The organism is candidate division KSB1 bacterium, from assembly GCA_034506395.1.
Lineage (GTDB): Bacteria > Zhuqueibacterota > Zhuqueibacteria > Thermofontimicrobiales > Thermofontimicrobiaceae > Thermofontimicrobium.
Genome location: JAPDPQ010000008.1, coordinates 1 through 57,671 on the forward strand (window position 1 = coordinate 1; position 57,671 = coordinate 57,671).

Below are 57,671 nucleotides of genomic sequence, written 5' to 3' on the forward strand. Positions count from 1 at the left end.
AAAATTTTTCAGCAGAGATGGCTGAATACGCCAGAAAGTATGGCATGAAGATCGAAATCTGGCTCGATGGGCCTCGAGGCGGGACAGGCGCTTCGCCCAATATCATCAAAGGCCAGATGGGCATGCACATCGAATACGCCATTCCCCTGATCCACAATCGCCTGGTGAAAGATGGGCTGCGCAACTATGTCAAATTCATGGTTTCGGGCGGCATTCGGACGTACGAAGATGTGATCAAAGCTGTGGCGCTGGGCGCTGACGGCGTGATCTGGGGCACCGCTCCGCTGGTTGCCATTGGCTGCGACCGCAATCGCAATTGCCACGATGGCTGCTCACGGGGCATTGCCACCAGCAATTTGATCCTGCAGAAGCTGCGGGATGTGGAGTTGAATACGGCGCAGATGATCAATGCCTTTACCATGATCCAGATGCAGGTGACCAGGGCCCTGGCGGCGCTGGGATTCAAAGATATTCGGGAGCTGCGGGGCAGGTTCGATGTCATCCACTGGATGGGATTAAAGGAGCGGGTCGATCATCGCTACCGCATTCGCAAAGAGGTGATCAAAGAGATCGAAAAGGATGAACAACTTTTTGAGGAGAGGATGGCGGCACGAGCGACTGCCCAATCCAATTGCGGTGTGGCAGCCATCAATGGCACTGTTCCCATTCCTGGCTATATTCTCGACCAGGCGCTGACTGCCATGCGCAATCGGGGCATGGACGGAGTGGGCATGGCAAAGACGCTCTGTTTTCCCGATCACCCTGATGACTATGCCTATCGCATCATGGTGAAAGGAACGCTGCAAATCGATGTCGAGAAAAAATTGGCGGAACAATGGCAATCCGAGGGGAAAAATTTTACCCAGGATGAATTGCAGCGTAAAGCCCGAAGCCTGGTTCTTGCCCAGCGAATTGATTTGATCACCAAAATCAAAACCGTTTTTCTCGATCCTTATTTTGACTATGCTGGCGAAATCGATCCCAATAAATGTCGTGAGCGATATAAATCTAATGCATCAAGACTGACAGTTGGCTCACCAGTCATTTCGAGCGAAGCGAGAAATCTTTTTATTCCATCCTCCTCCACGGAATCACAATTTGAAAAAGACAGATTCCTCCCTGCGGTCGGAATGACAGCATCTTCGACAGCAACCGAAAATGTACAAGAATCAGAAGAACTCGACTATCGCAATTTCGGCGATGCGAACAGTGATCCTGGGGATATTTTCAGATTTTTTGTGAGAGTGAAAAAAGATGTGTTATTCAACTATATTGAAAATGATCTACTGAGACTTGGTAGACCTCGATTTTTAGAACATCTTTTTCCAGAAGTCACGCTGGATAATTACAGGGTTAATCAAGCCTTCCTGCAAAAGGCAGAGGATATGTTCGTGTTTCATCATTCACTCAATTTCACACGAATTTTATATGTTTGCTCGATCCTGCCGAATGAATGGGACGAGTTTCTATCGGGGCGAAATGGAAAATTCAGCAAAGAATTTCTTTTGAATGGTGAAGATGAAATCTCGGTTGAATATTTGACCCTGTTGTGGGAGTTCATCCAGGCCCATCCCTATGAACATCACAAGCATCGATACGATAATCGTTTGCATAAAATCGCTGCCGTCATGTCGTGTGGCAAAAACTTCGCCGTCTGGAAAACAGCGGGCAGAGAAATTCCCTGGCAGACGCCAGATGCACCCAACAATATCATTCACGTTCGATTAGCCACTGGCTCCGTCGTCGAGCAGATGAACGCCCATCCCTTTGCCAAATTGCACACGGCATTGACGCACAACGGCGAGACCACCAATTACGAAGCATTGAAACAGCGGGTGGAGCAGTTCAATCTTTCGCCGCTGGCGACAACCGATACCGAGGTCGCTTCGCTCAAATTTCACCTCACCGCCGATGCCTGGGAATATCCCGACTGGGCATTGTTCGAAAGCTTTTCGCCCACCACTGGCGATGATCTGCAATTGGTTGAGCCAGCCATTCGAGCCCAATTGGAGCAGGTGCAGCGGGTAGAATTTGCCAGCTCCCCTGATGGACCTTATCAATATCTGTGCCTACGCCATAATCCGTACACCCGCACCACCGAGCGAGTCGACCTCAAAGACCCAGCCGACCTGCGACCCAATGTCAGTGCTTTTTGGATGGATAAAAATGGCAACGGAAACAGAGTTTTCAGCATCATCGCCTCGGAAGAACATGCGGTGCATCGGATTTTAGAGCTGCTGGACAAAGAAGGCATCATCGATGGCTCGGTGGCGGATAAAACCTTCGTCAGCAGTGGCATGATCAGCCGCTATCGTTTTGAGCACGGGCAGCAGATTCAGGATTATGAATTCATCGACCGCTACGGCAGAAAGATCGAGGTGGATGATCCTGGCGAGCATTACAGCTTGCGCCGTCAGCAGTTGGTCGAGCCTTCCGATGCCTCTCAATATCAAGATTGGCAATCGAGCTACCCTGAATTTTTCAGAGATCATTTGAAGGACATCAGTTTCAATGACTTTCGCTGGCTGCTGCAGAACATGGTTAAGAGTACAACCAACGATGCTGAATTCGCCGAACATTTGAAAATTTTAACCTGGCTGAAAGATTATCTCCGCACCCTGAATCCAGGGGACAAAGCCCAGGGCTCGTTGATCGACATCGCCCAATTTTATGTGAACCAATTGTTGGATAGCGCCAGAACCGAACGATTCGAAAATTACACATGGATCGATCAGCAGGGAGCGGCCCAATTTGATCGCCAGCCACAACATGAACAAAAGCTGGTTATCGAAGCTTCTGGATTTTTACCCGAAGGCACGGATCCAGCATTTTCTTTGACTGCATTCTTTGCCAAAGCGCACCGCCTGGGCTGGCGAAAATTCATCCTCTATCGCACCAGGGGACAGCGCCTGATCTCCACCGCTGCCATGGGTAACGGCGACACAGATGATGTGGAGCTGGATGTTTACGGCTCCGTCGGGGAGTATTTTGGCGCCTTCATGCAGGGCGGAACCATCCGCCTGCACGGCAACGCCCAGAACTTCTGCGCCATGGCAATGCACCATGGTAAACTTTATGTGTTCGGCAATGCGGGCAAAGTGTGCGGTTACGCCTCAAAAGGCGGCAAAGTGTTCATTATGGGCGACATCGTTGATCGCTGCTGGACCAACTCCGTCAACGACTCCCGCACCCAGGATTTGGAAGTCATGATCCTCGGCTCCGCCACCAAATACGCAGGCGAATCGCTCATGGGCGGCAACTTTTTCTTCGGCGGACTCCATTTCGACCACAAAGGCAACCTGCGCCTGAACGAACGACCCTATCTCGGCACCAAAATGCTCGGCGGCGCCTCCCGTGGCAATTTCGTCTTCTTCGATCCCGAAAATCGCCTGGTGGAAGCGCAGTATGTGCATGGCGTTTTGAAAGAATTCTCTGATGAGGAGTGGCGATATTTTTATGGGAGAATAAAGGAGACTTTTGAATTGGCTGGGATTTCCGTTAATTCAGAAGGTGGGAATGAATATATTTTTGTTGAAGGAAAAAAAGTTACTATTGTTCCAGAGAATTTTAAATTGATTGTTCCGAAAGGGGGATTGAAGGGGTATGAGGGGCATTGAAAAATATTGGAATTTTATACCAAATGTAATCTCCTCCAAAAAAAGGTTAATCATTGCTTTATTTTTTTGGTGCATTCAAGTTCCAAGTGCAACCGATGAATTAAAATAATTTCATTTGATGTTATGAAATTTAATGATTTTCTCGGTCGATTATTTAGGCGATTTTTAACGGACAGGATATCTTGTTCGGTAATCAACCGAAGATCATAGTTCTTTGGAAAATATTGTCGAATGAGGCCATTGATATTTTCGTTCAGTCCCCGTTCCCAGGAACGTTAAGGGTGAGCGAAGTACACCGACGCGTCCAATTCGGCGGCTAACTGTTGGGACAAAGCAAATTCCTTCCCATATTATCGACGGTTAAAGTATGCACCTAATGCTTGAAACTGGCCAGCTTATCGATAATGGCGGCAGTCACTAACTCGGCGGTTTTATGTGTCACCAGTTTGAGGCAAATGAATTGTGATTTGCGCTCGACAGCGAATACCAGGGCACCATGATGATTGACACCGATGATGGTACCCAGTTCCCAATCGCCCAGTCGAAGCTTTTGATCCAGCACAGGGGGACGTTGCTCATTGCTGATCCGATTGGGGATTTGTCCGCGTCGGTCTCGGTTCCCGCAGCATTTGCGTTTCTTTTTGAGCGACCAGCGCAAATGACGGTACACCGTGCCTCTTGTTCGTTGATCAGCCCAAATATGCCGATAGATGGTCTCGTGACTGATATGAATGTTTTCTCGCAATTTCAAATACCCCGAGATTTGCTCGGGACTCCAATCTTGGCAGAGATAAAACTCCACACGTTTTTTGACGGCGTCAGTAAAGTGAATGGCTTTGGCTGCCATGAAACGACGTGCGGCCGCTAGATGCTGGGCCTGCTTAGGGCGAAAGCCTCTTAGCCCAGTTTTGCGTCTGAGTTCCCGAGAAATAGTACTCTTATGAACTCCGATGTGTTGAGCAATTTAATAAAGTGCTAGACCAATTTGAAGATAGGCTTTAATGTCAACTCGTTGTTCAAAGGTCAACTGTTTATAGCTCATCCCCTGCTCCAGTTAGTTCGGTTTTGTTTCGGCTCGCAACTCAATTAATGCGTAGCATTAATTGAGTTGGATGTTCATTCCCCCTAACAGTTACACTTATTACTTGAACTCACGAGAAAATTTTGCTCGCAACTAAAAAAACGAAATAAACTCCAACGACAGAAAAATAGGATTCGCCGCTCATTTACCGATGATGTCCCGTTTTATAAGAGTAAAGATTTATTATTTGAGGCCTTCCATTGCAACTTGTAACACGATCGAAAACAATTTTTAGCTTTGGATATGTGCTATCCAGCAATAGAAATAAAATCGAATGTCATTTTTTGATCTTTAGGTTTAGCATAAAATAGAATATTACAAGGTGCATTAAATGGCAGTATACTAGATAACTGCAATGAATATTTTTTAGAGTATCATTTCTGTTAAATAATTTTTGTTATCCTTCATTGAGGATCAAGAAGCATAGAAACAAAACTAACCGACATTAGGTATAATTGAAAAAAAGATTGAATCAAACGCATGACCTTTTTAAATCCGACATTATTGATTGGTTTGATCGCTGGCGCGATCCCCATCATTATCCATTTGATTACCCGGCAGCGAGCCCGAGTGGTCGCTTTTAGCACCCTTAGGTTTCTCAAGGAACTTAAAACGCAGCAAATTCGCCGGTTAAAAATTAAGCAAATCTTGTTGTTGCTTCTGAGGACCTTGGCGCTATTGTTTTTGGCATTCGCGTTCGCTCGTCCGACGCTGAAGGGGCGCTTGGGATCGGATGTGCATTCCTCGGCGCAGACCAGTGCGGTGTTGATCATCGATAATAGTCTTAGCATGAGTGCCGAAAGCAATGGGCAGCAATTGTTCGATCTTGCCCAGCAGCGTGTTGCCGAATTGGCACAGCTTTTTAAACCTGGCGATGAGATTTATGGTATATTTGCGACCCCAGGCAGCCCAGAAATCTATGAGGGAGCCAAATACGATTTCAAAACGGTAGCCAAAATTATTCAACGGGCAAAAGTAAGCCATAGCAGCACCGATCTCGTTGCGGCGTTGCAAAAGGCTAAAACCATTTTGCAACAAAGTCGCAATATCAACAAAGAGATTTATATTATTTCTGACTTTCAAAAAACGGCATTCCGGGAGAGCGATCCACCGAAACTGAGCATGTTTCAAGATCAGGGTATCAAGCTGTTTCTTATTCCCATCAGGTCAACATCATTTAGTAATCTTGTAATCACTGATGTGAAGGTCATAAACCAAATTATCGAGGTTGGAAACTCTGTTGAACTTGAGGTGAGGGTGAAAAATACTGGGAATCGAACAGAACGAGATCGGTTGATCCAGGTATTTTTGGACGAAAAACGGTCTGGCCAAGCCAGCATTAGCCTTGAGCCTGGTCAATCCCAGGCTGCGAGATTGCGGGTCGTACCACAGCGATCTGGGTTGATTGGTGGTTCTGTTTTGTTGGAGGATGATAATTTGTTTGGCGATAACCGGCGCTATTTCACGCTTCCCGTACCCGATCAGATTTCGGTTTTGGTGATTTGTCAACAGAGCAGGGACGCCAGGTTTTTGCAATTGGCGTTGAATCCAGAGTTGAATCGGGCTACACCGCTAAAAGTCGATTTTCTTACTCCAGACAAAATTGAATTCGGCACGCTGAAAAACTATCAAGTGATCGCGCTGGTGAATCTCTCTCGTGTCGATGGTAGATTTCTGAACGCACTGGCTGAGCATGTCCAAGCTGGCGCTGGTTTAATGGTGTTTTTAGGCAATGAGGTCGATTTGCGAAACTACAATGGCAATTTGAATCAGAAACTCATGTTGCCTGCATTTTCTGAGACCTTTGGAACAATGGGAGACCAGACATCATTCTTGACGATTGGGAGAATTGATTTCGATCATCCAATTTTTTCTGGAGTGTTCGAGCAAACGCCTCAGCAGGTGGAGTCGCCGAAGTTTTATTTTGCTACAATATTGAAGCTTGCTAACGGTCACGAGCCTATCATCGAATTTAGCAACGGTGCTCCGTTCGTAGTGGAATCAAATTTCGGAGCTGGGAGGGTGATGGTGTTCGCCTCGGCTTTGGATCCTAATTGGTCTGATCTTTATCTAAAGGGCCTATTTGTGCCGCTAATGAACCGGGCTGTGATGTATTTATCGGGCAATGCCCGCGCGGCTAATCCTTCCTCCCTCGTCGATCAGCCTTTGAGCGCAGAGGTCAGCGGAGTAACGAATGTCAACAACTTGCGGATTGAGCTGCCTGATGGCAAAGCTGTGCAAGTAATTCCTCAAATCGGAGGGGGAACTTTTAAAATCAATTTCAATGAAACCGATCAACCTGGAATTTATTCTCTTTATGGCGAAGATCGGCTGTTGGCAAGATGGCCAGTGAATCCCGAACCTATGGAATCTGACCTTTCAATGGTGGATCAAGAAGAATTAAATCGAATTCTTGGTGAATCCGCATTTTTTCTGGTCCCAAACAATAAAGGAATTGTTACTGCAGTTCAAACCAGTCGGTATGGACAGGAGTTGTGGCGCTATTTTGTAGCAGCCTCGCTGTTGATGCTGATGATCGAGATGTTGCTATCGCGGTCTGGGAAAAGTGCCAGCGAACCATTTATCGTAATTGAGGCAAAAAGATGAGCATTCCCAGCGATAATGCTTGGGGAGGGTAATCAACAGAATTTTTCCCGATAGGCTTATCGTATCGTTTTAAGTAGTTCGCGAATTGATGAATATGCATCCGTTGAACTGTTCCTATACAAAAAAATGATTGCTATATTCACAAAAGATCCATATTCGTAATTGTTCCACATGTAGCATTCTAATAATTTTTTATCTCGGAGGCAACGTCAAACACAATTGGAGCGACAGAATAAAGAGCAAGCCATTTTGATCGGGGTAGTTCGGCAGGGGCAGGACAGGGAGGTGGTGGAAGAGTATCTGGACGAGTTAGCGCTGTTGGCCGATACTGCTGGGGCAGAGGTGATGGAGCGGATCATCCAAGAGAAAAGTGTTATCGAGCCAGCCTTTTATATTGGTCGCGGCAAGGTTGAATATCTGGCGCGACGAGTGACTGAGTTGAATGTGGATGTGGTAATTTTCGATGATGATCTCTCTCCTGCTCAGACGCGGAATTTAGAGCGGGAATGCAATACCAAAGTGATCGATCGCAGTGCGCTGATTCTGGATATTTTTGCCCGTCGGGCAAGGACGCGTGAGGCTAAAACTCAGGTCGAATTAGCCCAATTGCAATATTTGCTGCCGCGGTTAACGCGGCGCTGGACGCATTTATCGCGACAAGCTGGTGGAGTTGGAATTGGATTACGAGGGCCTGGCGAAACCCAACTTGAGGTTGATCGTCGGGCGATTCGCAAGCGTATTGCGCACCTGACAAAAGAGCTGGAGCAAATTGAAAGACAGCGCGATCAGCGTCGCCAGAGGCGCAGCGACCTATTCAATGTGGCTCTCATGGGGTACACGAACGTGGGCAAGAGTACTTTGATGAACGCGCTGACGGGGGCGAACGTGTTTGTCGAAAACCGATTGTTCGCTACGCTCGATGCTACGGTTCGGCTCATGGAACATACCGGAGATCAAAAGATTCTCCTAATTGATACAGTAGGTTTTGTGCGCAAATTGCCGCATCAATTGGTCGCTTCGTTCAAAAGCACGCTGGAGGAAAGCCGCGAGGCTGACCTGCTGATCCATTTGGTCGATTGCAGCCACCCCCATTTTCGCGACCAGATGCATGTGATCCAATCGGTTTTGCAAGAATTGGAACTCGACGATCGGCCTGTGCTGACTGTGTTCAATAAAATTGATCTCGTTCAGGATAAATCGCTGCTGCGCGAACTGAAGCAGGAATTTGAGGGCTGTTTTTTGATTTCAGCTCAGCGCGGTTTATTTGTGGACGAATTGAGGGATGCGATCATCCGTCATGCCACTGCAAGCAGCGTTACAGCGCGTATTCGTATAGATTCATTTCAACAAAAATTGCTTGCCTCGATCTATCAATGGGCTCATGTGCTGAGCACCGAATATCTTGATGGGTATGTCGAATTAAGTATCCGTTTTTCTCCGGCAATGAGAAATAAACTGGAACGATTGGTTGCCCAGGGTATGGTAGTTCCAGTGGGTTTGGAGTCGGTTTCACCATCGCAAAATTGAGTCGTAGCATGTCACTAAGAATCCTTATCATTGATGATGATCCCAAGATCGCTGAATCATTATCCGATTTTTTGGGTGAGATGGGTCATCAAACGCAAGCTTGCGGGGATGGTGAGTCTGGTCTGCAAATCGCCACGGAGGAACATTTTGATTTGATTTTTCTGGACGTTCGATTGCCGCGGATGGATGGGCTTCAAGTATTAGAGCAGCTCAAAAGGTTGCGGCCAGATCAGAGAGTAATCATGATCAGCGGGCATGGCGAATTGGAGATCGCTGTTAAGGCCACCAAATTAGGCGCGGATAATTTTTTAGAGAAACCGCTTCATCCAGACAAGCTGTTGCTGGAAGTAAAAAATGTCGAGCGCCAGCAAAGCCTGTTAAACGAGATGGCGACGCTGAGAAAGTTGGTGGATTTCGATTATGAGATGGTGGGAAATTCGCCAGCGATGCAGCGCCTGCGTCAGGAGATCGATCGGGCGGCGCCGACCGAGAGCCGAATTTTGATCTATGGAGAAAATGGCAGCGGCAAAGAATTGGTGGCGCGGGCAATTCATCAGAAGAGCCATCGCCATCACAAGCCATTCATCAAAGTAAATTGTGCAGCGATCCCCAAAGAATTGATTGAGAGCGAGTTGTTTGGCTATGAGAAGGGCGCATTTACTGGCGCCAGCAAGAGGAAGAATGGGCTGATCGAAGAAGCGGATGGGGGGACTCTCCTGCTGGACGAAGTAGGGGACCTTTCACCAGAATCTCAGGCGAAATTGCTTCGGGTATTGCAGGAGAACGAGTTCGTTCGTGTGGGCGGAACTCAACCCGTCCGATTCGATGTGCGCATCATCTCTGCGACCAATAAAGATTTGCAGCAGCAGATGCAGCAAGGGAGTTTCCGAGAAGATCTGTTCTTTCGGCTCAATGTGATTCCGATCCGTGTTCCAGCGCTGCGCGAACGACGCGAGGATATTCCAATCCTGGTACGGCATTTTATTAACCTGTATTGCATGAAAAACGGAAAACGGCCGATCCAAGTGAGCGAAGCAGCACTCCAGCCTTTGATGCATTATCAATGGCGCGGCAATGTTCGAGAACTTAAAAATTTCATTGAGCGCTTGTTGATCATGAGTGATCGCGAAGAAATTGGGCTGGAGGACGTTCTTCGGTTTCTCCCCGAAGATTTTGCGCGCCAATTCGCCGCTCTGCCAAGTTTCGATGGGACTGGAAAGGATCAAAGGTCGCTTCGCGATCAATTGGCTTGGTACGAACGTCAATTGTTGCAGCGAGAGTTCATTGCTGCGCAGGGAAATGTGTCGCTGATGGCACGACGGCTCCATACAGATCGGCCCAATCTGATCCGCAAATTGAAAAAGCTGGGCATCAAATGAGCTCGGTGGGTTTTCAAAAAACAAGGCAATTTCGAATGAGGTTCGAAGAGGGCAAATTATTCCCATTGTTCCGTTCTAGGACTATGATTGGATAATAGAGCGCTCTGCAAAATAGAATGACTTTACTGATGTCATGACTGCTGGTGTAGGCATCTCTTAACTGGTATCCATTCAACTCCAACAGATTGCTCCGTTTTGAGGTGTATCACCTCCGCGTTCGTAGAGTCATCATTTTGCAGGAGACTCTATGGCAATAAAAAATAGGTAGCACGATCGAGATGACCATGAAATGAGAAACTTCTCACTTTAAGCAGAGGCGGATTCCTGAATCCGCCAGCATCATCATTGCGAAGGTTTTGAGTGTTCGCAGAGGTTCTTGTCCGAGACCCATTTTGTCGATCATGCGTTCATAAAAAGCAGTGAGGAACAATTGCAGCTTCGCCCTGAGTTTGGTCTAAAATGAAACAACCAAGGGCTCATTTGTTGAATTTCTTTCCAGAGAATCAGTCGGGATAATTCTATGTCGAAAAAGCAAATATTCATTGGGCAACTCATGCTATTCGTTTTGATCATTTCAGCCACAGCCCAACAGCAGCGATCAGATGGGCGAATCCGAGGGACCAACACCAAATATGAGCCAGGAGATTGGACCAGTTATTCATGGAATCGCTATGTGAACTCGCTGGCAGAAGGCCGCGAATACGTCTACTTTGGCACCACTGGTGGTGTATTGCGCTATGATTTTTATGCCAATCGGTGGGAGTCACCATGGACGACCAGTGACGGTCTGGCTGATAATTTCGTACGCGTTGTGGCGTATGATTTCAATACCGATTATTTATGGTGTGCTACACCCCAGGGGGTGAGTGTCTATCGGAGCAATTTTCGGCGCTGGGAAAATTTCTTCAATGATGAATTAGGCCTGGCTGCTGATGATGAAATCATTTCCATTGGGTTCGATGATCGGTTCATTTGGTTGGAGTCGAAACGTGGCCTGTTTCTGGAAAGTCAGAACCAACAGGGTTATTTCATCCGAGTGACGCCGATCGATGTGCCAATGCAACAGATCGTATGGTATGGCGTCCGAGGGAATAATCTCAAAAACCTGCCCAACTTCATGATGCAAGATGGCTATTTTTTCGATCCATCTGGCTACATTCGTGATTATCGGTTGAACAATTATCCAGTGACCAGTTTTCTGAACGGCCGATGGGGCGTGATGTGGATTGGTTCTTGGGGGGCAGGCGCCGGCAAAGCTGACTATCGGATTCAGATCTTAGAGTTGCTCCCCTATGGGTTATTCATAAAAAATGTCAATGCCCTGGAGATGGATAGCGAGGGAAATATCTGGGCTGGTGGTATCGGGATTTACAATGAAGAGAGCGGTATTACGTTTTGGAATCGGCGTTTGAATCGATGGAGCAATTATCAAGCCCGATATAACAATCGGCTCTACAGCGATCAGGTGACCTCGATCGCAATTGATGATTCGTGCATTTGGTTTGGTACTCAACATGGCGTGGCTTGTTTTACTCCCAAGTCCAATGAGTGGCGTAGCTTTGATGTGAGCGCTGGCCTCGGTGATAATTATGTGTTTGATGTGGAAGTGGATGAAAAGAACGTATGGATTGGAACGGCCAATGGTCTTTCGCGAATCATCAAAGATTCTTTGAAAACGAAAAAGTTCCGCATCCAGCAACTTGCTCGCCGGGATCTGCTTTGGAAAAAAATTTATGCGATCGAGCTGATGCAAAACCTCGTTTGGCTGGGGACAGAATATGGCGTTTATATTTACGATGCCGCAAGCGACAGCGGTGGTTTTGAGAATGATCCCAATGGCCCGATGAACGATCCAGTACTGGCGATCGGTTGCTTCGAAGATAAAGAAGTGTGGTTTGGATTGGCGGACGGAATTGAGATGTTCGATATGAAAGCAAAAACTTGGGGGGGGGCGCCGGAGCGCCGTTTCTTGGACGCCACCTCGGTCAATTATATTGCCGTGGATACCGCCTCCGCCTGGTTCGCCACTAATAATGGGGCGTTGAAATTCGATAAGGCCAATAAGCGCTGGATTCGTTTTACTACGGCAGATGGCTTATTGAGCAATCAGGTGAATTGCATTTTGTTAGAAGGCGATTACGTGTGGTTCGGAACGCCCGAAGGCATGACCCGTTTTTATTGGAATGCACCTTATCGCATCGACTGAGCACCCAGCCAGGTACCAAGTCAGAATATTATTTTCCTGAATGAGCTCAGACAGCTTTTTTCTTATGAAGTCTCCGATCCAAGTGAATCAATTGGCTAAAGAGCACAATTGGCATTGACTTGCTGTTGTGATTCGGTTCTCACGATCAATCCTTCGCTCCCCGAAAACTAATCTTCTTAATGCGGTTCTCACGGCCTTCCATGAGCCGTTTTATGTTGCTCCGATGCGTGAAAACGATCAGCAGTGCCATAAAGATGGCAAAATAGAATAGCTCATTGGAGATCTGCGTGTTGAAAAATTTATTGAGAATGATAATCACAAAGGGTAGAGAGATGGCTGCAGTCATGGAAGCCACGGACACGTAACGGCCGCTCAGCAATACCACTGCAAAGATCAACAAACAAACCAGTCCGGCGATAGGGTAAAGCGAAAACAACATGCCCGCAGCAGTCCCCACTCCCTTTCCCCCTTTGAACCCAGCAAAAATCGTCCAGATATGTCCCAGAACGGCTGAAATCCCAGCAATGATTTGTATCAAATTATGACTGAACGGAATTGGATCGATTCGCAACTTCGAGATTAAAAGCGTCGCCAGCACGCCTTTTCCAACATCCACAAGGATGACGACGATTCCCACTTTCCAGCCCAAAACTCGGATGGCATTGGTCGCCCCAGCATTCCCACTCCCATAATTCCGGATATCAATACCGCGAGTTAGTTTCGACATAATGATGCTGGTCGGTATCGAGCCGGCAAGATAGCTCAGCACAATAATGACGATAATGGATAGCATGGCCCTGTTCTCACCTTTGTTCTGTTAAAGATTCCTGCTGCCTCAGCAGGCGTGATATTGCTCTGATAATGATTTTACAATCGATGAATTTAGAAACTCTATGGTGCAAATAAGATTTTTTCCCATTTATTGTTGAAAGCCAAGGACTGCGAAGCCAACGGTACCTGGTCCAGAGTGGACTCCCAGCACTGGTGCAGCATCCACGATCGGTATGGGTTCTTTAATATCGAACCACTCGGTTAATTGATGGACGTACCAGGTGGCTTTCGAATAGGCATTGGCGTGAGCAACCACAAATTTAACCCGCTTATATTTCCCAACGAATCGGCTTGCCATTTTCAATGTCTTTTTCATGGCCATTTTTTCGCCAATTGCTTTGCCAGCGAGAATCACCCGTCCATCTTGATCAAAAGTAACAATAGGCTTCAATCCCAGTATCGTACCAATCAATCCCTTCGGCTTGCTCATGCGACCGCCTCTGACCAAATATTTCAGTGTTGGTAGCATGATAAAGATGCGGATGTTTTTGATGGCGTATTCCACGCGGGCTTTCACTTGCTCCAAAGTCAGGCCTGCTTCGATTGCTGCGACCGCTTCCATTACGACTAAACCCAATGCTGCCGAAATTCCCTTTCCATCAATGCAAGTGATTTTTTCTGGAGCGACGATTTTAGCAGCACGCTCAATGGTCTGAAATGATCCGCTCACGACTCTGGGCAGATGAATTGATAGGATGGCATCATATTGGGGTACGACTTGCTGGTAAACCTTCAAGACATCTGCCATAGCTGGCTGGGAACTTGTCGGATGATGCGGGGATGTGAGCAGCTTATCATAAAACTCCATGGGAGTGATATTTACTTTATCCAGGTAGCTTTGATCACCGAAACTAATTTTCATTGGGATCACATGAATGTGATGCTTGGTGATGAAATCATGGGGCAAATCGCATGAAGAATCGGTGACAATGCCGATCCGAGCCGTCGGTACGGGCGAATAAATATCCTTGTGCTGCTTGATCATATCATCCACTTTTTTCGCTGAGATTTGGCCATATGCCGAAATTGTTTCAAATACCGCATCTGGCGAATTGGTGTGAATATGTACCCGGACATGGTCTTTGCTCCCGGCGACAATCAATGAGTCCCCCAACGGCGCGAGTGCTGATTTCAGTTTAAGATGATCGATTTGCTCTGCAGAAACCATCGCTTCAGTACAGAAGCGAAAGCTAATGTTAGAATCAACTATCCCTGGAATGGTCGCCACTGATTCCGCCTCTTTGGCGAATTGCACTGAAGCGTCCTTTTCGATTTTGCCCTGTTCAATGAAATGGACGATGCCCTCCAAGAAGTGAACAAAGCCCTGTGCCCCAGCGTCTACGACGCCGGCTTTGCGCAGTACGTCCAATTTTTTGGGGGTTTCGGCCAATGAAAGCCGAGCTCTTTTTAGCCCTCTCTTCAGCAAAATGACAAAATCTTCGGTGCGCGAAGCCGCTTTTTCGATGGAGTTGGCCCAATCGCTGATTACTGTTAAAATCGTTCCATCGCGTGGCTCGGATAACGCCTCATAAGCGGATTTTTTCGCGCGCTGCACGGCGGCAGCAAAGGCTTTGGTGGTCAGCCTCCATTTGTCCTTAACCGCCTCGGCAAAACCGAAGAAAAATTGTGCCAATATTGCACCCGAATTTCCCTGCGCGCCCATGAGCGCCGACTCCGCCATTTGGCTGCTCACCGCAGCGATAGATTTATCCGTTCGTTCTGCCAAACGACCCGAGATATGATTCATGGTCCGAACCATATTCGTACCCGTATCTCCGTCCGGTACTGGAAATACGTTGATCTTATTCAAATAGGCTTGCATTTTGGCCAATTGTCGGGTACTGGCAAATATCGCATTGCGAAGTCGTCGACCATCGAGATAGCGGATCTGACTATGCTTTGTAATTTTGCTTTGTTTCATAAATATGAAAAATCCTTCCTGTTATTTTCTGTTTCAATTGTGAGCTATGAAAAATTGATCGTCCACAAACTGCGGTCCCTTTAAGCTTTTTGAATGGCCGAACTTCCTGGATCGGAAGCATCATAGATAAGCAACCGAGTCTTGAATTTTTTAGCCTATATTAAAGATGCCGATTCTTGCTAAATATGGCTTCTTGGTTTTTCGAATCCGAACATATGATTTTTGGTGAGAGGACAATAGCCAATTTCTCATCATCGAAGAATTCGATGATTGGATAATCGTTAGCCCTGAGGAGACTCACAACCATTCATTATGTTCGCGAAATTTGATTTTGATAATGCTATTAAATTCGATGTTGCTCCATAGAAAAAGATGCAATATTGCAACTGTTCATATCATTGCTCCATAATTTGATGGGTTGAAAGTGAAATAAAAGATTCAGAATCGCGCTGAGGAAGAGGAGAGAATCCAAGAAGCGTATTGGCGAACTTCGGGTCATCAAAATCAGATTTGCTAAAGGCGTCAAAAGTGATGTCTTCCTGAAAAATTTGGAGCGCTAATCCCCGTCAAGAAAATTAATCATCAAAGATTTTGCTCTCCCGTGAGATGAGTCGCAGTCGATAGCGGAATCTGCTTTCACTTTCTGGGAGAAACGCCCGTTATCTATTCTAATGGACGCCAAATGTAAAAAATATGATTCTAAAAGTCAAGCTTTTTGCTGCAATAGACCAAAATTTTTGGTTAAAAAGGTACTTCGCTCGAAAAAATTTCAGAGAAAAACCAATTGGGCCGAGCGAATTTCTGAATGTGAACTAAAAGAATAATCGCCAGAGGGATTTATCAGCCAAGCTTAGGCCCAGTTGCTCGGAAAAGGGGATCAATTAAAATAGGGATGTTGGCCAAATTCAACCTGGCTGAGTTCGAAATTTGCGATGAACCATTGAAAACTAAGTTTGGTGAATCAACGTCACGGTGAAGTGCAACAATTTTTATTCTCTGAAACGTTCGACGAAAGTTGGTTGTTCGCCAGCCATCTTTAGAAAAATATCCAGTGGCACAACTTCAAACTCCGAGCTTAGTTTGTTGAGAATGGATTTTACCCGCTGGACAGAGCTGTATTGTCGAACATGCATCAAAAGGAAGTAAGGTCGCTGCTTGTTGATCACAGCCAATTCTTTCAGATCGGCAAGGATCTGGTCATCGGGCGCTTCTGGTGCCATATAATAATTGTAAGAGATCAAAGGTCGCTTATCTCGCACAGCAAATGTATGTGATTGAACATAGCCATTGACAAACCCGATCGCGTCGGGCATGCCCTGATAGAAGGCATCCACTACTTCCCGTGTGAGGTCGGAATTGCCTTCCACCATAACGCCCTCGGAATAATCCATGATCTCAAATACATTGAGATCCAATTTTTTCATCAATTCGTATGCGAGAGAGACCATCTGAGGCAGATACTGCTTAGGGACCGCCTTTGGGTAAACATATCCAGGTCCACCCAGACAACCGATAAAATAATCATTAGCCGTTGCCTGAGTGTAAAAATATTCCAGCATGGCAGGTGCCAGCCATGAATAATTCATTGACACTTCCCAAGCATACGGGATTTCTCCGCGCCCCGGCTGATTCCAAGCGCCTAAGCCAATTCCGTCAGTCTGGATGCAACTGATATATACTTTTTTCTTTGGGAGATATTTCTTTCCGGGGATAATGTGATGATTATTTTTGAATACAAAATTAGGTGTTGCAGGCACCTGAGAGCTGAAGCTCATGTTGGGCAAGCTATGAAGCCCTTCAACCCGCAAAGCATAGCGGGAAGTTAATCGCACCCATTCCTCTTCCAAATCCTTTTTATAAGAATGCCAACCGAATACAAAACCAAACGGCTTCATTTCTGAAAGCAGTTCGTTGGTCAATTGGTATTCCTCTGGAATGGTTTGATTGGCGCAGAGATCATTGAAGAACATTTTCTTATACATTCCCCAATCTGCCACGCCAGGTTTCATGATATTGCCATGTTCACCGCCGAGCCAGACGATATATTCCTTGTTACATCGTTCCCAATATTGATCCTTTGCCCAACGGTAAATCTCAGCATCGGATTGCCCGACGAATTGACCTCTGAAATCTGCTACGGGACGCAAGCCTATTTTTTCGACGAGGTGGATCAAATCCTCGTTCACCACAACAGCCTGTTCCAGTCCAGCAACGGTAAAAGCGACGATCAGTGAAGTGCGCACCGACTTGTCCCAAACGACATATCCATTGATCTGCTGGCGGAAGGTATTCAGTGCTTGTTCGGCTGAGCGCAGCTCTTTGAAATTGAAATATCGTTCATTCTGCAAGAAATCGAAGAAGCCAGGAGTGTACCGAAAATCCCATTTTTCAGGATAGATGAAATATAAATTGGGGCCGGTGCGATTGGCCAAACCTTGCAGAGAAATAAGCATTGCCTGTTGCGGTAGTTTCCCATCAATCGACCAGTCATCCTCCAAGCGCATAAAATAGGCCTGTCGGCTGCCAGCTCGCTTTAAAAGATAAAAGAGCCGATCTCCATGTTGCCGGGAGGGTCGCGTGACTGTGTAGCGCACAAGTTGCTCTGGGATGGAAATTTCATAACTGTGTAAGGCGCTAAGCTCTGTTTCGCCCTGCGAGCTGGCAATCGGCACTCGTTCGCTAATCGTTAGAACGGTGCTATCAGCATTCCAAGTTGCAGCCAGCACGCGACGTCCATTATTGCGATTCATGATCCCCAGAAACACGTTGGTGGGAGCCACTTGGTGCTGTTGTTGCCAAAGCGTTGTTTTGCCGTTAGGGGCCAGGCGAATCGTATCTACAAAAGCGTCCCTGGCACGCGTCCCCCATTTCTGGATCACAGTCACTTGATCGCGTTCCATCTTAAATTCGATGAAGAGCGATCGATAGAGCGGAATGACTGTGCTTTTTTGGGGGATCAGTTCCCACGAACCATTGAAATGCAGATAAGCTTGAGCGATCAAGGTTGTAGAGCTCATGAAAAGGCAGATCAGAAGCGTGAGCGTTTTTTGCATCGATTTACTCCGTAATTTATCTCAGGTTTAAAATGACAGGAATAGAATTTTGGGCTTGCATCCTCAAGGCAAAACGCGGTATCATGAACGATGGATTGGAGCAGCCAGAAATTTAGAGGAGAAAGTAGAAGATCTAGTTTTTGAACAATCCTTGATGCGAGTATGGACATTCTGTATCTTTAAAATCAAATCAAGCGACCATTTTATGAGAGTGCGCTAATTTTGCGCTAATTTAAACGTTCGCTGGCATAAAGTCAAGCTAAAAATCAATCGACCAAATTTCTCATGTGCACCAAAGAACGATGCAAGAATTCGAACGTACGACAGGAGTTTAATAAATATGTGGTCATTCGATCAGGGCATTTTTTATGGCGATCAATTCCGATTCAGATAGCTTGAGCCCATATAAGGCAAAATTCTCTACAGTGCCAAATATCTGGGTGATCAGTTCATTTGCTGCATTGAGATAGTCCGCTCTGGCTTCGAGTAAAGCCAAAAATCTCTCTTTGGGGATGCCAAAAAGCGAGAGCGCTTTGATCCAATGCTGGATATCGGGATTGGAAGTGAGCGCATAATCATTGGTTTTGAGATAATCAGCAAGGGCGACTTCGTGCGGTAAATCGAGCAGCAAATGGATAAGCCAACAGGCAAAGCCAGTACGATCTTTCCCACCAGTACAATGAATGAGAACTGGAAGGTTGTGCGGCTCGGCAATAAGCTTAAGGATCTGGGCGAATTCCTTCTGAAAATGGGTGACGTATTCTTGATATACCTCTATCATCATTTGATGATAATCGATTTTGCGAGCTTTTCCGAACAGAACGGAAAACAATTGCCATAAAAACCCTGATTCATTATGCTTTGATGTTTTGATGGGGATATGGACAGAAGCGATCTGACGCGGGAGGCGATCTGGTCGGCTCTGTCGCTCCTTATGTGTTCTCAAATCGATGACAGTTTTGATCCCCAAGTTTTGCAATTCTTGTTGGTCAGATGCTGTGGCAGTTGAAAGGCTGCCGCTGCGATACAATAGCCTGGTTCTGATGGATCGCCCGTCACGGGTACGGTATCCCCCAAAGTCGCGAAAATTAAGAATGGCTTCCACGAATTCCCCCAGAGATTGAATTGATCTTGCAGATGATGGTGGTCATATCGTCCTGCTGGACCTGCGGATGGACAAAGCATCGGACTGCGTGTTGCAGATGTTTTATGATTTGTCGTGCGTTGAGATGGCGATGGTTTCTAATAATTTCAACGACCCGTTGCTCGGTAAATTCAGAGTCATCTGAGGCCTGGGCCTCGGAAATTCCATCGGTAATAAAGAAGGCGATCTCTCCAGGAACGATGGGGATCGCGCGACTGGAAGTATAATGATAATCCTGCACGATGCCCAGAGGGATCCCATTGCTCTCCAGCATAAGTCGGATATTGCCAGCGCTATCTAACAAATAGCCAGGAAGATGTCCAGCATTAGCATATATCAAACATGCGCGCTCAGCATTGATGAGCGCCAAGAACAAAGTGACAAACCGTTCATTGTCCAGGTCCGAGCTCAATTGCTGATTTAGTTTAGTTAATAACTCTCCTGGGTCTGTGGTCATGGTCGCAAAGGCACGCAAATAAGCGCGGGTCTGGGTCATGATCAGCGCGGCTGAAATCCCATGTCCACTCACATCCCCAATGACCATCGCAACACTTCCGTCCTTCATGGGGATAAAATCGAAATAATCGCCATTGGTTTCCACTGCAGAATATGTAGCGCCGGCAATATCAACTCCTGGCAAGTTTGCCTTGACATGATAATAGCGTTGTTGTAATTCGCGCGCGATGCGCAGTTGAAATTCCTGTTCCTGCTTCTCTTTAAGATCGGTGATATCCTTGAGCACTGAAACAAAGTGGGTGATCATTCCAGCTTCATCTTTCATCGGCGTGATGCTCTGTTCGCTCCAGTAAAGTTGACCATTTTTCTTGCGATTGATGATCGTGCCGCGATAAGGCTTGCCCGACAGAATGGTTTTCCATAGGTTTTGATAAAATGCATGATCGTGCTGACCCGACTGTAAAAGCTTAGGCGTTTGCCCCAATGCCTCATCCCGATGATAGCCTGTTGTCGTTTCAAAAGCCGGATTCACATATTCAATAATGCCTTGCTTGTTAGTAATGAAAACACTATCCGCTGTTTGCTGAACAGCATTCGAGAGCATTCTGAGAGATTCGAGGTTTCTTTTTTGATCAGTTACATCTTGAAGATAAAGCATCACGAGGTCCGGAGGAACAAAAACGTAACTGAATATGATATCTTTTGACTCGTGCGTCGTTCTCAAACTGAAGGAGTTTATCTCTCGGTTCACTGGCTTCTTCGTCTTGAAACATCGAAAAAAATCCTCTTGGATTTTGGGTTCGTCCTTGAAAATGTCGCGCATGTTTTTATTTAAAAAATCTTGAATTTTTCCTCGCGTATAATCTTTGGCCGCATGATTGAAATCGACCAAGAAAAAATCATTATCATGATGCTGCCAGACGTAGGTGGGCATTGGAAAACCCTTGAATTGCGCCACGATTCTTTGATCGCTCTGACGTTGGCGCATCTCAGCCTGTTTGATGGATGTCACATCTCGAAGGATCACTATCCCCCCGATGATTGATCCAGCACTATCTTTCATTGGACTGGCGGAGACTTCGATAAATATACCTTCCTGACGATGGAAGTTCTGAATGAACATGAGTTCATCAATGATTGTTTCTCCACGTAAGGCGCGGGCTAATGGCAGTTGTTTAGAGGGATAGGGACTGATCTTATCTGGGTAATATGTGCCATAAATTGATGACCATTCCACGACAGAAGCATCTACGGGACCAATTCCCAAAATGTGTTCCGCAGTCGGGTTGAAATAGACAAATTTGCCAATCTGGTCAGCCACGATGACACCCTCAGTAAGGTTATCTAAGATCGATTTTAGTGTCTTATTCTCTTGGACCAATATCCCAATCGATTTTTGATTGTGACAACTGACTATTTTTTTGATATCTCGAAATAGATCGTTCATTATTCTTCATCCTTAAACATTCGCTGGGCAATAATACCAGAGGAAAGGATATAAATTGTCCCCGTCCGAGTCAGCTCGTTATTGCACGATTTTCAGTATTGTTATTTTGGGGTGACATTAGAAAACGATAGGCTGACCAATTGGATCAGCCTCAACTTGGAATAAATTTATTGGTTATTAAACCGCTCAAACCAGAGAATGATCCCATCAAGACGAAGAAATATCTAGCTCATCATCCTGCGAATGAATGAGGGATATAACTATTCATCTTGGCCGAAATCTCATTTTACGATTTTGGCATTCAAGAAGGAAATGAAATGAATTTTTTTGAAAAATTAGAATCGTTATCAAATGCGGGCTTAAAGTTGACTATGAAATGAAAGATCATCACCTCGGCAGATGTAACTTGGATCAATGCAATAGACGGAACAACCAAAAGCGCTTTTTCTTTGGGAATAAATCCAACTCAATTTTCTTGATCGCCGCTAATGCGGTGGAATAACCTTGTTCATAAAGCGCGTCAGCTTGATGAAAATCATAAGGGTTAAAGCCAGCCAAATTGGGCACAATTGTGGTATCGCCATCCGGTGCGTGGATAGCGATCTGTTCGATCACTAACTGGAAGGAATTCATTAAAATCTGGATGATATTCTCTGGCGGTTTGGGATTAGAAATGCCAGGCAAAAGTTTCACTGCAATGACATAATCGGCGCCCATTTGCCGAACGACATTCGTTGGCAAAAAATTGAGCACGCCTCCATCGACCAGAACCTGATTTCCGCGGACCAGCGGTGTAAACACCCCGGGAATAGTGCAACTGGCGCGGACCGCCTCTGATACCGGTCCATCGCGAAACACAACCTCCTTGCCTGAAGTGAGGTCCACAGCTACCGCCGCAAACGGCCGCTTCAAACGCGTTATGTCGATGCGCCCAAGTTTTGCGTCGATAAAACGCTCCAAGAGCTTACTGTTCAGTAATCCCATTTTGGGGATGGTCACTTTGCTGATCTTTCCCCAACTCAACGATTTGACTAGTTGAAACATTTCATCGCTGCTATATCCAGCCGCCAAGAACGCACCGACCAGGGAGCCAGCACTGGTGCCAGCGATCATGTCGATAGGAATCTGATGCTCTTCCAGAACCTTGATCGCTCCCAAATGGGCAATACCGAGCACCGCGCCACCGCTTAAGGCTAAGCCAATTTTCTTATCTCGGAATTTCATGTACCACCCCTTTTGTTCGGTCAAACTGTATCTTTTGTGAATGGGCTTCGTCGTTCGGAGATCAAACCGATTGATTCGATTCGTCTGGCATGCCATAAATTCTGTGAACCATCAAAATCGTTTTGCCCCCGAATGCAGCGCAACGAATCGGGCGATCGACCGATCATAAGTGCGTTCGATATGATCGGGAAAGAAGCAGGCTGGTAATTCGCCAGCGCGACGATGATAAGCCAGACATTCACAACAATACCCTTTGCGGCTACAGGGTTCATAGCTGCAGTTGCATCTTTTCAAATTCTGCTGGTAATTTTTGCACTCCATAACAGCTCCGCTTGATTTTAATCCTATATGCGAGACAAACGATAATTCAGTGTTGATACCTACATTTCTTCTATTTGAGCAATGTGATTTTTCGTGTCTCTTGATAGGCTTCGCACTTCATCACCAACAAATAGGTACCTGCTGCCAGAGGGTACCCTTGATGATCGGTCCCATTCCACTCAATTTGATGGAAACCTGCTGGTAAATCAGCATCGATGAGGGAGGCTATTTGATGCCCAAGGATATCATAAACTTCTATCTTTGTATGTGAGGAGCCTGCAATCGAAAATTTGATCATCGTTTTGGAATTGAATGGATTCGGATAATTCTGATAGAGTTGATAGTCGATTGGTTCGTTAGATTGAACAATTGGTTCAGCAATGGCGACAGTTGTTCCTAACCCGAAATAATTGATGATGCGATCCATCACTTTATTTCGGTCAGCTTCGGGATATATGGTTTCGAACGGGAATCCAAAATAGACCAATTTGCCGATCTTGGCACTGGAACCAAATTTCCCTTCGTATTGAATGCCGGCAATGTAGGAGGTGCCATCATATTTCAAACAGGCTAAGCTCCCGCCGAGTGGATCAATGCAATCGGGGTAATCTACATTATATAAGCCGTGAGTTCCATCATCGAATTTGAGATTGGATAATCCTTCAAAAATTGAGCCAGTTGATCCGCTGAATTGATAAACATTGGCATCATCAGCGACATATCGGGCCTTTAAATAATTTTGATAGAACGATCGGCCGTTATTGTAATAGTCTAAATCCCAACCAATCTCAGCACCAGAGACGAATAGTTTGCCCCCATTTTCGAGATATTCTTTCACCATCGTTTGTTCCTGGCTATCAAAGGTGCGATTGGCTGTGGATTCTTCACCAAGGATCCAGATGACCATCGCATAGTTTTTCAAATCGATCGACTTTTGAGCGACAGCCTCATTGCAGCAAGAGTCAAAATTCAGGTTCAGGTTACTCAGCGATCGCGAATAAGGAACCACATAATTTTTGGTGTTCAGATCAGAGGTCATTCGATCAAAGCCGTTGACGATCAAAATCGGAGCTTTTTGGGCGGCCACGCGGGTCCCCAATACCTCACTCATGATGCCTAACTCGCCTGAATCGTTGATTCCGACAATCCGAAAATAATAGTTTTTCCCTTCGATTAAATTATCAAATGTCCGCGATAATTCAGTTATCTCTCCCATGTTGGTGAACGTGATGCCGTCGCTGCTGAAATAGAGCTGATAGCGGCTTGCCCGATCGACCGCCTCCCAGCTTACGCGGATGGAGCAGCCGCCAAGGTTTTCTACTCGAACTTGGGGCGCAGCAATCATCAACTGATTGAAACGCAACGGGGTATAGTTGCCCCAATCGACTACCCGATGGACGCACCTGGTTGCGCTTCCTGAGGCTTCGTAAACGATAGGCCGCCCATCGGCTGCTCGTTGGTCGAACAATCGTACGTGATTGGCGGGGATGTTCAAAATATCCCCGGCCAATAGTTCGTTTCTAGCGATTTCAGTTGAATAATTGGGCAAGGTACGCGTACTCTGCCTCGAGATCTCCCAGCAACGGGAAACAAAAGCCGAGCAATCGATACCAGTTGCCCACCAGGGTGTGCCACCTGCTGCATTGTAATGCGAAAGATGCGAACCAGCGCCATCTCCCTTAGCGATCCGCGCGATAAATGTCGGGACATCATCATTGCCGCCATACGAGTACGCTTCCCCGGTATACCATCCCACCGAAAAATCACATGGCTGATTGCCATACTGGAGATATTCAGGATGGTTGATATTGGCTTCGGAACAATACCATTGCACCTCAACATATTCCTTCGCATGAGAGATGATCTTCTCTCGGGTGATCTGAGCCGATGAAAGCCCAACAGCACAAAAAAATATGAACAAAATGGGCAGACGATTAATTTTCATGAATGCTATCCCAAATTAATAAACCCATTAATTAAGATTTCGAACTGCGAAAGTCGCCGACGAAATCAAATTTGCAAATCGCTCGATTATAAAATTAGCGCAATTGGCTCAATTGGCGGTCCGAAAATATAACCGTCAAGATTGCGGTTGAATTCATCTCCGTCACTCCGATCCTATTTCTCAAGCTGCCAGCGGAGCACAGTGAGGCCTTCTGACCCGATTTTTAAGAAATAAATATTGCCATCCTTATCAATGGTGATCGGCTTGAATGGGGCTACAATATTTTTATTTTCGATGGCAACCGAAGCAAGGAGATGTCCCTCTCCGTCCAGTTTATCCACTGCAAAATAAGACTCCCCCCTTGAATTGAACAGCTCCTTCCGGAGAAAAATATTGCCTTTTCGATCGGTATCCAGAAAAACCAGTGATCCCAGCTCGTCCTGCGTGGTAATGTTTATTGTTTGCTTTTGCCGAGTTCGACTATTTTCGATGAACAAATAACCGTGATGTTCGTCGAGCCACTGGGTGTGAAATCGTCGATCGGGGATCTGGGCGCTCAGCCCTGGCGAAATTTGGGGGAGTGGCTTGGATAATGATTGATCCATTAAATTGTACTGGGTCTGATCGATCGTCTGGACGAAAACCTTTTGATTCGAGACCCTCAAACCGTCGAGAAAACCGATGTCCCGGCTAATGGTTATCCTCTTAAGCAATTTGCCTTGGAAATCATATTGCTCTGCCAGGTAATTGTAAGGAGCAAGCAAAACGATTTGGCTATTGTAAAATTGGATATCGAACGCTTGGCAGGTGATACTGAACTTCCTTAGCCACTTCCCCGCAGCGCTATAAAGCTGGACGCGCTTATTGACTAAGTCGAGGATAGCAATGTTGCCTTCGGAATCAATCGCGAGCGATTGGGGACAATTGCCTTCGGCTTCCAGTATCAATCCGAATTCACCATCCGCTTGTCCCCAATTGGCGGTGATGAGGGTTTGAGATTGGGGGTCGCCAGCATAAACATTTTTAGTTATAAAAAAGAAGAAAACCATGAAAATAATCAAACTTATTCTCATTGCTTTTACCTCGATTGTTGAATTGAGAATCATTTACAAACTAACATATTTTAGCATAAAATACAAGGTATTTTTTATACCGCTCAATGCAAAAAAATTATCTTGACAACCGATTAAATTATCGTTATATTTCGCATTTTTATTTTTGAAATATTTGTATTGAGGACTAAATACGTTATGAAATACGAGAGCGGCATTTACTTCCATAAATTGCCTCAAGAAGTCGCGGCAGAACTGCCTCGGCTTGGCATACAAAGGTCTAATGTCAAGGTAGCCATTCGGAGTGATCTGGATTTAAATGGCGCATTTCGACCGAGCTGGTTGATTATTACCGATGAATCCGTTTTAGGTATCACCCCTGGAGCGTATGACCCAGATCATACGGTTGGTCCCTATCCCATTCATTCGCTTCAAAAAGCGCGAATTTTCAAGGGAGTCGGGAGTGGTTTTCTCCAAGTGAGAGTCCAAAACTTTTTTATCAACGTCATTCGTTTCAGCAATGCGCGACGGGAGGAATTCAATCGTGCCAGAATTTACTTGGAAGATCTGATCGAAAAGCGCAATGCTCCCTTAGATATTTTCAAAAAACGGAATCCCTGGTTTTGCGAAAAATGTGGCTTAGCGTTACCCTCTCAGCAGGCGGAGTGTCTTCGCTGCGCCAGCCAAGGTGGATTACTCAAACGAACGCTTCGCATGATGCGACCTTATCGACTATTTGTGGTCCTGTTATTGGTGATGATGTTAAGTGGTGTCGCCTTGGATTTAGTGCCGCCATATCTCACTCGCATTTTGGTCGATGATGTGTTGACAACCAAACAGCATACGAATTGGTTGCCCTGGCTGGTGCTGGCGTTAGCCGGGGCTGCGCTGTTCAGAGCGCTGCTGAATATCCTCATCGGTCGCACCAGCACCACTGTGGGCACCCGGATTACCTATGAACTGCGGCGACAATTGCAGCAAAAACTGATTCAGCTTTCAGTGGATTTTTACGATAGAACACCAGTTGGTACGTTGATCACTCGGCTGCTTCACGACGTGGATTATTTTCACGGCTTTGTCCAACAAGTGGCATCTGGATTTCTGGTCAATCTGTTTCTCATAATCGGCATTGGCTTCATGTTGTTTAACCTGAATGTCAAATTAGCGCTGTTCGTGCTGATTCCCGTGCCATTTGTGATTGCTGGTACTTGGTTTTTTTGGCACACCATCTATCCCCGCTATTATCGCTATTGGGATAGCCAATCGAAATTAGCCTCATTGGTTAATGGGGTGCTATCTGGCATTCGGACGGTGAAGGCGTTTGCACAAGAGAAGCGCGAGCATCAGCGGTTTGATGGAGTAGCTGGCTATTTGCGCGATTCTCGCCGCGCGGTGGATCGGGGCTCGACTACCTTTTTCCCCATTTTTGGATATGCTTTTGGATTGGGCGGATTGATTATCTGGTACGCTGGAGGAAAAAATGTGTTAGCCGGCCAGATCACCTTAGGAACGTTGATGGCCTTTCTGGGTTACTTGGGCATGTTTTATGGGCCGATCTCGGCGCTGACCATGTTTTCCAACTGGCTCACCGGATTTTTAACTGCTGGTCAGCGCATTTTTGAAATCCTCGATACCGATGTCGCGCTGAAACAACCAGAAAAGCCAGTTGTTATCAAAACGATGCGGGGACGAATCGAATTTCGCAATGTCACGTTCGGATACGATCCTTACGATCCAGTTTTGACCGATATTTCTTTCATTATCGATCCTGGACAATTAGTGGGGATTGTCGGAAAAAGTGGCTCGGGCAAAACCACTTTAGTGAATTTGCTCTGCCGCTTTTACGACCCACAGCAAGGGCAGATATTGATCGACGGGGTCGACGTACGCGAGATGTCCAATCAAGAGCTGAGGAAGCATGTGGGATTGGTGTTACAGGAGCCGTTTCTCTTCCGAGCGACGATTGCTGAAAACATCGCCTATGGTGCGCCCAATGCCACCCCAAAGGACATTATCGATGCAGCCAAAGCCGCTAACGCACATAAATTCATTCTCAAGCAGCCGAGTGGTTACGACACCCGGCTCGGCGAGCGCGGTGCAGGATTGTCTGGTGGCGAACGCCAACGTGTTAGCATCGCTCGGGCTTTGCTCTGCAATCCGACCATTCTTATCCTTGATGAAGCCACTTCCTCAGTCGATACCGAATCCGAGCAGCAAATTCAAGAAGCCCTGGCTGTGCTAACGAAAGGCCGAACAACTATTGCGATTGCCCATCGCCTATCCACCCTGAGAGGCGCGGATATTATTTATGTGCTCGACGAGGGTAAAATCGTTGAATTTGGCAACCATGAAGAACTTATGGCCAAGCAAGGCATCTATTATAAGCTCGTGATGATTCAAACCCGATTGACCAAATTGGATCAATAATTTTCTTGTTAGAAAGCGAAAATATTATTGTCATTGAAGAATTATATAACCAAGCTTTGACACATGCGCAATTGACGGCCCAAAGGCAATATGTTTGTTCCATAAAAATGAAAATCCAGAAAACATGGCAAAGAATAAGGCTCGTGGGATACAAAATCTGTGGTAGGAGCGTTGCGTTGCATTTCCTTAAGGAAGCAAGATGGAAATCGAAAAACATCAACTAAGAGATGTAGGCGTTCGTTATTTGACGCCTGAAAATTGTCGGCTTTATATCGGCACACTCGGCTCGCTTCATTGCATCGTAGAAGATAAAGAGGCCTATGCCAATGTCTACTGTCTCATGACGTTTCCGATCAGTCATCCATATCAATTTATTTCAGTTTGCTATTCGGATGATGAAGGTAAAGAGCAGGAGATTGGTTTAATCGAATCTTTGGAAACCTTTCCAAAAGAAACCCAAGATTTGGTCAAAAAAAGCCTTGGCCAGCACTATTTTGAACAAACCATTCGGCGGATCCATGATGTGCGCTGGGAATATGGCCTGATCTTCTTCGATGTTGAGACCGAAAGTGGACGTACCCAATTCAGCATGCGCTGGCAGCACGATAAAGCACTGGAATATGGCCGCAATGGAAAGGTGTTGCTGGATACGTTCAATAATCGTTATGTTATTCCTTCTGTTTCAGATCTGCCTGCAGCGGATCGGAATCGATTACTGAGGTTTATTTATTGGTAAAGATGGATATGATCATTCACTATTGGACTTCGCTTGTTGTAATCTTGTTGACTTTAGCCGGAGTGGCAATCGGTCGCTACCCTGGCTTAAGAATGAATCGAGCCACGATCGTACTCGTGGGCTCAACCGCTCTTATCATATTAGGGGCAATATCATTGGATCAGGCTTATCAGGCCATCGATCTGAATACCATTGTGCTATTATTTTCTATGATGGTGTTGAATATCAATCTGCGCTTGGCTGGCTTTTTTGGTTTGGTGGTTCATCGCGTAGCTCGTTTTGCCAAAAATACTAAGCAACTCTTGTTTCTGGTGATTATGAGCTCAGGGATGCTTTCCGCCTTGTTTTTGAACGACACCGTCGTCATAATGTTTACGCCGCTGGTTCTTGAGATGACCACGGCGTTGAAGCGCAACCCCATTCCCTATCTAATGGGGCTGGCTACCGCCGCCAACGTCGGTTCGACGGCGACCATTATTGGGAATCCGCAGAATATGTTGATTGGAATGGCGTCGGGAATTTCATTTATTTCCTTTGCCTGGTATCTAACCCCGGTAGCGATAGCTGGATTGTTGGTCGTTTACGCGGTTATTATCACGGTCTATCGGGATGAATTTAATGGTCAAAAATTGAACTATCAAATCTCTGATAGACCACGAATTTTCAAGCCGCTGCTTTATAAAAGCACCATTGCGTTAGCGTTGATGCTCGCTGCTTTCGTGGTCGGAGCAAAAATCCCACTCGCCGCTCTGGGTGCTGCATCTTTATTATTGATCACCCGCCGAATTAAGCCCCAGCGCGTATTCGGTGAGCTGGATTGGGGACTATTGGTGTTTTTCTCGGGCTTATTCATCGTCACCCATGCGATCGAGACCAGTGGCTTAGGAGTTTATTTGTTCGACCAGGCTCGACCGCTGCTCGATCAAGGGCTCGCCCCTTTAACCATCGTTTCAGCACTGCTGAGCAACATCATCTCTAACGTCCCTGCTGTGCTGCTGTTTCGGCCTATCATGGGGTCGCTTGCTGATCCGAACATTGCTTGGTTGACTTTGGCCATGGCGACCACTTTCGCCGGGAATTTAACCCTATTGGGCTCTGTCGCTAATTTGATCGTGGCTGAGACGGCCAAATCAAGAGGCATCCATCTTTCGTTCCAAGAATATCTCAAAGCGGGATTGCCGATCACCATAATCACCCTCACGATCGGCGTATTCTGGTTCAATTTCATTAAGTGACATCAAAAAATACCTTGACCAGAGGAAGTTCTAGTGCTATATTTGTTTGATAAGATGAAGTTCCGATGAATTAATCAACCTTTTTCTGACACAATTGTGGACAAGCCCATACAAGTTTTAGCCAATTTCGAAGCATCTGTGATTTATCTGTTTGGCTTCCATGCGAAAAAGGAGCCAGCCATTAAGGAATCTGGATCTTCATGCTGCTCTGTCTGAGTTAGAATCATGGTAGTATTGATTTTTAAGCTATCGTTCCAAATCGGACAATTCCTAAATATCGGTGCTAATAAAGTAGCTGCTGTTTCTTTCGATCTGGTAAGGATGATCCAGAACTTCTTTATAAAAATCTCAAGCAAGAAATTTCCCTGAGGAACAATTGAACAGCTTTTTTATTTGGCAAGATCAATGAATTCTAACAAGTTTTCTGGCAAGTGGACCGCTCGCTAAATAAACCACTCGATGAAAAAGAAGCGAATTGGCGAGTTTCGCAGCGATCGAGTTATGAGTTGGATAAGTTGGAAAGGATAAGCCTAATATCACTGTTGAGATAAAAAAATCAGAAAAATTAGACAAGCCAAGGCAGCGCATTTGTAATTGGTTCGGATCGCTTAAAAAGTCCAAATTATGCAGTCATCGTGGTTGCTGACGCAACTGTTCGGCTCTTATGCTTCATAATTCGTCTAAACGCATCTTCCGTTTGAAAATGGTAGTCAAGAGAATTGTCATCACATACAAAGAATTTCATCTCATTTCTCCAAAGCCAAAGGTGAAATTGTAGCGATTCTATTGGCTATCGAGACATATCGGTACATCGAGAATGGATTGTTGCCGATGAATTTTAAGTTTTAGACCTGGTATCTGAGATTTTCTCAATTTTAACAGAATCACTCAGACAGATTTATACATTGCACAAAAATCAACTCATGCGAATTTAATTTTTGAGCTATTATTTTGAATAAGCTAAAATCCAATTCGGGAGGGATTTTCAATTGAAAGCGATGATTTTAACAGGTATTGTAGATTTAACTGCAAACAAAACGCCTTTAGATTTACAAGAGCTACCTCGGCCGATTCCAAAAGAAAACGAGATTTTAATCAAGGTCTTGGCTTGTGGTGTATGCCATACTGAGCTGGATGAGATTGAAGGTCGGACGCCACCATCATTTTTTCCGATGGTGCTTGGGCATCAGGTGGTCGGTAGGGTTGTTGAGATAGGAAAATCAGTCACAAAACATCGAATTGAGGATCGTGTGGGGGTTGCTTGGATTTTTTCATCGTGCGGCCGGTGTGAGTTTTGTCTTTCGGGCCGAGAGAACCTATGTCCCGATTTCAAAGCCACAGGACGAGATGCTTTTGGTGGCTATGCTGAATTCATGACTGTTGGAGAGGATTTTGCATATCCCATACCAGAGGTGTTCTCTGATGCAGAGGCGGCCCCGTTGCTCTGTGCTGGTGCGATCGGCTATCGCTCGTTGCGATTGACCAATCTGAAAGACGGTCAGTACCTGGGATTGACAGGGTTTGGTGCATCGGGGCATTTGGTATTGCTGATGGTTAAATATCTTTATTCAAACGTTCGGATTTTCGTTTTTGCGCGGAGCGAGCAGGAGCAGAAGTTCGCCAGAGAGCTCGGAGCAGATTGGGCCGGCGACACTGATGCTGAACCACCCCATCCATGCCATAGCATCATCGATACCACCCCGGTTTGGAAGCCGATCGTGGCCGCCATGGAGCGTTTGCAGCCAGGCGGTAGGCTGGTCATTAATGCGATCCGCAAAGAAACCAACGATCAGCACGAGCTTTTGCAGCTCGATTATCCCAGGCATTTGTGGATGGAGAAAGAGATCAAAAGCGTCGCGAATATTACTCGACGCGATGTTTTAGATTTTTTAAAATTGGCTGCGGAAATTCCGATCAAGCCGGAAATACAATGTTATTCACTGGATCAGGCCAATCAGGCGCTGTTAGAGTTAAAACAGCGAAAAATTCGCGGGGCAAAAGTTTTGACAATCTAAAAATTTGCTTGACAATTTGCTAATTTTTTATTATGATAAAAAAACTACTAAACCCAATGAACCCACCTAACAAAGGAGGGAAGGAATGTCCACTGGAAGAGGGACCGTTAATAAAGTCATTCTCTTGGGCCGATTAGGTAAAGATCCTGATTTGCGCTATACGCCAAGCGGCGCACCGGTCGCGACCTTTAGTTTGGCCACCAATCTCGTCTGGAAGGACCAGGATGGTAATCAGAAGGAGCTGACCGAATGGCATCGGATTGTTGCGTGGCGTAAGCTGGCAGAGATTGCCAGCAATTATCTGAAAAAGGGAAGCCTTGTTTACATCGAAGGTCGGCTGCAGACCAGGTCATGGAACGACAAAAACAACGTGACCCGTTACACCACCGAAGTGGTCGCTGATAATTTAACCATGGTTGGTCCAAAAATGGAGCGAGCTGGTGAGCCGATAGAGGTTCCGCCCCCAATCGATGAATTTATTCCAGGTGAACCTGAAGTGATCCCCCCTGCCCCATCAGAAGACGATCTGCCTTTCTAACAACCTTGTGGCAAAATATTGTCATGAGCACGAATCCGAGAATTTGTTATTCTCGGATTTTTTTATTAAAATTGTTGCCTTTAAAAATTATTTTCATATATTATACACATGGCGTAAGCCCTGTACCACGACATTCAGATGATTAAAAAATCGAAAAGAGGCTGATTCGTCCCCATGAAGATCGAGCGATTGGTTCAACAAGCGTTAGCAGAACGGGAGCACGCACGGGCGCCATTTTCTCAATTCCGAGTGGGGGCGATTCTAGTGACAGCAGATGAACAGATCTACACTGGGTGCAACATCGAGATCAGTTCATTTGGTCTTACGATTTGCGCTGAGCGAGTCGCCATTTTTAAAGCTGTGTCTGAGGGAGTCACTGCGTTCAAAGCCATATTTATCGCATCCGATTCGGAGCGTTTCACTCCACCGTGCGGCGCCTGTCGCCAGGTGCTTTGGGAACTCGCTGGTAAGATCGATGTGTACATGATCAATCGCTTTGGTGAATTTCAAATCGTTCCTCTTGATGCGCTTCTGCCACATGGATTCGATAGCACGTTTTTAACAATACCAATTTATCTTGGAGAGAAAAAAGTCGACTGATTATTTCCAATTGAACATCATATATCTCAACCTTATCTGGTAGAATCAATTGATCAGGCTGATTGAGACAAACCCTAATTTTAAACAGTTCGGTTGCAAATATGAAACCGCATATTTTAATCGGAATTGCCGGGGGATCAGGTTCAGGCAAAACCCTGGTAGCGCGGCGCATTGTTGAAGAGTTGGGATCGGATAAGGTGATCATCATCCAACAGGATTCCTACTATCGCGATCTCAGCCATCTATCTTTGGAGCAACGCGCCAAGCAGAATTTTGATCACCCTGATGCGTTTGATCATCAATTTTTGATCGCCCAGATCAAGGATCTTTTGGCGGGAAAATCAATTGAACAACCGATTTATGATTATACGATCCACTCAAGGAAGAAGGAAACACGGCGCATTGGCGAGCATGTCATTATCGTCCTAGAGGGTATTTTGATCCTTCACGAACCAGAACTCCGAGATCTGATGGATATCAAAGTTTATGTTGATACCGATGATGATGTACGATTGATCCGACGGATCCGACGGGATGTCACCGAACGCGGGAGAAGCCTGGAGTCAATTTTGGAACAGTATGAAAATAGCGTCCGACCGATGCATTTGCAATTCGTGGAGCCGACCAAACGATATGCCGATATCATTATTCCCGAAGGTGGATATAATTTAGTGGCAATAGATTTGCTCAAGACAAAAATTCAAGCACTATTGGCTGAGAGAGGTTATTGATTTAAATGACAAGCAAGTAGCGGATTCAATCGACTCGCACTCTAGATAAAATTCTGAATGGTTCAAACATCGAGGGAGCCGCATGTTAGAAGTCATCACTGGAGCTATGGAAGCAGGGAAAACCTGGCTATTGTATAAGCGAATTAGTGATGCTAAGTTAATGGGCAAAAAAGTACAAGTATTTGCTTTCCCTGTTCATAACGAGCAGATTGTCTCGCGAATTGGTTTTTCAAGTGAGGCTATCACGGTGCCCACGGTGGCAGAAATAGAATCTGCGTTGGAACCAGATACCGAAACAATAGCGATTGATGATGCGCAATTATTTGATGAAGAAGATTTGATCAATTTTTGCAATAAGTATCGAAAGACGATGGAGATCATCATCGCAGGAGTCCATCTGAATTGCTTTAATGAGAATTTTGGTGCCATGGTGGAACTTATGGGTCGCGCTGAAAAGGTGGTGGTCCTACTTGCCGTATGCGAAAAGTGCAAACAACAAACCGCTTTGATTTCCCAGCGCTACCGCGATCGTGAGCATACCATCCCAATCACCAAAGAGGACCCTAGAATTGAGTTACGAAAAGAATTTTATGCGCCGGTATGCTGGAACTGCTATCGGCCGCCACAATGATTGATGCCATCGCCACGCTGCTTTATGAGGCAAGGGTCACATTTTTTCGATTTAGTCTGATGAGATAATCGATCACCTGCTTGCCTCAAATACGTGGATATCTTCCCATCAAATATGGACAATTCGACCCGATTTCAATTCATCTGTTGGTTTATCAGAAAAAGGCGGTAGCTTTTCATTTTTTATTGAAATGCTGGCTTACGAAATAGATGTATCATTGAATGCCGAAGCAGATGGGGCTTCCTGCATGTCATTTGTTATTAGAAGAAATGATCAACGGGCTAATAGGAATAAGCACAAATAGAGAATCAGTCAGGAGTGAACGATGTGGGTGCAAAAAGTTACGGCTATTTTTGGGATTTTTGTGTTATTGGGAATCGCTTGGCTTCTTTCGAATAACAAAAAAAGGCTCAATTTTCGGGTTATAATTTGGGGGCTTGCCTTGCAGCTTCTGTTTGCGGTCCTCATTTTAAAGACTGGCCCAGGACAGATGGTGTTCTTTTTTGCGCGAGCGTTTATTGCGAAATTATTGAGCTTCACAGACGCTGGAGCTTCGTTTTTATTCGGCAACCTCTATCGCGGAGACCCTGGGATCATTGAGCAGATTGGGGGAGCTGGGCCGTTGCAACTTCGAGATGGCATCACTGGCCAGTTCATTGATGTGGGAATCGTATTTGCGTTCCATATTTTGCCAACCATTATCTTTTTCGCTTCGTTGATGAGCGTGCTGTATCATTTGGGAATCATGCAGAAGATTGTGCAATTCATGGCGTGGATTATGGCGAAATCGATGGGGACCAGCGGGGCAGAGTCGCTTTCAGCGGCAGGCAATATTTTCGTGGGGCAGACCGAAGCGCCGCTGCTGGTTCGACCATATGTGCCGGAGATGACCCATTCGGAACTCATGGCGATTATGGTAGGTGGATTTGCAACGATCGCTGGGGGTGTTATGGCGGCATATGTTCGTTTCGGGATCGATGCGGGACATTTGATGGCCGCCAGCGTGATGTCCGCTCCGGCTGCATTGGTGATGGCAAAAATCATCTATCCAGAGACAGAAGAACCGAAGACCCGCGGCCTGGTGAAGTTACCCAAAGAGAGGACGACGGCGAACGTGATCGATGCCGCCGCCTCCGGAGCCGCCGACGGATTGCGATTGGCTTTGAACGTCGGAGCGATGTTGATGGCCTTTATCGCATTGATAGCCATGATCAATTATGGCCTGGGCAAGATCGACGACCTCATTAATTTCATCACTTTTCATCATACCCAGTTCAATTGGGACCTGAGTCTGAAAAAGATCTTGGGGGTGATTTTTTCTCCCCTGGCTTTTTTCTTGGGGGTCACGCCGAGAGATCTTTTGCATTTTGGCAATCTATTGGGCACGAAAATTTCGATTAATGAAATGATCGCTTATATCGATCTGGTTAATCTGAAGGGCGTTATTTCAGAACGCTCCTACATTATCGCTACCTACGCGCTTTGTGGCTTTGCAAATTTCAGTTCGATCGCCATCCAAATCGGTGGCATCGGTGGGATTGCCCCTGAACGCCGCAGCGATCTTGCAAGGATCGGACTGAAAGCGATGATCGGGGGCGCTTTGGCATCATGGCTCACCGCCGCCATTGCAGGAATTCTTATTTGATGCCAAGAGAGAGTGGTTCTAACAATGATTAATGATTTGAAGCTCGATTGCGCACTGGAAGGGCAAAATTGCGCGTTTTAGGAGAGAGACATAATGCCGTTGATCAATCAGAATGTCTCAGCGATGCGGAAGCAGCAAATTACCGAATGTGGCAGTGAGACAGATGATGTTTATGATATCTCTTTTTATAGTCGAACCTCAATTAAATTAAAACGCTCCGCATCCGGATCGAAATGAGGGAGCGTGCAAAATGGACCATTTAGATTCGCCTTCGATTGCTGGCGAAGCTTCGCAATAATTCCATTTTGCTATTTTGAAGGACTCATATAAAAAATGGAATCACAACATTTACAAGCGGCTTTTGAATTTATACGACAGAAGATTCCCCTCACACCATCGGCGGCGATCATTTTGGGATCAGGATTGGGCAGTTTCGGAGATGAATTGAAAGATAAGACCATCATCGATTGCAAGGAAATCCCCCATTATCCTGTGCCCCGAGTGGTTGGGCATGCAGGGGTTTGGATTTTGGGATGGTTGGAGGAAATTCCAATTCTGGCGTTAAAGGGACGGGTGCACACATACGAGGGATATTCGGCCCGACAGGTGACCTTTCCAATTCGGTTGTTAGCGAAATTGGGAATCCAACGGCTGGTGATCACTAATGCGGCTGGCGCAATCAATCCCACCTTTGAGCCCGGAGATCTAATGCTGATAACCGATCATATCAATTTTTTATTTGATAGTCCCCTGATCGGAGACAATCGCCTCCCCGCCGAAAAGCGGTTCATTGACCTCTCCGAACCATATGATCGAAAATTCATCCATGGGGCTCTTGAAGTGTCCCAGCGACTCGGGATTCGGCTGCGCTCTGGGGTATTGATCTGTTTTCAAGGTCCGTCCTATGAGACGCCCGCTGAGGTTCGCATGGCTCGCGTTATGGGCGCAGATGCTGGCACGATGTCCACAGTCCCTGAAGTTATCGCTGCGAAGCAACAGGACATGCGAGTGCTGGGCATCTCATGCCTCACCAATTTAGCCGCTGGCCTTTCTGACCAAAAATTGAGCCATGAAGAGGTTACCCGAACCGCAAATGCCATTCAGGATAAATTTATTTTATTGATGAGGGAGATCATGAAACAGCTTCCGAACTGGTAGACATCTGTGTTGCAAGAGATGAGAAACCCCATACAGCAAGATGATTTTTTGCTGAAAAACTTCATTGACATAAAGAGTCGGTCGGAATTTCATATCGCTCTTGTTGCTGTTAAAAGAGATAAGAATCTTGAAGAAAATCTGATAATTGCAGGCTCCGAGCGAGCGCGCAAATAATGTGATGATGGAATTGCTAAGGCGTCTAATGAAATCCAAAGAAGGCAAACATCGCATCCAGGTTCCAAATAGGTTCGCACTTGCATACTTGAAACTGTATAGGGCATATTTGATGTTCAGACGGTTCCTGTTAGATGCAAAGTTGCGTTGCAAGCGCAAGCGGACGCTGTACATCATGAGGCTCTATGTCAGGTCATTGTTCTCCTGGCGCGGACGCATGGAATTGCTGGAGCATCATCGAAAATACCATCGGGTGATCATGTCTTGCCAACACCGTGTTGTTCGGAACGGCGATTCGCCGGCGCTCTTGAGTGAGCTTTATGAGATTTGGGGTCGTAATTTGCGCAATCTAAATCGCTTCGATGAGGCGATGGAAAAGTTGTTATTTGCGAGAGATCAATTGCAATCGAATTCCCCATCGCTATGGTATGAATTGGGATTGCTTTATTTCATAAAGAAAGATTATCCGAGTGCTCGGCGCGCCATGGAGACCGCGGTGAAAATGGGCTATGACACCGTGTCCCTGCGAATTCACCTCGGGAAAATTTATTATCAGATGGGGATGCTAAATCGCGCTGAAGAGTGTTTTAAGCAAGTGTTGCGTATCTATCCTCACGAGGGGAGCCTGCATTTTTTGCTGGGCATCGTTTATAAAAGCAATGTGGAATACCATCTCGCCATTGAGGCGTTCAAGAACGCCATCAAATATGGTAGCGATCAAAAAGAAGAGCATCTCGGGCTGGCAGAGATTTACACGCGCCTGGGCTATTGGCGCGAAGCCATCCAAGAATATAAGCAAATTCTTCGATTCGAAGAGGATAATTTTATCGCTCATTATTTCTTAGGCTGGATCTACGAGATTCAAGGGCGGGAAGACGAAGCCATCAAGGAATATCTCATCGCAAATAAAATTGATCCGAATGATGAAGACACCAAACGAAAACTGATTCGACTGTTGGCATCGCCTGTGGTGAACGAACAATGTTAGGAGCGAGGATTAATGCAATTGGAGAAAATTATCAAAGCAGCCAGAGGGGATCACCCAGTTTCGCTGCTGCTGAAAAATGTTAATTTGATCAATGTCGTTTCTGGTGAAATCTATCCTACCAATATTGCCATTGATGATCAATTGATCGTGGGGATTGATAATGAGTATGAAGCGCATCAGGTCTTAGATCTCTCTGGACTCTATGCCGCTCCAGGTTTTATCGACGGTCACGTGCATATCGAAAGTTCTATGGTAACCATTCCCCAATTTGCGCGAGCGGTTGTTCCATTAGGAACCACCTCGGTGATTGCTGATCCCCATGAAATCGCCAATGTGCTTGGCTACGAGGGCATTCGATTCATGATGGAGTCGGCCAAATATAACCCGCTGAATGTATTTTTCACTCTGCCGTCATGTGTGCCATCAACCAAATTGGAGACCGCTGGCTCGCAGTTGAGAGCCTTCGATATTTTTCCGTTCCTTCGGGAAAAATGGGTGGTTGGTTTGGGAGAGATGATGAATTTCCCTGGCGTCATCCAGGGCGATGAAGAGGTGCTGGATAAGATCAAAATTTCTGCTGAGAAGCGCATCGATGGCCATGCTCCAGGCGTGACTGGTAAAAACTTGAGCGCTTATATTGCCGCCGGGATTACTTCCGATCATGAATCCACCACGCCAGAGGAGGCGTTGGAGAAGCTAAGAATGGGGATGTATGTGATGATTCGAGAGGGCACCGGCACAAAAAACCTGCGCGATCTGTTGAAAATGGTGACCCCAGAGAACAGCCGTCGTTGCATCTTCTGCACTGACGACCGACACCCTCATGACATTCTTGAGGAAGGACATATCAATTTCATGATCAAAACGGCGATCGATAATGGCATCGATCCGATCTCGGTTATCCGAATGGCAACGCTAAATCCAGCCGAGTATTATAATCTGAGGAAGTTGGGCTTTTTATCCCCTGGATGTTTCGCTGATATCGTTATTATCGAGGACCTAAAAAAATTTAATATCAAAATGGTATTAAAAAATGGCCAATTGGTGGCTGAGAACGGTGTGATGTTGCACGAGTCGCGCTTCAAACCAGAGGTTAAGGTGCGGGGTTCAGTAAATATCAGATGGCTGGAAGGCAATGAATTTCAGATACCAGCCAAAAGCCAACGCTGTCGCGTCATCGGTCTCATTAAAGATCAGATTGTCACTCAAATGTTAGAGGAAACGCCTAAAATTGTGGATGGGCATGTTGTTTCTGATCCTGACCGAGATTTGTTGCGCTGCTATGTCATCGAACGGCATCATGCTTCGGGAAATATCGGCAAAGGGTTGGTCAAAGGGTTTGGATTGAAAAAAGGGGCCATCGCTTCCTCAATTAGCCACGACTCGCACAATATCGTCGTTGTCGGCGTAAATGACGAAGATATCTTCAAAGCTGTGACTCAAATAAACAAAATGGGCGGCGGCCTCTCTGTCACCTGTGACGGCAAGGTGCTGGATGCGTTGGAACTGCCAATCGCCGGATTGATGTCAAGCGAGCCATTGGAGATCGTAAATGCAAAACTTCAAAAGCTGAATCGCCATACCAAAGAGCTGGGATGCTCACTGACAGATCCGTTCATGGCGATTTCGTTTTTGGCGCTCCCTGTTATTCCAAAATTGAAAATCACCGATCTCGGCCTGGTAGATGTGGATCAATTCGATTTTGTCGATCTGTTTATTTAGCATCGTTAACTAACATTTTCCGAAGAATGTTGGCTCTCCTGATACAAAGTATTCTGTGGTTTCGTTGGCACTGAGCCTGTGTGCTTGATAACGCGGTTCACATTGAAATTTCTGAAGCCTAGTCATCTCATCGAATATTTAAAATGACCTGCGATCATGACCCTCAAGAAATTTGGCTAAATTAATTCTAACTTCATCTCATCTCTTTTTATTTTGAAGTCATAATAGGGTGCATTAGCCCCCAATGAGAGAAATAAATTGCAGACTTTTGGTGTTGGTCACTTTGTCCTTCCACGATCTAAGGAGCTCTACGAATGAATCAACGCCTGAATTGATTTGCACGAAAATTACTCTTTACAGGATCGAAATTTGGAATTTTTTTATTCAAAGTGATGTCAAATTGCAGAGGGATTAATTGAAATTCAATTTTGAATCAAGAGGTGATCAATGAAAGGAGATTTCATTGTCGTGTTTGTCACCGCAGGGAATCGGCAAGAGGCGGAACTAATAGGTCGGGCATTAGTTGAAAAAAAGTTAGCAGCCTGTTGCAATATTGTCGAATCAATTCAATCGATATTTTATTGGGAAGGCAAGCTGAATCAGGAACGCGAAGCGTTGCTCATTATCAAGTCAGTGAGAGATCGTTTCGATCGGATCGTCAGCGAGGTAAAGCAGTTGCATAGCTATACAACGCCAGAGATCATCGCGCTGCCGATTGTGGCAGGAGCATCTGATTATTTAGATTGGATCATTGCAGAGACAAAATCGCGCGCTGATGAAAGTCTTGTTTAAATGATCGATGTATCTTCGAGATTTTGCGGCTTGGCTGTCAGAAAGATTGCCGCATGGTAACGACAGCCGCCATGTTGGTAGTCAACACGACTATTTTGCGATATGCATTTCAATGGGCTCGCTCGCCCCATGGTCCTTTGCATCAGCCTTCATAACTGAAGTTAGATCGGCGCGATGATAAACATGAGACGATTTCTAAAGGATAAGAAGCGCGAGTGAGTCGATTCGATGAACAATACCGAGCGCATTTCGTCTAAATTGCAAGATAAAATTGATCGATATTAGGGAACATCTGAATGGAGTGGACAATCCTCGGCGCTGGAACTGGCATTCCGATGTTAGACCGGGGTGCTCCAGGACATTTAATGAAAATAAAGGATGAGCAGGTTCTGTTCGACAGCGGCTCTGGGACGCTGCTTCGGCTGTTGCAATTGGGTGTCGATTATAAGCAATTAAATTACGTTTTCTATACCCATACCCATTCAGATCACACCGCGGATCTGATACCGCTGATTCAGGCATTGCGGACGACGCCAGAGTACCAACGGGCTAACACATTGCATTTGTATGGCCCAACTGGGTTCAACGTGTTCTTGCACACGCTTAGCCAGGCGTTCGGTTTGTGGCTCATTTCGCCCAATTTTCCATTGAGAATTCACGAGCTTAGATATGACACTTTGGAATTTGCCGGATGGAGCGTCCGAACCGTCCCAGTCAAGCATAGCCATTCCGCCATTGCGTATCGGGTCGAAAGCGAGTCGGGTCGATCGATCGTTTATTCTGGTGACACGGACTATTGTCCAGAGATCATTGAGCTTGCATATCAAGCGGATCTTTTGATTTTAGAGTGTTCGTTTCCCGATGACGCCAAGGTCGCTGGACATCTGACCCCTAGTTTGGCTGCGGAAATCGCCAGCAGCGCGCAATGTAAGCATTTGATATTGACGCATCTTTATCCGCCGATTGAGCCGCTGGAGGCAGAAATTCAGCAGCGTTGTCATCGCATTTTTTCGGGCAGGATTTCAATCGCTCGGGATCTTATGAAAATAACCGTTGAGCCTTGATGTTTATCTCTTGTCGTGACATTTTTCAAAAGCACTTGATCAAAATAGCTTTCGTCCTCTCGATTTTGCTTCATTTGCTGGGCTTTTTGAGCTACCGCTTACTGGGTCTGGTCCCTCTGGTCCCGATCAAAATTAGCGAGCTACTGAAGCGTGATGATCAGACCGAGCGCCGCATGGTGTTTGAGTTGGTCGAAACCCCAGAATCCGCGCGGAGCGAGCAGCCTCCAAATGAAGCTCAACTGCTTTCGGATAAAAACACCGTGGCGCGCGATCAGTATACCGGTAAGGACAAACCCAAAGGCGCTCCATATTCGGAAGGAGATCTGGATATCCACCAATGGCCTGAACCAGCAAAGGACGTGGCTTCCGCATCTTCTCAGCCCGAACTCGAACCAGCACAAAGGACAGACTCGGATGATCAACGGTTCGCCTCAATCGGGACCCGATATGAACCCCTCAAATTCAGCCGCCAGGAGCTATTGAAAAAATCTCCTTCGATAGGCGATGTGCAACCGATCGAGCGCTCACCAGCTCGACCGCTCTATGACAATCGCAAATTTAGTGTGGATGATCTGGGCGGGTTCAGTTTCAATACCTATGCCTGGGACTTTGCGCCGTATATGTTGGAAATGAAACGAAAAGTGGAGCGAAACGTTTTTCCACCACCCGCCTTCACTCGTATGGGACTGATCAGCGGAGAAACGGTCTTGCGCTTTAAAGTGATGCCAAACGGTGAAGTAAAAGATCTAGTGGTGTTAAAATATACAGGGCACGAGTCGTTGAAGGAGACCAGTGTAAATGCGATCAAAAATTCGGCTCCATTTCGTCCCCTGCCTGCTGATTTTCCAGAGAACTATCTTGAAGTTACTGCCGCATTTACTTACTATGTGAAACGATGATTTTTTAGGGCGCTGATAAACTACTGACATTGAGGGTGTAATTGCATGCAAGAGGCCTGGATGTTTTTACAACGCGGCGGGATTGTTATGATCCCGTTGCTGCTTTGTTCGATAATCGTTGTTGCGATCGCCATTGAGCGGGCGATCGTGTTGCGTTCTAAAAAAGTGCTGATCCCCGAAATCATTAATGTGATTGAGACCATCAAGCAACCAGAAGATATCCATCTTGCCCTGTCCATTTGCCAGAAGAACGAGGGCGTTTTTGCTCATATCGTTCGTCTTGGCCTTGAAAATCGCGATTTGCCAGCCGATGAGCTGAAGGAACTGATCACCGACCAGGGACGGCAGGAAGTCCGATCACTGGAAAAAGGTTTGGTGATCATCGAAACCATCGCCGGGATTGCGCCATTGTTGGGATTGCTGGGAACAGTCACGGGTATGATCAAGGTTTTTACCGTAATCTCACAGCAGGGCTTGGGACAGACCCAGGCATTATCGGGCGGGATTTCTGAAGCTTTAATTACCACCGTGGTGGGACTTTCGATCGGCATCCCGTCTCTGGTACTTTATAATTACTTCACCAATAAGGCTGAAAATCTCATCCTCGATATTGAGAAATTCACTTCTCAGTTGCTCAGGAAATTATCCCGGTTTCATGCTGCGGCTACTAATAATTGACAGTTTTATTCTTTTTCTTGAAGCGCAATTTGCTCACGTTTCTTTCAGTGCTAATTGAGGGCAAATGTCAAATAAGCAGATATGGAGGCTCTTGGCTGGTTACAACGAATGGAACACACGGGTTTTTGAACTGCATCAGCGTTAAATCTGCCGCAGGATGATATCATTTTCGTTTGGGGCGCAAATATAGATGCAATAAAATAGTCACGAATGATTAAATATTCAGATCTGATATGCAATTTCACGAGAAAAAACGGCGCAAAGTGATCATCAATATCACCTCATTGATCGATGTAATGTTTCTGCTGCTGATATTTTTTATGGTCTCATCGACTTTCATCGAACAACCAGGGATGAAATTAGAACTGCCAGAATCTAAAAGTGCCACGGTCGAACAAATCAAAGAGTTGGTACTTGAGATCACAGCCGAGCAACGGATGCTACTGAACCAAGATCCTGTCTCCATCGAAAATTTGGAATCGAAAATTAAACAATTGTTGCCGAATCTCGCTGAGAATTCCCTGGTTTTGAAGGCCGACCGGAGTGTGCCTCACGGCATGGTGGTAAAAGTAATGGATATTGCAAAACTGAGTGGCATTGAAAAATTGGTTATTGCGACTCGTCCAATAGATGAGTAAACTGCAATGGGTGTGATCAGCAATGAAAGGGTGCCAATAAGTGGTGCATGAATCAGGCAATCTATGGGAGTTTCGATGATCAACCGAATCCTAAGCGCTTGATAGCTTGACGATTCTCAACTTAAAACAGGAGCCAAAAAGCCTAGTTGATAGGTATCTTCTCATCCATCCTCGATCATTTCATCTTCGTTTTTTCGGAACTAAATTTTTCCCATCTGTTCCGATCTGAATATCAGCCATCGAGTTTGTGGGGAACCAGGATTGAATTTTCCTACCGGCACTCGTTTTTCATCAAAGATTATTCCCAATGAGAATTCGATAAAATCTCATCAATGCGGGTTCGAACAATCCATCTGGTTCCCCAGGTTGATATTTGCCTATTCACCTTTACGTTGCTTTTTCGCTGCGTAATATTCGATCACGCGATCGAGAATGCCATCTAAGTTCACTGTTGGTTGAAAGCCGATGAGGTTCTTGATTTTTGTCAGATCTGGGATTCGAATTGCCATGTCCTCGAACCCTTGCTCGTATGCTTCATCATACGGCACATATTTGATGACCGAATCGGAGTTAGTCTTTTGGATAATTTTCATGGCTAGGTCTTTAATTCGAATCGGTTCGGTCGACCCAATATTAAAAATTTCTCCCACCGCCTTCGGATGATTGGCCAAGGCGATCATGGCATCGACCACATCGCTGACATAAGTGAAGCAGCGCACCATGTTGCCGTCGTTATAGACCGTGATAGGTCTCCCCTCCAATGCCTGCTCTACAAAACGTGGGATTACCATCCCGTATCGCCCTGTTTGTCGGGGTCCGACTGTATTGAACAATCGAACGATTACCACTTCGAGCTTTTTCTCTTTATGATAGGCCAGAGCCAAAAACTCATCGATCGCTTTGGAGCAGGAGTAGCTCCACCGATTTTTGGTGGTGGGTCCCAAAACCCGATCGTCATTTTCCTTGAATGGCACTTGCGTGCTTTTCCCGTAGATTTCCGAAGTAGAAGTGATCACCACTTTTTTCAAATAGCGGCTGGCCAGTTTGAGCACCATGTCGGTGCCCAAAATATTAGTTTGAATCACTTCTACTGGCTTGCTCACGATCAACTCCACTCCCACTGCTGCAGCGAGATGATAAATGATATCGCATTCGCTGACCAAACGGTCCATAACTGTTTCGTTCAAAATGCTCTCAACTGCTATGCTAAACCTTGGGCTTTTAATGAAATTCGACAGATTTTCCAGTTGACCCGTGGATAGATCATCAATTACAGAAACAATCTCCCCCCGTCGTAACAATTCTTCTGCCAGATGAGACCCAATAAAACCAGCTCCCCCAGTGATCAATACCTTCATATACCTTCTCCAAATTAACCGCTTGTGACCATCAAAAACAATCGTTATTTAAAAGACATTTATCGTCTACGCTCGCAGGGAAAAATATCTGTTTATTACCCTGCCACTCAAAAAGTTTTTCATTTCAGTGCGCCAGTGGATGAAAAATCAGAAACAATGCAAAAGCATTTTCTTTAACCTCGAAGGTTGAGCGAACATAACTGTCATCAAAGCTGTAGGACAAAGTGAGTTGTGCTCATCCAAAGCGCGAGAAGTTAGCATTTATCGCATGATTACCAGTTTCTCGATTTGCTCCACCTGATGTTCTCCAGAACGCGCCACCAATTTATACAAATATACGCCGTTGGCCAATTCGTTCTGGTCTTGATCCCGACCATCCCAATAAAAATGTTGAAATCCTGGTTCGAGATAATGAAATTCCAGGGTGCGGATCAATCTCCCCACCACCGTAAAGATCTTGATGGTCACCTTTTCGGCTGGTTGGGTCAATCGAAACGTAAATTCCGTCCCATCGCGAAATGGATTTGGATAATTGACCACATTGAGCAATTTGAACTCGCTGGTCACCAAAAAGTCATCACGATGGTAGCTGAGATTGTTGCGAGCGTCTTTAACGAACACTTCCAAGCGATGTTCTCCATCCACTAAGGACGGGGTAAAACGGACTTGGGCTCGCAGCCTTGGCTCACTCGATTGATAGATCGGAACGATCGTAAGAATTTGTTCGTTTCCAACGTAGCCCACCCTTCGATTATCTAAAAATAGATTGATCCGCGTTGTATCGTTCTGGTCAATTAGCCGGGCGTTATCATAAATTTTGACCAAAATCATCGGTTGGTTGGCGACATAGTCGCCAGGGGCCAAACGCTTTCCATCAAAAGTCACAACGATCTCTGGTTTGGAGCTATCGGGGAAAATATAAATCGGCTTTGCATAGAAATTATTGGCTTCCGATAACTCGTTGAGTTCCTTGTCGGGATCGATTTCGATCATGAACTGCGCTTTGCCCATCCAGCCGGAAGTCTCCCACTGTTGCTCGATGACGCGAAAGCTATCGATTGGGATATTGACGATAATTTGATCGTGCCCCAAGTTGGCGCGGCCGTTTTCGGGCGTCTGGAGTGAAAAACGAATTCTTACCGAATCAACAACTTTCATGCCAACATTATAGAGACTGAGGGATAATTTAAGCGTTTCACCCTCCATAAGCGTATCTGCGCTGAAGTTAACCACCTGATAATTGATGGCGGGATCTGAAACGGGGGCATAATCGATCTTCCAGCCTTGTAATATCGGGGTATTCAGGCCCGTGGCATCCATGAAATTGGCGCGCAACTTGATTAAAGGATAGGTTCGGGAATCGATCGCATTCAAATTTTCATGGTTGGAATTCGATAAACCACCCAAAAGCGTATCCCATTGAGACAGTTTTTGATTAAAACCGATCACATCCAAAGTGATAGCTGAGGAGAGGGCTTCAATGACTTGATCCCATGATAAGGAATTCCAGCCGTCTGCTGGTCCAATTGGCATGGAGACCATCGATCCCCGCCGATGATAGTTGACCAGCGTATCTCGCACCGTGGCAATCCCGTGGGTGGCTGGGACATGCGCTTCGGCGACACTGCCGATGGGCGCGCCCTTGATACCAATCATTGCCCAGGAATCGCGGAATTTGACTTGGCGACAGTACTGGCTCCCTAGGCTTTCCAAAGCCAAATAGGCACGCTCAGTCATATTCAATGTCCCCTCATCCATGATTCCGATCAAAACATAAGTTCCAGGTTCCAATCCATTAATTAAATCGGCCATGGCGTTGGCTTGGTCCTGAGAAGCGAGCGTATCAAAAGTCTTAATATATAGCACTTGCCCACTGCCTTGATCGATGACGACCAAATTATGCCCACGGCTCGGTTGAATCATCGCAATTGAATTGACAATAATTCGGAGGTAATTTCCATCTTCGAATCCAGCCGACACCACTTCAAAATGAAAACGCCGCTGCTGGAGACGGACGCCTCCATCGGAAATTTGAGTATTTTCGAAATCATTCTGGCTGAACTGCTGGGGATGTTGTTGTTGCCAGATGGCAAAGCTTGAATCGTGTTGGGTGTAAAAGGAAGCAATAACCCAGTTCCCAAAATCCATCCCATCAATTGTGCGGCAACGCCAAAAATAGGTCCTTTTATCGGCGAGCGCTGGAGTTCGCCATTGGGTGACTATTTTCCCCTCAGCAATTTGAGGCGATGAAATAAGCAAGGGGCTATTGAACTGATTGCAGGTATCGACTTCAAATTGATAATACCGTTGGCTTTCATGAGATGAAGCGAATGCAGGATTATTGACTTGAAGCGCCACCTGTTGAGACGAGACGATCTGAAAATTGATTGGCTTGGAGACAGTGAGTTTAGAGGAATAAATATAAGTTGGAAAGTCGCACTGGTTATTTTGCTCATCAAATTCGTCGATATGGTTCTCAGGGTCGAGGATGAACCGAAGCACATGCTCCCCTGCTTGATCTTTTAAATCCCAAATGACGACCAGAGAGTCTTCAAATCCCACCGCAGGACAGCGCATCGAACTGACGATCGGTGTTAGCTCGTTGCCTCTGAGATCATAAACCGAAAAAGACACGCTATCATTTGTTGCCAATCCCCAGTTTTGGATCTTAATTTTGATAGCAACAGCAGAATCTGCCTCTGCTGGTGTTGCAGGGGTCAAACTGATATTTGATTCGTGGATCGTCAGATCGGGTTTCTCTGGCAAAGTCAAATTGGTCAGCGGATCTCCGATGAGAGTGTATTGGTGAATAACACTAGTATTATAGATCCCACCCCCATAATTTTGCCAAAGCTTAATTTTGGCGATCGTCGTAGCAGCACCCAATGCATGAATGGTATCGACCAGCGCCGCTTGAAAGAGATTTTTCAGCAAAATATTATCCTGGAAAACAAATCCCCAACCAGTAGTGCCCCAAAAAGCGATTGCTCCCTTATCTTCAGTCAGGACGAAATGCTCGGCGAAACTTGCGCCATCTGGTTCAGCAAACCGTCCCGTATGGCAGGTCATGCTGGTGATGAATGGATATTTGTCTTTGTTGTTCAATTCTTCAATATCGGGATGGTTGAACATAAGGTCCCAGGTGCGGCTGCCAGCATGGCCAATGAAATTTACCCACATCATGCCACGATTCATTGCCTCAAGTATTTCCAGCTTTTTCTCGCCCTCAAAATAACCTTCCGTGGTTTTATTAATTTGAAATGCACGACAACCGGCCGGAGGCGCAGTCACATAAGTATTGATAAGAAATTTGCTCTGATCAGTGAATATTCTTTGTTCACTTTTATTGAAACCGCCCGTAATAAACAGCAAATTTTTTTTCCACGCTGCGCTCGGCGTATCCTCGTATGCGATGATTTTTTTTAATATCACTTCTCCTTCGTCGTCAGATGATACTGGGATCCTTCCAATAAACATATCGGGCAGGACATCATCAATTCCATCAAGACAGACATACCAATTATCGCTTGCGGGATTGCCATAGGAGGGAACGTAGTTTTCGTTAGCGTCCGGCCCTGAATTTTTTTTGAAATCCCAGCTCGCATCACCGAACAAGATCACATAACTTGGGGCGGGAGCTTGCCAGTTAGTATAAGCAAATTTAAGAAAATCTTTGATGGCTTGTGGATCGATCAAACCGAAATTAAATTCATCATAGATGTCTTCCACATCGACGACTTTGACACGCAACCCATTATGTTGGGCGCGATACTCGGCCAGGCGTTGGGCGCTGGGGAAAAACTTTCGATGTGAAATAATGATTAAATCCGCGCCATGTTGCGGTGAAATCAAATCCGTTGGCTGATCAAATTCAACGTGAGAGGGGAGCTTGGCCCCTCTCCGAGAGGCAGCCACAAATTTATGAGGAAAATTGAATGAAACATCAAAACTGGCATAAAAATCGGATCCTGACCCTGAGACAAAAATCGTATCTTTGAGAATGGCTGCCCCGCTGCCTCTCAACCGAAACACCTCAGGCACGGTCCCAATCGTAGCACCTTTTCGGCCGATCAGAGCCCACGAATCGCGAAAACCGACTTTCCTGATAAATTGACTCCCCAAAGATTCCAGCGCTAAATAAGCAGAGGGAGTAAGCTTCTGGCTTCCCTCATCCATAATCGCAACCAGAACAATTCTGCCGAATGGCAATCGCTCGATGAAGCTGGCCATGCTATCGCTTTCTGAGGCGGAAAAATGGGTATCATAATGACGCGTATCCAACACCAACCCTGTGACCTCATCGAGGACCACCAAATTATGACCGCGCCGCCAGCTCCCGACGATGGTCTTTGAATTGATTTGAAATTGTGCCATATTGCCATCATCGAATCCTGAAGAGACGACTTTGCAGACCAGCCGTTTTCCAGCAGCGATAAAAGGATTCGAAACGATAGTGTGATTGGTCAGATCAAAGACGTGAATGTCGGGATCGCTAAACCCCCATAATGCAATCTTTTTGAACTGATTTTGGACATCTGACACCACAAACTCAATGGCATCGTTCTTCGCCACGAACTGTCTGGGATAATCGAGTTCGATCCAATCTAAATAAAATTGATCGATTTGAGCGCCTGTATCACCAACGGAAACCAACTCCAGCCGATTTTCATCGTCCTCAATGGAATCGAGTGTTGCCTCAAAAAGGTAATCCTCCGTGCCATTGAAATAAAAGTCACCGATTGATTTATTATTAAATAAAACTCTGACATGATGGTTGGGGCGAACAGGATCGATGGTCGTACCGTGCAATTTGATTTTTAATCGGCTAAAGGCACCTTGCTCCGAAACATTAGGAGTTTGAATCGAAATAATTTCTCTGTCGCCAGGATAAAAAAATCTCCATACCCAGCCCTCGCCACTAACCAATTCCGAATTGATCAGCGCAATGTTGTTATCCCCTTCATGATAAAAGTTCTCCTGTTCCAGATGAACACTTTCAATGTATTCCAAAATTTCAGATGCTGCTCCAACCTCGGCAGATTTGGATGTTGTCCGCAAGCCGAAATTATCGTCCCAGGTTAGCCAATAGACATTGGTATTGGTATAAGGATCGTAAAATGCATTTTGGCCGCGATTAGGTTCCCCGTAAAATTCAATGTAATCCTCGCGATCAAACCTACCATCTTGCTCGCCACTGATAAAAATGGGGATTTCGATACCTTTATTATAAATTTTCAATCGTTGGGGATCAAAAGAATTCAGATCAATTCCATTATTGATTAAAAAATCTCCATTGAGGCGATAAATTCCAGGTTCATCGATATGTAATTTGTAGAAAGTTGAGTGAGAGTTATACCAGCTTGTCGATTTTTTGAGCATTGGGACAACTTGAACGGAAAGGGAATTTGAGATGCGCCACTTTCGAGCAGTTGCATAATTGATCAGCAGATTTTGATATAGGTTCTCATAAGGCGTGTCAATTACCAATCTGGCTGGAGCTATTGATTTCTCGGCTGTAATTGCTGTCTGATTGAATAAAATAGCAATTTTGAGCCGTTCGACCTTTTGCAGTTGCTGCGTAACTGGATTATACAGCAAGGGATACAATTCCACTCTGGCAACTCGCTGCTGTCGAACCGTACCGATCGAGGTAATTAAAATATGCTCGGCGGGATAAAAGCGATTTTGCGAATAGCTCTGCTGATCCAAATAAAACTGCTCTGCGATATAGCTATCTTTTCCCTTCCTATCAATAACCAATTGCGGAGCTGGATAGATAATTTTCCCATTAACCAGCGATGATTGGTAATCCAGAATTTGGATGGTTGGGGAACTGTTAGGTGGAATACCAATCAATACAGCAGCAAAAGGAAGCTGGGGCTTCCCAGGTTCGATTATCCATTGGTAACCATCGATCTGAGGGATCTCAAATAGCTGACCATTGGCCGAGTGTTCGATGAAGCGGAGCTCAAAAGGATTGATTTCAAATACGATCTTATCATCACTAGATTCGATGACTTTTACACTGCAATCATTGGATAGACCCGAACCATTTGTTATTAGACAAAAGGTGAAGACGGAGAGCAGAGCAATTAAATTAGGCTTCTTCGAAGCAGTCCCAATCATATTCATAAAAAATAATGTTCCGAAATAAAAAGAGCGCCTTGAAACATGGCACTTGGTGGCTGCAAAAATGCCGCGCGCAAAAGCGGAGACATTTTAGCTTGACCGTTTTTGATGAAAGGACGAAATTAACGTTTATCTCCCCCTAAAAAAAAATATTGAACAAACCCGAGTTTTTTTAGCCCGATCAAGATTGTGAGGAAAACGAACAATAGTAGCAATAAGCTATACTGGCTATGGGCCGTATAAATGACAAATGCGATTGCACCCCATGAGTAACTAACGCCATTCATGAGCAAAACAACTTGTTTATGGCTCAACCCCAAATTAAGCAACCGATGATGCGTATGTTCGCGATCCGCGACGAACGGATGAACGCCTTTTCTCAAACGACGGATAAATGCCAGAAGAGTATCGGTGATTGGAATACCGAGTACGATAATGGGAATGAGCATCGCTACCGCCGAACCGTTCCGAAAAGTGCCGTTGATGGAAAAACAAGCCAGCATGAATCCGATAAATAGGCTGCCCGAATCGCCCAGAAAAATTTTAGCTGGGTTGAAATTGAAAAACAGAAATGCCAACAAAGCGCCAGCCAAAATCGCTGCGGGAAACGCCGAAGCAATATTGCCGAACCACAATGAGATTGCAATGATAACGGCGGTGGCCCCCAGGCTGATCCCCGCTGCCAGACCGTCCAGCCCATCAATTAAATTAATAGCATTGGTAATACCGACAATCCATAATAAAGTAAACGGCACGCTAAAGATGCCAAGCGATATAATGCCACCCAATGGATTTATGATGACTGAGATCTTATAACCTGATACAATAACAATAAACGCCGCAATGACCTGCAATACCAATTTCTGATAATAGTGGATTCCCTTGATATCATCATAAATGCCAACGATCAAAATTAGCGAACCGCCGATCAGAAAAATAATGCCTTCCCGGACCAGCGTTTCAAATTGTTGACCAGCAGTTAGAAGGATCAGGATAAAACCTGCCAAATATGCAACAAAAATGCCTATGCCCCCCAGCTTCGGAATACTATCCTGATGTACGGTACGATGGTTAGGCCGCGCGCAAACCTCATACTTCAGGGCAATTTTTCTGATCAATGGTGTCATGATAATGGCAATGATAAATGCCACTATCGCCGTGCTAAGAAGTAGAATCATGATCAGCTCCTGAATTGATTGGTTCACTGAATCTCCAACAATTAACAGCGTAATAATATATAAAAATTATTTTGATTTAAACAGTAAAAAAATGATCATAAATATTTTTTATTTGTTCCACGTGTAGCTTAATATCAAATTTCTCTTCCACTCGCTTTCTGGCGAGCGTTCCCATTCGTTCTGCTAATTTTTTATCTTCTAATAGCTTGATAACACAATCAGCCACGCACTCAGGACTATTTGGCGGTACGAGAAATCCTGTCACCCCATTGAGTACCAATTCATTGTTTCCTTTAATGTCGGTTGCGATAACCGGCTTTGCGGCAGCCATCGCTTCTAGAATTGATAATGATAAGCCTTCCCATAAAGAAGTTTGGACAAAAACATCCAATATTTTCAGTATCTCAGGCACATCGGTTCGCCAGCCGAGAAAATAGAGATGATCTCGAATTCCTAATTTTTCCGCCATGGCTTCTAATGAAGCTCTTAAATGCCCATCTCCTACGATTAGAAAAATGACATTGGATATTTTTTTTAATATAAATGGTATCGCTGAAATAAAAACATCTGGAGCTTTTTGCTCCCATAAGCGGCCAACAAAGCCGACGATAAAATGGTTAATTTTCAAGTTCAAGCTATTTTTTTTATGATGTATGTTTATTTGAGTATCTATTTCCTCCAAACAAATTCCATTATAAATCTTCGTCATTTTTCGTTCAATCACAAGCTTCTTAGATTTGGCATACTGAAAATCAATATCGTTGAGCAGAATTAATTTATCGGTAGCCAACCCTGCGATTTTTTCAAGGAACTGAAAGAGCAAGATGCTAAATTTTGAAGAGAACTGATGAAACGCAAAACCATGAACAGTATGAATCACAACTGGGACCTTAGCCACCTTTGCTGCGATTCGGCCTAAAAAGCCTGGCTTAGATGAATGAGTATGGACAATATCAAATTTGAATTTCTTGAAAATGGCAATAAGCTTCAGAAATGCAATAGTATCAAAAAAGGGGTTGATCTGTCTCTTTAGCTCAGGAAGAAGAATAACAGGAATTCCATTTTCCCTAAGAATAGCCGTCAGTTCCCCTTCACCACAGCAGATTACCTTAATGTCGTAGGTATTCCGATCCAGGCGGATCAAAAAGTCAACCATGATTTTTTGGACGCCGCTTAGAATCGGCAAAAGCTGAATATGTACTAACCTAATTTTTCTCAACTGGAAGCTCTACTGCTAATTATTGTATGCTGCTTCATAAACAGCCAGTGTCTGTTCTGCTGCCTTTAACCAGCTAAAATGCCTTTTTCTTTCGAGTCCTTTGAGAATTAAGCTGTCTTTAAGCGTTTTATCTTCAACAATTCTGTTCATTGCTTCAGAGATTGCATTCACATCGTACGGGTTAACCTTAATCGCAGCATCCCCAGCAATCTCATTGGTGGCAGATAAATTGGATGTTATCACAGCCGTTCTGCAGGACATTGCTTCTAAAATGGGCAATCCAAATCCCTCATAAAGGGAAACAAATAGCAAAGCCTCTGCATTTTGATATAACCGAACCAATTTATTAGTCTCCACATAACCATAAAAGAGCACATCATCTTTCAAATTTAACTGGTCCACTATTTTTTGGGGCTCCAAATAGGACGAATACGGTTTGCCAGTGATGATAAGTTTATAACCCTTATGTTGCTCTCTAAAAAGGTTGAAAGCTTGGATGGTTCGAACCAAATTTTTGTGTGGTCGTGTTTCAGCAACGCAAAGGAAATATTTGAATTCCTTCTCCGGCTCATGAGGATATTTCATTGTTGAATTTGTCAAATTATCACTATCAAAAATATCTTCGCATGCCTCATAGACAACATTGATTTTGTTCGGAACAACTTGAAAATGATTCAGCAAGTCTTTTTTGGTGCTTTCTGATACCGCAATTATTTTTTTTGCTTTTTTGAGCCCCCAAAGTATATTCAATTTTGTATAAGATCTCTTGATCCATTTGTGTTTTAAATATGCGTCATTCAATAGCAAATAAGTCAGATCGTGTACTGTAAAAATAGACTTGATTGGATGAAATAATGGAATATCCCAATTTGGATAATGATATATATCTGGATTTTCTTTTATCAGCTCGATTGGCAATAATGCGTGTTGCACGATCGATACTGGAGGTATATTCAAAATTTTTTTTATTAGATTCTTTTGCTCTAACAAGTGAATTGGATGATCTTTGCGCAATGAGCTTCCTATAAAAATTAAATATGAATTTTCTTGATCTATGGATAGCAATGACTTTATCAAATTATAAGTGTAATTACCCAAACCAGTCTGATGATTGATTATCACTCGCGCATCAATGCAAATTTTCATAATGTGTACTTATCTCAATTAAACCTTTATCGGAAAAAGCATAACGATTCTGTTGTACCGTGACATAATTTAGAGCTAATAGTAAAAAAAAGAGCTTAAAAATTAAAAAGGAGGTCACTACCGCGAAATCACCTCTTAGTTCACTATAAATGAATGGCAACAATGTCGCATATATGATTAAAAAATTTTTATTGCCTTGGCAGAATTGAAGCTTTTCATATAGCGCCCTACTCATCACGCCAAATACAAAAAATCCCAAAATTATTCCAACGATATGAAAATTTAAATATAATTCTCCAATTAACGAAGGAGCAACCGTCACATGGGCTTGAAAGTGTTTGGGGTATAAATGTTTGGTAACAATCAGTCCAGCACCCTGTGGCTTTTCGTCCCATATCCTCGATGGGATCGGTTTGAAAAATAAATTCAAAAAGGTTTTTCCGAGTTGATAATCTAAACCATCTGGTGTGTGTTTTAAAATATCTTTTACTCGGATCAATTGATCAAAATCCGCCATTGCCGTGTGATATACGGCCTCCAATCCGATTTTTGCATTGAATCCTAAACGTTTGATTGATATATTATGTTTGCTAAATTCTCTGTACTGACCATAGATGCTCAGAAATAAAATAAAAGCCACAGCAAAAAGCACTAAAGATTTCAAAGTTAAATTCTTTTTTTCATAATGATAAATGGCTAATAAGGAGATGACCAACGAAATGAGATGTCCGCGCTCACCGAGGGAAAAAAACAAAAATAGCACCAGTGCTAAAAAGAGGCTAAAAGCAAAAGCATTTTTTTTTAATTCTAAAACATAACTAAACCACAATAGCAATGGCACCTCAATGAGCAGAACCGCCATGAAAAACAAGGCAGATCCAGAAGTTATTTTTACCATGGCGGCATGGATGTTTTGAAAGTAAAATGAAAAACCTCCTGACAATTTGATGATGACCAAAAACGATATAATGCTTATAATAGAATAGAAACTTAGGATATGCTGAAATTTTTTAAATGACCAAATGGGCTTAATGATTTGCCTCTTCTTGGTTAGAAGCTGCCAGGCTTTTGTAAAATAGCCTATTTGAAAGAAGTGCAACCCAATAATTGCATAGATTAAGGCTTTAATATAAAATTGATGATCTTCCAGAAAAAGGATCCGCCTAAACACTAGGATATCTACCGCTTTTATCCCAAATAGCAAAGTATAAGAGAAAGAAAAAATAGCGAAAGGAGATAACGGATCGATTTTACCCCGTTTGATCTGTTCAATGACCAATGGTACAAGCGATAAAACTAATAAATAATTGATCAAAACTTTGGAAAAAAATAATTCGTTATTCAAAGAAACGATTAAAAAAGCAGTTTCTAGTACGATAAAAGTCAAGGACCATTTTAAAAATCGCTTGTATTTGATTAATTTTTCATTCATGTATTTGACCAGATCAATCCCTCTCGGAAACCATCAAGCAGAGCAGAGATGCGATCACTTATTTTTTCAGTGTCTTGATAAACGAATTTTCTGAATATTATCCGTCCTGTTCTTTCAATCAAAAGGCACAACCCAATCAGGCAACGGGTAACGAACATATCGGAATATCGCTTCTTTAAAAGTACGAAATGGTTCCGCATTCGATAGTAGTCGGCGAATTGTTTTCTTGCCACTTGCCGAATTTTGTGCCAGATAATCGCCTTCGGTGAATAAACAATTTTATAGGCATGTGCCTTAGCCCGCAGACAAAAATCGACATCTTCATAATACATAAAATAATCAGGATCCAGTAGTCCGATTTTTTCAAATACCTCTCGTTTTATCAGCAAACAGCAGCCAGATAAGAAATCTACCTCTCGCTGTTGGTCGTATTGCCCATGGTCGATTTTTTTGTCCCCGATATGGAAAGCTTTTTTAGTGAGCTTACTAATACCTCCGCCAGCAGACCAAATTTTATTTTGTCGACAGAATAATGCGGTATCAGTTTTGGCTACATCGAGATAATAAATCCTTCCTCCAACTAACCCAATCGTGTTATCAGATTGAATTGTCTTTACTAACTCAGTTAAAAAATTTGGAGCGACGATGGTGTCATTGTTCAGTAATAAAACCAATTCTGAATCTTTTGCCCGCTCTATGCCATAATTGACGCCAGCGCTGAAACCTA

39 protein-coding genes (1 of these 39 running past the window's edge) are annotated in these 57,671 nt (G+C 44.9%); 22 read left to right on the forward strand and 17 right to left on the reverse strand.

Translation table 11 applies throughout. The features are described from left to right. The coding region (locus ONB37_06980) for a glutamate synthase-related protein (GenBank protein ID MDZ7399886.1) at positions 1 to 3,617 on the forward strand (3,617 nt) is incomplete at its 5' end. A 373-nt stretch (positions 3,618 to 3,990) separates the two neighbouring features. Here the strand turns inward: ONB37_06980 and ONB37_06985 are convergent. Beyond that, positions 3,991 to 4,548 carry an IS30 family transposase gene (locus tag ONB37_06985; protein ID MDZ7399887.1) on the reverse strand — a complete coding sequence of 186 codons (558 nt, stop codon included), beginning with the start codon at positions 4,546 to 4,548 and terminating at the stop codon, positions 3,991 to 3,993. Between the two features lie 630 nt (positions 4,549 to 5,178). Here ONB37_06985 and ONB37_06990 point away from each other — a divergent pair. From ONB37_06990 to ONB37_07005, 4 genes are all read left to right on the forward strand, one after another. Then, complete coding sequence (locus ONB37_06990; GenBank protein MDZ7399888.1) at positions 5,179 to 7,305, forward strand: BatA and WFA domain-containing protein; 2,127 nt, start codon at positions 5,179 to 5,181, stop codon at positions 7,303 to 7,305. Between the two features lie 219 nt (positions 7,306 to 7,524). Beyond that, entirely contained in the window at positions 7,525 to 8,832 is a 1,308-nt protein-coding gene (hflX, locus tag ONB37_06995) for a GTPase HflX (protein ID MDZ7399889.1), read from the forward strand. Positions 8,833 to 8,840: 8 nt separating this feature from the next. Further along, a complete protein-coding gene (locus ONB37_07000) occupies positions 8,841 to 10,211 on the forward strand; it encodes a sigma-54 dependent transcriptional regulator (GenBank protein MDZ7399890.1) in 1,371 nt (456 codons plus the stop codon). Positions 10,212 to 10,731: 520 nt separating this feature from the next. Continuing rightward, positions 10,732 to 12,417, forward strand: coding sequence for a hypothetical protein (locus ONB37_07005; GenBank protein MDZ7399891.1), 1,686 nt, complete (start codon positions 10,732 to 10,734; stop codon positions 12,415 to 12,417). Between the two features lie 145 nt (positions 12,418 to 12,562). On the opposite strand, the gene plsY is transcribed toward ONB37_07005, so the two are convergent. The 9 genes from plsY to ONB37_07050 all read right to left on the reverse strand — a co-directional run bounded on the left by plsY (position 12,563) and on the right by ONB37_07050 (position 25,832). Further along, positions 12,563 to 13,210 (reverse strand): glycerol-3-phosphate 1-O-acyltransferase PlsY, encoded by a 648-nt coding sequence (plsY, locus tag ONB37_07010; protein MDZ7399892.1) that lies wholly within the window; start codon positions 13,208 to 13,210, stop codon positions 12,563 to 12,565. 126 nt (positions 13,211 to 13,336) lie between these two features. Next, on the reverse strand, positions 13,337 to 15,169 hold the full coding sequence (locus tag ONB37_07015; protein ID MDZ7399893.1) for a DegV family EDD domain-containing protein: 1,833 nt from the start codon (positions 15,167 to 15,169) through the stop codon (positions 13,337 to 13,339). A 989-nt stretch (positions 15,170 to 16,158) separates the two neighbouring features. Then, positions 16,159 to 18,222: a GxGYxYP family putative glycoside hydrolase gene (locus tag ONB37_07020; protein ID MDZ7399894.1), complete on the reverse strand. Its 2,064-nt coding sequence runs from the start codon at positions 18,220 to 18,222 to the stop codon at positions 16,159 to 16,161. Positions 18,223 to 18,568: 346 nt separating this feature from the next. After that, a complete protein-coding gene (locus tag ONB37_07025) occupies positions 18,569 to 19,327 on the reverse strand; it encodes a tyrosine-protein phosphatase (GenBank protein MDZ7399895.1) in 759 nt (252 codons plus the stop codon). Then, positions 19,311 to 21,269 (reverse strand): SpoIIE family protein phosphatase, encoded by a 1,959-nt coding sequence (locus tag ONB37_07030; GenBank protein MDZ7399896.1) that lies wholly within the window; start codon positions 21,267 to 21,269, stop codon positions 19,311 to 19,313. Before ONB37_07030 ends, ONB37_07025 begins: the two co-directional genes overlap by 17 nt. A 411-nt stretch (positions 21,270 to 21,680) precedes the next feature. Then, positions 21,681 to 22,493, reverse strand: coding sequence for a patatin-like phospholipase family protein (locus ONB37_07035; GenBank protein MDZ7399897.1), 813 nt, complete (start codon positions 22,491 to 22,493; stop codon positions 21,681 to 21,683). 111 nt (positions 22,494 to 22,604) lie between these two features. After that, positions 22,605 to 22,814, reverse strand: a complete 210-nt coding sequence (locus ONB37_07040; GenBank protein MDZ7399898.1) for a DUF6485 family protein — start codon at positions 22,812 to 22,814, stop codon at positions 22,605 to 22,607. A gap of 70 nt (positions 22,815 to 22,884) precedes the next feature. Then, positions 22,885 to 24,759, reverse strand: coding sequence for a T9SS type A sorting domain-containing protein (locus ONB37_07045; protein ID MDZ7399899.1), 1,875 nt, complete (start codon positions 24,757 to 24,759; stop codon positions 22,885 to 22,887). Positions 24,760 to 24,932: 173 nt separating this feature from the next. Beyond that, positions 24,933 to 25,832, reverse strand: a complete 900-nt coding sequence (locus ONB37_07050) for a hypothetical protein (GenBank protein MDZ7399900.1) — start codon at positions 25,830 to 25,832, stop codon at positions 24,933 to 24,935. A 177-nt stretch (positions 25,833 to 26,009) separates the two neighbouring features. Between ONB37_07050 and ONB37_07055 the strand changes: the two genes are divergently transcribed. The 17 genes from ONB37_07055 (at position 26,010) to ONB37_07135 (ending at position 44,482) form a co-directional block, all read left to right on the forward strand. After that, complete coding sequence (locus tag ONB37_07055; protein ID MDZ7399901.1) at positions 26,010 to 28,238, forward strand: ABC transporter ATP-binding protein/permease; 2,229 nt, start codon at positions 26,010 to 26,012, stop codon at positions 28,236 to 28,238. A gap of 199 nt (positions 28,239 to 28,437) precedes the next feature. After that, the gene (locus tag ONB37_07060; protein ID MDZ7399902.1) at positions 28,438 to 28,974 is read left to right on the forward strand and encodes a DUF1854 domain-containing protein; all 537 of its coding nucleotides are present in this window, start codon (positions 28,438 to 28,440) and stop codon (positions 28,972 to 28,974) included. Positions 28,975 to 28,976: 2 nt separating this feature from the next. Next, positions 28,977 to 30,209, forward strand: coding sequence for an anion transporter (locus tag ONB37_07065; GenBank protein MDZ7399903.1), 1,233 nt, complete (start codon positions 28,977 to 28,979; stop codon positions 30,207 to 30,209). 989 nt (positions 30,210 to 31,198) lie between these two features. After that, on the forward strand, positions 31,199 to 32,224 hold the full coding sequence (locus tag ONB37_07070) for a zinc-dependent alcohol dehydrogenase family protein (GenBank protein MDZ7399904.1): 1,026 nt from the start codon (positions 31,199 to 31,201) through the stop codon (positions 32,222 to 32,224). An 85-nt stretch (positions 32,225 to 32,309) separates the two neighbouring features. Then, a complete protein-coding gene (locus ONB37_07075) occupies positions 32,310 to 32,762 on the forward strand; it encodes a single-stranded DNA-binding protein (GenBank protein MDZ7399905.1) in 453 nt (150 codons plus the stop codon). A 174-nt stretch (positions 32,763 to 32,936) separates the two neighbouring features. After that, positions 32,937 to 33,362: a cytidine deaminase gene (cdd, locus tag ONB37_07080; protein MDZ7399906.1), complete on the forward strand. Its 426-nt coding sequence runs from the start codon at positions 32,937 to 32,939 to the stop codon at positions 33,360 to 33,362. A gap of 101 nt (positions 33,363 to 33,463) precedes the next feature. Continuing rightward, positions 33,464 to 34,093, forward strand: a complete 630-nt coding sequence (gene udk, locus ONB37_07085; GenBank protein ID MDZ7399907.1) for a uridine kinase — start codon at positions 33,464 to 33,466, stop codon at positions 34,091 to 34,093. 82 nt (positions 34,094 to 34,175) lie between these two features. Further along, positions 34,176 to 34,724: a hypothetical protein gene (locus ONB37_07090; GenBank protein ID MDZ7399908.1), complete on the forward strand. Its 549-nt coding sequence runs from the start codon at positions 34,176 to 34,178 to the stop codon at positions 34,722 to 34,724. Positions 34,725 to 35,049: 325 nt separating this feature from the next. After that, complete coding sequence (locus tag ONB37_07095) at positions 35,050 to 36,369, forward strand: NupC/NupG family nucleoside CNT transporter (GenBank protein ID MDZ7399909.1); 1,320 nt, start codon at positions 35,050 to 35,052, stop codon at positions 36,367 to 36,369. 333 nt (positions 36,370 to 36,702) lie between these two features. After that, positions 36,703 to 37,527 (forward strand): purine-nucleoside phosphorylase, encoded by an 825-nt coding sequence (locus ONB37_07100; GenBank protein ID MDZ7399910.1) that lies wholly within the window; start codon positions 36,703 to 36,705, stop codon positions 37,525 to 37,527. A 286-nt stretch (positions 37,528 to 37,813) separates the two neighbouring features. Further along, the gene (locus tag ONB37_07105; protein ID MDZ7399911.1) at positions 37,814 to 38,689 is read left to right on the forward strand and encodes a tetratricopeptide repeat protein; all 876 of its coding nucleotides are present in this window, start codon (positions 37,814 to 37,816) and stop codon (positions 38,687 to 38,689) included. A gap of 12 nt (positions 38,690 to 38,701) precedes the next feature. After that, positions 38,702 to 40,411: an adenine deaminase gene (gene ade, locus ONB37_07110; protein ID MDZ7399912.1), complete on the forward strand. Its 1,710-nt coding sequence runs from the start codon at positions 38,702 to 38,704 to the stop codon at positions 40,409 to 40,411. 447 nt (positions 40,412 to 40,858) lie between these two features. Then, on the forward strand, positions 40,859 to 41,203 hold the full coding sequence (locus tag ONB37_07115) for a divalent-cation tolerance protein CutA (protein MDZ7399913.1): 345 nt from the start codon (positions 40,859 to 40,861) through the stop codon (positions 41,201 to 41,203). Between the two features lie 296 nt (positions 41,204 to 41,499). Then, positions 41,500 to 42,267 (forward strand): MBL fold metallo-hydrolase, encoded by a 768-nt coding sequence (locus tag ONB37_07120; GenBank protein ID MDZ7399914.1) that lies wholly within the window; start codon positions 41,500 to 41,502, stop codon positions 42,265 to 42,267. Further along, positions 42,267 to 43,166 carry an energy transducer TonB gene (locus ONB37_07125; protein ID MDZ7399915.1) on the forward strand — a complete coding sequence of 300 codons (900 nt, stop codon included), beginning with the start codon at positions 42,267 to 42,269 and terminating at the stop codon, positions 43,164 to 43,166. The genes ONB37_07120 and ONB37_07125 overlap by 1 nt, the downstream gene beginning before the upstream one ends. A gap of 60 nt (positions 43,167 to 43,226) precedes the next feature. Further along, on the forward strand, positions 43,227 to 43,844 hold the full coding sequence (locus ONB37_07130) for a MotA/TolQ/ExbB proton channel family protein (protein ID MDZ7399916.1): 618 nt from the start codon (positions 43,227 to 43,229) through the stop codon (positions 43,842 to 43,844). 233 nt (positions 43,845 to 44,077) lie between these two features. Continuing rightward, the gene (locus ONB37_07135; GenBank protein ID MDZ7399917.1) at positions 44,078 to 44,482 is read left to right on the forward strand and encodes a biopolymer transporter ExbD; all 405 of its coding nucleotides are present in this window, start codon (positions 44,078 to 44,080) and stop codon (positions 44,480 to 44,482) included. 377 nt (positions 44,483 to 44,859) lie between these two features. On the opposite strand, the gene ONB37_07140 is transcribed toward ONB37_07135, so the two are convergent. The 7 genes from ONB37_07140 to ONB37_07170 form a co-directional block, all read right to left on the reverse strand. Continuing rightward, entirely contained in the window at positions 44,860 to 45,840 is a 981-nt protein-coding gene (locus ONB37_07140) for a GDP-mannose 4,6-dehydratase (protein MDZ7399918.1), read from the reverse strand. 261 nt (positions 45,841 to 46,101) lie between these two features. Then, positions 46,102 to 51,972 carry a C25 family cysteine peptidase gene (locus tag ONB37_07145; protein ID MDZ7399919.1) on the reverse strand — a complete coding sequence of 1,957 codons (5,871 nt, stop codon included), beginning with the start codon at positions 51,970 to 51,972 and terminating at the stop codon, positions 46,102 to 46,104. Between the two features lie 119 nt (positions 51,973 to 52,091). Beyond that, complete coding sequence (locus ONB37_07150) at positions 52,092 to 53,147, reverse strand: undecaprenyl/decaprenyl-phosphate alpha-N-acetylglucosaminyl 1-phosphate transferase (protein MDZ7399920.1); 1,056 nt, start codon at positions 53,145 to 53,147, stop codon at positions 52,092 to 52,094. Positions 53,148 to 53,223: 76 nt separating this feature from the next. Next, positions 53,224 to 54,366, reverse strand: a complete 1,143-nt coding sequence (locus tag ONB37_07155; protein MDZ7399921.1) for a glycosyltransferase family 4 protein — start codon at positions 54,364 to 54,366, stop codon at positions 53,224 to 53,226. Positions 54,367 to 54,381: 15 nt separating this feature from the next. Continuing rightward, a complete protein-coding gene (locus tag ONB37_07160; GenBank protein MDZ7399922.1) occupies positions 54,382 to 55,512 on the reverse strand; it encodes a glycosyltransferase family 4 protein in 1,131 nt (376 codons plus the stop codon). After that, a complete protein-coding gene (locus tag ONB37_07165; GenBank protein ID MDZ7399923.1) occupies positions 55,496 to 56,944 on the reverse strand; it encodes an oligosaccharide repeat unit polymerase in 1,449 nt (482 codons plus the stop codon). The genes ONB37_07160 and ONB37_07165 overlap by 17 nt, the downstream gene beginning before the upstream one ends. Then, positions 56,941 to 57,671 carry the 3' portion of a glycosyltransferase family 2 protein gene (locus ONB37_07170; GenBank protein ID MDZ7399924.1) on the reverse strand. It continues 208 nt past the right edge of the window, so 731 of the gene's 939 nt are visible here — the last part of the coding sequence; its start codon lies off the right edge, out of view; it ends in the stop codon at positions 56,941 to 56,943. The genes ONB37_07165 and ONB37_07170 overlap by 4 nt, the downstream gene beginning before the upstream one ends.

Bases quoted from the DNA above. Each gene is read 5' to 3' on its own strand.
- ONB37_07160 (MDZ7399922.1), bottom strand. From the start codon at position 55,512: ATGAAAATTTGCATTGATGCGCGAGTGATAATCAATCATCAGACTGGT.
- ONB37_07120 (MDZ7399914.1), top strand. From the start codon at position 41,500: ATGGAGTGGACAATCCTCGGCGCTGGAACTGGCATTCCGATGTTAGAC.
- ONB37_07040 (MDZ7399898.1), bottom strand. From the start codon at position 22,814: ATGGAGTGCAAAAATTACCAGCAGAATTTGAAAAGATGCAACTGCAGC.
- ONB37_07035 (MDZ7399897.1), bottom strand. From the start codon at position 22,493: ATGAAATTCCGAGATAAGAAAATTGGCTTAGCCTTAAGCGGTGGCGCG.
- udk (MDZ7399907.1), top strand. From the start codon at position 33,464: ATGAAACCGCATATTTTAATCGGAATTGCCGGGGGATCAGGTTCAGGC.
- ade (MDZ7399912.1), top strand. From the start codon at position 38,702: ATGCAATTGGAGAAAATTATCAAAGCAGCCAGAGGGGATCACCCAGTT.
- plsY (MDZ7399892.1), bottom strand. From the start codon at position 13,210: ATGCTATCCATTATCGTCATTATTGTGCTGAGCTATCTTGCCGGCTCG.
- ONB37_07105 (MDZ7399911.1), top strand. From the start codon at position 37,814: ATGTTCAGACGGTTCCTGTTAGATGCAAAGTTGCGTTGCAAGCGCAAG.
- ONB37_07095 (MDZ7399909.1), top strand. From the start codon at position 35,050: ATGTGGGTGCAAAAAGTTACGGCTATTTTTGGGATTTTTGTGTTATTG.
- ONB37_07045 (MDZ7399899.1), bottom strand. From the start codon at position 24,759: ATGAAAATTAATCGTCTGCCCATTTTGTTCATATTTTTTTGTGCTGTT.
- ONB37_07115 (MDZ7399913.1), top strand. From the start codon at position 40,859: ATGAAAGGAGATTTCATTGTCGTGTTTGTCACCGCAGGGAATCGGCAA.
- ONB37_07100 (MDZ7399910.1), top strand. From the start codon at position 36,703: ATGGAATCACAACATTTACAAGCGGCTTTTGAATTTATACGACAGAAG.
- ONB37_07130 (MDZ7399916.1), top strand. From the start codon at position 43,227: ATGTTTTTACAACGCGGCGGGATTGTTATGATCCCGTTGCTGCTTTGT.
- ONB37_07150 (MDZ7399920.1), bottom strand. From the start codon at position 53,147: ATGATTCTACTTCTTAGCACGGCGATAGTGGCATTTATCATTGCCATT.
- ONB37_07125 (MDZ7399915.1), top strand. From the start codon at position 42,267: ATGTTTATCTCTTGTCGTGACATTTTTCAAAAGCACTTGATCAAAATA.
- ONB37_07050 (MDZ7399900.1), bottom strand. From the start codon at position 25,832: ATGAGAATAAGTTTGATTATTTTCATGGTTTTCTTCTTTTTTATAACT.
- ONB37_07165 (MDZ7399923.1), bottom strand. From the start codon at position 56,944: ATGAATGAAAAATTAATCAAATACAAGCGATTTTTAAAATGGTCCTTG.
- ONB37_07065 (MDZ7399903.1), top strand. From the start codon at position 28,977: ATGGATATGATCATTCACTATTGGACTTCGCTTGTTGTAATCTTGTTG.
- ONB37_07145 (MDZ7399919.1), bottom strand. From the start codon at position 51,972: ATGAATATGATTGGGACTGCTTCGAAGAAGCCTAATTTAATTGCTCTG.
- ONB37_07030 (MDZ7399896.1), bottom strand. From the start codon at position 21,269: ATGAACGATCTATTTCGAGATATCAAAAAAATAGTCAGTTGTCACAAT.
- ONB37_07015 (MDZ7399893.1), bottom strand. From the start codon at position 15,169: ATGAAACAAAGCAAAATTACAAAGCATAGTCAGATCCGCTATCTCGAT.
- ONB37_07005 (MDZ7399891.1), top strand. From the start codon at position 10,732: ATGTCGAAAAAGCAAATATTCATTGGGCAACTCATGCTATTCGTTTTG.
- ONB37_07020 (MDZ7399894.1), bottom strand. From the start codon at position 18,222: ATGCAAAAAACGCTCACGCTTCTGATCTGCCTTTTCATGAGCTCTACA.
- ONB37_07000 (MDZ7399890.1), top strand. From the start codon at position 8,841: ATGTCACTAAGAATCCTTATCATTGATGATGATCCCAAGATCGCTGAA.
- ONB37_07075 (MDZ7399905.1), top strand. From the start codon at position 32,310: ATGTCCACTGGAAGAGGGACCGTTAATAAAGTCATTCTCTTGGGCCGA.
- ONB37_07060 (MDZ7399902.1), top strand. From the start codon at position 28,438: ATGGAAATCGAAAAACATCAACTAAGAGATGTAGGCGTTCGTTATTTG.
- ONB37_07055 (MDZ7399901.1), top strand. From the start codon at position 26,010: ATGAAATACGAGAGCGGCATTTACTTCCATAAATTGCCTCAAGAAGTC.
- ONB37_07140 (MDZ7399918.1), bottom strand. From the start codon at position 45,840: ATGAAGGTATTGATCACTGGGGGAGCTGGTTTTATTGGGTCTCATCTG.
- ONB37_06990 (MDZ7399888.1), top strand. From the start codon at position 5,179: ATGACCTTTTTAAATCCGACATTATTGATTGGTTTGATCGCTGGCGCG.
- cdd (MDZ7399906.1), top strand. From the start codon at position 32,937: ATGAAGATCGAGCGATTGGTTCAACAAGCGTTAGCAGAACGGGAGCAC.
- ONB37_07135 (MDZ7399917.1), top strand. From the start codon at position 44,078: ATGCAATTTCACGAGAAAAAACGGCGCAAAGTGATCATCAATATCACC.
- ONB37_07090 (MDZ7399908.1), top strand. From the start codon at position 34,176: ATGTTAGAAGTCATCACTGGAGCTATGGAAGCAGGGAAAACCTGGCTA.